General features: G+C 60.4%; 51 protein-coding genes and 1 tRNA gene (1 of these 52 only partly in view). 28 read left to right on the top strand and 24 right to left on the bottom strand.

What is annotated here, in order from left to right:
- Positions 1-152 precede the first annotated feature (152 nt).
- Positions 153-228: transfer RNA gene (locus HYP802_RS0105740), tRNA-Ala, on the bottom strand.
- Positions 229-318: 90 nt separating this feature from the next.
- Positions 319-693 carry a TIGR02300 family protein gene (locus tag HYP802_RS0105745; protein WP_013946176.1) on the bottom strand — a complete coding sequence of 125 codons (375 nt, stop codon included), beginning with the start codon at positions 691-693 and terminating at the stop codon, positions 319-321.
- A 236-nt stretch (positions 694-929) separates the two neighbouring features.
- Between HYP802_RS0105745 and aroA the strand changes: the two genes are divergently transcribed.
- Positions 930-2,270: a 3-phosphoshikimate 1-carboxyvinyltransferase gene (aroA, locus tag HYP802_RS0105750; protein ID WP_024275320.1), complete on the top strand. Its 1,341-nt coding sequence runs from the start codon at positions 930-932 to the stop codon at positions 2,268-2,270.
- Positions 2,267-2,902, top strand: a complete 636-nt coding sequence (gene cmk / locus HYP802_RS0105755) for a (d)CMP kinase (protein WP_035575721.1) — start codon at positions 2,267-2,269, stop codon at positions 2,900-2,902. The genes aroA and cmk overlap by 4 nt, the downstream gene beginning before the upstream one ends.
- Positions 2,903-2,937: 35 nt before the next feature.
- Here the strand turns inward: cmk and HYP802_RS0105760 are convergent, their stop codons facing one another.
- Positions 2,938-3,210: a PepSY domain-containing protein gene (locus tag HYP802_RS0105760; RefSeq protein WP_013946179.1), complete on the bottom strand. Its 273-nt coding sequence runs from the start codon at positions 3,208-3,210 to the stop codon at positions 2,938-2,940.
- Between the two features lie 221 nt (positions 3,211-3,431).
- Here HYP802_RS0105760 and aceE point away from each other — a divergent pair, with 221 nt between their 5' ends.
- The 16 genes from aceE (at position 3,432) to HYP802_RS0105845 (ending at position 22,011) form a co-directional block, all read left to right on the top strand.
- Positions 3,432-6,107: a pyruvate dehydrogenase (acetyl-transferring), homodimeric type gene (gene aceE / locus HYP802_RS0105765; RefSeq protein WP_024275322.1), complete on the top strand. Its 2,676-nt coding sequence runs from the start codon at positions 3,432-3,434 to the stop codon at positions 6,105-6,107.
- 20 nt (positions 6,108-6,127) lie between these two features.
- Entirely contained in the window at positions 6,128-7,399 is a 1,272-nt protein-coding gene (locus tag HYP802_RS0105770; RefSeq protein ID WP_013946181.1) for a 2-oxo acid dehydrogenase subunit E2, read from the top strand.
- 9 nt (positions 7,400-7,408) lie between these two features.
- Entirely contained in the window at positions 7,409-9,160 is a 1,752-nt protein-coding gene (gene lpdA / locus HYP802_RS0105775; RefSeq protein ID WP_013946182.1) for a dihydrolipoyl dehydrogenase, read from the top strand.
- Between the two features lie 284 nt (positions 9,161-9,444).
- Positions 9,445-11,166, top strand: coding sequence for a 30S ribosomal protein S1 (gene rpsA / locus HYP802_RS0105780; protein ID WP_013946183.1), 1,722 nt, complete (start codon positions 9,445-9,447; stop codon positions 11,164-11,166).
- Positions 11,167-11,367: 201 nt separating this feature from the next.
- Positions 11,368-12,333 carry a signal peptide peptidase SppA gene (gene sppA / locus HYP802_RS0105785; protein ID WP_013946185.1) on the top strand — a complete coding sequence of 322 codons (966 nt, stop codon included), beginning with the start codon at positions 11,368-11,370 and terminating at the stop codon, positions 12,331-12,333.
- Positions 12,334-12,365: 32 nt separating this feature from the next.
- Positions 12,366-12,656: an integration host factor subunit beta gene (gene ihfB / locus HYP802_RS0105790; protein WP_013946186.1), complete on the top strand. Its 291-nt coding sequence runs from the start codon at positions 12,366-12,368 to the stop codon at positions 12,654-12,656.
- Positions 12,657-12,700: 44 nt separating this feature from the next.
- A complete protein-coding gene (locus HYP802_RS0105795) occupies positions 12,701-13,051 on the top strand; it encodes a LapA family protein (RefSeq protein WP_013946187.1) in 351 nt (116 codons plus the stop codon).
- Between the two features lie 177 nt (positions 13,052-13,228).
- Positions 13,229-13,879, top strand: a complete 651-nt coding sequence (locus HYP802_RS0105800; protein ID WP_013946188.1) for a phosphoribosylanthranilate isomerase — start codon at positions 13,229-13,231, stop codon at positions 13,877-13,879.
- 59 nt (positions 13,880-13,938) lie between these two features.
- Positions 13,939-15,180 carry a tryptophan synthase subunit beta gene (gene trpB, locus HYP802_RS0105805; RefSeq protein ID WP_013946189.1) on the top strand — a complete coding sequence of 414 codons (1,242 nt, stop codon included), beginning with the start codon at positions 13,939-13,941 and terminating at the stop codon, positions 15,178-15,180.
- 2 nt (positions 15,181-15,182) lie between these two features.
- Positions 15,183-16,013 carry a tryptophan synthase subunit alpha gene (gene trpA, locus HYP802_RS0105810; RefSeq protein ID WP_013946190.1) on the top strand — a complete coding sequence of 277 codons (831 nt, stop codon included), beginning with the start codon at positions 15,183-15,185 and terminating at the stop codon, positions 16,011-16,013.
- 179 nt (positions 16,014-16,192) lie between these two features.
- Positions 16,193-17,272: an acetyl-CoA carboxylase, carboxyltransferase subunit beta gene (gene accD, locus HYP802_RS22120; RefSeq protein WP_013946191.1), complete on the top strand. Its 1,080-nt coding sequence runs from the start codon at positions 16,193-16,195 to the stop codon at positions 17,270-17,272.
- Between the two features lie 34 nt (positions 17,273-17,306).
- Positions 17,307-18,656: a folylpolyglutamate synthase/dihydrofolate synthase family protein gene (locus HYP802_RS0105820; RefSeq protein ID WP_024275323.1), complete on the top strand. Its 1,350-nt coding sequence runs from the start codon at positions 17,307-17,309 to the stop codon at positions 18,654-18,656.
- Between the two features lie 242 nt (positions 18,657-18,898).
- Positions 18,899-20,419 carry an aldehyde dehydrogenase gene (gene adh / locus HYP802_RS0105830; protein WP_013946193.1) on the top strand — a complete coding sequence of 507 codons (1,521 nt, stop codon included), beginning with the start codon at positions 18,899-18,901 and terminating at the stop codon, positions 20,417-20,419.
- Between the two features lie 111 nt (positions 20,420-20,530).
- Positions 20,531-20,905 (top strand): DUF779 domain-containing protein, encoded by a 375-nt coding sequence (locus tag HYP802_RS0105835; protein WP_013946194.1) that lies wholly within the window; start codon positions 20,531-20,533, stop codon positions 20,903-20,905.
- A 26-nt stretch (positions 20,906-20,931) separates the two neighbouring features.
- Entirely contained in the window at positions 20,932-21,360 is a 429-nt protein-coding gene (locus HYP802_RS0105840; protein WP_013946195.1) for a DUF779 domain-containing protein, read from the top strand.
- Between the two features lie 51 nt (positions 21,361-21,411).
- Entirely contained in the window at positions 21,412-22,011 is a 600-nt protein-coding gene (locus HYP802_RS0105845; RefSeq protein ID WP_024275325.1) for a cysteine hydrolase family protein, read from the top strand.
- Between the two features lie 70 nt (positions 22,012-22,081).
- Here HYP802_RS0105845 and trxA read toward each other — a convergent pair whose 3' ends face one another.
- The 7 genes from trxA to ahcY form a co-directional block, all read right to left on the bottom strand.
- Positions 22,082-22,414 (bottom strand): thioredoxin, encoded by a 333-nt coding sequence (gene trxA / locus HYP802_RS0105850; RefSeq protein WP_013946197.1) that lies wholly within the window; start codon positions 22,412-22,414, stop codon positions 22,082-22,084.
- 97 nt (positions 22,415-22,511) lie between these two features.
- Entirely contained in the window at positions 22,512-26,099 is a 3,588-nt protein-coding gene (gene addA / locus HYP802_RS0105855) for a double-strand break repair helicase AddA (RefSeq protein ID WP_024275326.1), read from the bottom strand.
- The gene (gene addB / locus HYP802_RS0105860) at positions 26,096-29,212 is read right to left on the bottom strand and encodes a double-strand break repair protein AddB (protein ID WP_024275327.1); all 3,117 of its coding nucleotides are present in this window, start codon (positions 29,210-29,212) and stop codon (positions 26,096-26,098) included. The genes addA and addB overlap by 4 nt, the downstream gene beginning before the upstream one ends.
- Positions 29,212-29,952, bottom strand: a complete 741-nt coding sequence (locus HYP802_RS0105865) for a nucleotidyltransferase family protein (protein ID WP_024275328.1) — start codon at positions 29,950-29,952, stop codon at positions 29,212-29,214. The genes addB and HYP802_RS0105865 overlap by 1 nt, the downstream gene beginning before the upstream one ends.
- A 25-nt stretch (positions 29,953-29,977) precedes the next feature.
- Positions 29,978-31,525: a tRNA (adenosine(37)-N6)-threonylcarbamoyltransferase complex ATPase subunit type 1 TsaE gene (gene tsaE / locus HYP802_RS0105870; RefSeq protein WP_024275329.1), complete on the bottom strand. Its 1,548-nt coding sequence runs from the start codon at positions 31,523-31,525 to the stop codon at positions 29,978-29,980.
- Positions 31,526-31,537: 12 nt separating this feature from the next.
- On the bottom strand, positions 31,538-34,042 hold the full coding sequence (locus tag HYP802_RS0105875) for a PAS domain-containing sensor histidine kinase (RefSeq protein WP_245261465.1): 2,505 nt from the start codon (positions 34,040-34,042) through the stop codon (positions 31,538-31,540).
- A 229-nt stretch (positions 34,043-34,271) separates the two neighbouring features.
- Positions 34,272-35,681 (bottom strand): adenosylhomocysteinase, encoded by a 1,410-nt coding sequence (ahcY, locus tag HYP802_RS0105880; protein ID WP_024275331.1) that lies wholly within the window; start codon positions 35,679-35,681, stop codon positions 34,272-34,274.
- A 374-nt stretch (positions 35,682-36,055) separates the two neighbouring features.
- On the opposite strand from ahcY, the gene HYP802_RS0105885 reads away from it, so the two are divergent.
- Positions 36,056-37,492 carry a TadE/TadG family type IV pilus assembly protein gene (locus tag HYP802_RS0105885; protein WP_024275332.1) on the top strand — a complete coding sequence of 479 codons (1,437 nt, stop codon included), beginning with the start codon at positions 36,056-36,058 and terminating at the stop codon, positions 37,490-37,492.
- Between the two features lie 100 nt (positions 37,493-37,592).
- Here HYP802_RS0105885 and HYP802_RS0105890 read toward each other — a convergent pair whose 3' ends face one another.
- From HYP802_RS0105890 to HYP802_RS0105910, 5 genes are all read right to left on the bottom strand, one after another.
- Complete coding sequence (locus HYP802_RS0105890) at positions 37,593-37,898, bottom strand: HPr family phosphocarrier protein (protein ID WP_013946206.1); 306 nt, start codon at positions 37,896-37,898, stop codon at positions 37,593-37,595.
- Between the two features lie 9 nt (positions 37,899-37,907).
- Entirely contained in the window at positions 37,908-38,309 is a 402-nt protein-coding gene (locus tag HYP802_RS0105895) for a PTS sugar transporter subunit IIA (RefSeq protein ID WP_013946207.1), read from the bottom strand.
- Between the two features lie 116 nt (positions 38,310-38,425).
- Entirely contained in the window at positions 38,426-38,896 is a 471-nt protein-coding gene (locus tag HYP802_RS0105900; RefSeq protein ID WP_024275333.1) for an HPr kinase/phosphatase C-terminal domain-containing protein, read from the bottom strand.
- Entirely contained in the window at positions 38,880-40,730 is a 1,851-nt protein-coding gene (locus HYP802_RS0105905; protein WP_024275334.1) for a stimulus-sensing domain-containing protein, read from the bottom strand. The genes HYP802_RS0105900 and HYP802_RS0105905 overlap by 17 nt, the downstream gene beginning before the upstream one ends.
- 27 nt (positions 40,731-40,757) lie before the next feature.
- Positions 40,758-41,462 (bottom strand): response regulator transcription factor, encoded by a 705-nt coding sequence (locus tag HYP802_RS0105910; protein ID WP_024275335.1) that lies wholly within the window; start codon positions 41,460-41,462, stop codon positions 40,758-40,760.
- A 498-nt stretch (positions 41,463-41,960) separates the two neighbouring features.
- Here HYP802_RS0105910 and HYP802_RS0105915 point away from each other — a divergent pair, with 498 nt between their 5' ends.
- Positions 41,961-43,550, top strand: a complete 1,590-nt coding sequence (locus tag HYP802_RS0105915; RefSeq protein ID WP_024275336.1) for a phosphoenolpyruvate carboxykinase — start codon at positions 41,961-41,963, stop codon at positions 43,548-43,550.
- A 104-nt stretch (positions 43,551-43,654) separates the two neighbouring features.
- On the top strand, positions 43,655-44,326 hold the full coding sequence (locus HYP802_RS0105920) for a dienelactone hydrolase family protein (RefSeq protein WP_024275337.1): 672 nt from the start codon (positions 43,655-43,657) through the stop codon (positions 44,324-44,326).
- A 67-nt stretch (positions 44,327-44,393) separates the two neighbouring features.
- Here the strand turns inward: HYP802_RS0105920 and pyrE are convergent, their stop codons facing one another.
- Positions 44,394-44,972, bottom strand: a complete 579-nt coding sequence (gene pyrE, locus HYP802_RS0105925; RefSeq protein WP_013946214.1) for an orotate phosphoribosyltransferase — start codon at positions 44,970-44,972, stop codon at positions 44,394-44,396.
- Between the two features lie 59 nt (positions 44,973-45,031).
- On the opposite strand from pyrE, the gene HYP802_RS0105930 reads away from it, so the two are divergent.
- The 4 genes from HYP802_RS0105930 (at position 45,032) to HYP802_RS0105945 (ending at position 49,551) form a co-directional block, all read left to right on the top strand.
- Positions 45,032-46,804, top strand: a complete 1,773-nt coding sequence (locus HYP802_RS0105930; RefSeq protein ID WP_013946215.1) for a glycosyltransferase family 39 protein — start codon at positions 45,032-45,034, stop codon at positions 46,802-46,804.
- Positions 46,805-46,892: 88 nt separating this feature from the next.
- Positions 46,893-47,594, top strand: a complete 702-nt coding sequence (locus HYP802_RS22125) for a TlpA disulfide reductase family protein (RefSeq protein ID WP_013946216.1) — start codon at positions 46,893-46,895, stop codon at positions 47,592-47,594.
- Positions 47,594-48,496 (top strand): formate/nitrite transporter family protein, encoded by a 903-nt coding sequence (locus HYP802_RS0105940; RefSeq protein WP_013946218.1) that lies wholly within the window; start codon positions 47,594-47,596, stop codon positions 48,494-48,496. Before HYP802_RS22125 ends, HYP802_RS0105940 begins: the two co-directional genes overlap by 1 nt.
- 71 nt (positions 48,497-48,567) lie before the next feature.
- Positions 48,568-49,551: an HAD family hydrolase gene (locus HYP802_RS0105945; RefSeq protein ID WP_013946219.1), complete on the top strand. Its 984-nt coding sequence runs from the start codon at positions 48,568-48,570 to the stop codon at positions 49,549-49,551.
- A 127-nt stretch (positions 49,552-49,678) separates the two neighbouring features.
- Here HYP802_RS0105945 and HYP802_RS24095 read toward each other — a convergent pair whose 3' ends face one another.
- From HYP802_RS24095 to HYP802_RS0105970, 3 genes are all read right to left on the bottom strand, one after another.
- Positions 49,679-49,807 (bottom strand): hypothetical protein, encoded by a 129-nt coding sequence (locus HYP802_RS24095; protein ID WP_013946220.1) that lies wholly within the window; start codon positions 49,805-49,807, stop codon positions 49,679-49,681.
- A gap of 190 nt (positions 49,808-49,997) precedes the next feature.
- Positions 49,998-50,402, bottom strand: a complete 405-nt coding sequence (locus HYP802_RS23520) for a hypothetical protein (protein ID WP_155831157.1) — start codon at positions 50,400-50,402, stop codon at positions 49,998-50,000.
- Positions 50,403-50,850: 448 nt separating this feature from the next.
- The gene (locus tag HYP802_RS0105970; RefSeq protein ID WP_155831159.1) at positions 50,851-51,222 is read right to left on the bottom strand and encodes a hypothetical protein; all 372 of its coding nucleotides are present in this window, start codon (positions 51,220-51,222) and stop codon (positions 50,851-50,853) included.
- 660 nt (positions 51,223-51,882) lie between these two features.
- Here HYP802_RS0105970 and HYP802_RS0105980 point away from each other — a divergent pair.
- Positions 51,883-52,425, top strand: a complete 543-nt coding sequence (locus tag HYP802_RS0105980) for an SgcJ/EcaC family oxidoreductase (RefSeq protein ID WP_013946224.1) — start codon at positions 51,883-51,885, stop codon at positions 52,423-52,425.
- 83 nt (positions 52,426-52,508) lie between these two features.
- Positions 52,509-52,892 carry a hypothetical protein gene (locus HYP802_RS0105985; protein WP_013946225.1) on the top strand — a complete coding sequence of 128 codons (384 nt, stop codon included), beginning with the start codon at positions 52,509-52,511 and terminating at the stop codon, positions 52,890-52,892.
- 2 nt (positions 52,893-52,894) lie between these two features.
- Here HYP802_RS0105985 and HYP802_RS0105990 read toward each other — a convergent pair whose 3' ends face one another.
- The 4 genes from HYP802_RS0105990 to HYP802_RS0106005 form a co-directional block, all read right to left on the bottom strand.
- Positions 52,895-53,983 carry a 5-(carboxyamino)imidazole ribonucleotide synthase gene (locus tag HYP802_RS0105990; protein ID WP_013946226.1) on the bottom strand — a complete coding sequence of 363 codons (1,089 nt, stop codon included), beginning with the start codon at positions 53,981-53,983 and terminating at the stop codon, positions 52,895-52,897.
- 10 nt (positions 53,984-53,993) lie between these two features.
- Positions 53,994-54,488 (bottom strand): 5-(carboxyamino)imidazole ribonucleotide mutase, encoded by a 495-nt coding sequence (gene purE / locus HYP802_RS0105995; RefSeq protein WP_013946227.1) that lies wholly within the window; start codon positions 54,486-54,488, stop codon positions 53,994-53,996.
- Positions 54,489-54,639: 151 nt separating this feature from the next.
- Complete coding sequence (locus HYP802_RS0106000) at positions 54,640-55,029, bottom strand: thioredoxin fold domain-containing protein (RefSeq protein ID WP_013946228.1); 390 nt, start codon at positions 55,027-55,029, stop codon at positions 54,640-54,642.
- Positions 55,030-55,136: 107 nt separating this feature from the next.
- Positions 55,137-55,751 (bottom strand): DUF1007 family protein, encoded by a 615-nt coding sequence (locus tag HYP802_RS0106005; RefSeq protein WP_155831161.1) that lies wholly within the window; start codon positions 55,749-55,751, stop codon positions 55,137-55,139.
- 282 nt (positions 55,752-56,033) lie between these two features.
- Here HYP802_RS0106005 and HYP802_RS0106010 point away from each other — a divergent pair, with 282 nt between their 5' ends.
- Positions 56,034-56,969, top strand: coding sequence for a zinc ABC transporter substrate-binding protein (locus HYP802_RS0106010; RefSeq protein WP_035575992.1), 936 nt, complete (start codon positions 56,034-56,036; stop codon positions 56,967-56,969).
- A gap of 118 nt (positions 56,970-57,087) precedes the next feature.
- Here HYP802_RS0106010 and phoB read toward each other — a convergent pair whose 3' ends face one another.
- Positions 57,088-57,671: the 3' portion of a phosphate regulon transcriptional regulator PhoB gene (phoB, locus tag HYP802_RS0106015; RefSeq protein ID WP_013946231.1), read on the bottom strand. 121 nt of this gene lie beyond the right edge of the window; the window shows 584 of its 705 coding nt (coding positions 122-705); its start codon lies beyond the right edge, outside the window — the gene reads right to left on this strand; the stop codon is at positions 57,088-57,090.

Below are 57,671 nucleotides of genomic sequence, written 5' to 3' on the forward strand. Positions count from 1 at the left end.
ATGGCCGTCTGCGCGGCCATGACGGGATTATTGATTGCAGGGGCTCCGTCGCTGCGCGACTTTTCTTCGCCCTATGGGCTTGCCGAGCCGGAACCCATGGGGCGCCAAATTGCGCGCAGGGTTGGCGTGGCGGCTGTGCGCGAGTGAAAAATTGGTGGAGCTAACCGGGATCGAACCGGTGACCTCTTGCATGCCATGCAAGCGCTCTCCCAGCTGAGCTATAGCCCCGAACCACTTCAAGCGGCGGGGCTGGTTCCCGCCGAAGACCCGCCTGATAAGTCGTCTTTGCAAAAACTGCAAGGACGTTCGACAGGAATATTAGGGCTCTTCGTCGCCCTCGCCTGCCGGGCCGCCGATGATGTTAGACACATCGCCGCCCTCTTCTTCCTCTTCCTCGAGGAAGGTCTCGTCATCGTCAGCGCCGCCGGCGTCATCCGTCTCGACGTCCGCCAAAGCCTCTTCGCCCTCGACTGCCGGCAAATCACCGTCGTCATCGCTGACGGGTTTCTTGGCCTTCTTAGCGGCAAGATCACGCTGTTCGGCCTGCAGAGCCGCCAGCGCTGCCGGGGACGATGCGATCACGTATTTCGTGCCGCAAAACGGGCAAATGATCGGGTCGTGTCCCAGATCATAAAAGCGCTCGTCGCAATTCTGACAGGTGCGCTTCGTCCCGCGCTCTTGCTTGGTCGCCATTCGTCGTGCCTCAGTTCTCGGAAATTCAAGGGAGCCCGTCTGCCATAGGCGTCGCCCCCTGTCAAAACGAAAAGGTGGTGCGGAGTGGGGATGCGTCAAGGTCTTCCCTAATCGAGCGCTTGACCGGACGGCCCCGGTGCCGTTGACAGAGCGTCGCGGCGCGGTGTCTATCCGGAGCGAAATTTTCCGGAAAATTGCCCGCCGGCCCTGAATTCTAACGCTTTGGAACGTCTCAGTTGAACGCGCAATCTCCAGCAACACCGCTCTCAGCGCTCAAGGCCGGCCCACTCGTAGGGCGGGTCAGGGTTCCGGGCGACAAATCGATCTCGCACCGGGCGCTCATTTTTGGGGCATTGGCGACAGGTACAACGCGGATCAAGGGACTTTTGGAGGCCGAGGACGTCATCAACACGGCTCGGGCTGTCGCGGCGCTAGGGGCTTCGGCTGAGAAGCAGGGCGATCTTTGGGTCGTGAAGGGGCGAGGCGTGGGTGGCCTGCGGACGCCGGACGGGCCGCTTGATTTCGGCAATTCGGGTACCGGGACGCGGCTGATGATGGGGGGCGTCGCAGGGCACCCGATCACCGTAACGATGACGGGCGATGCCTCGCTTTCGCGGCGGCCGATGCGGCGGGTCTTAGGGCCGCTGGTCGAGATGGGCTTGGAGATTATGGAGCCCGGCAAGGAGACGCTGCCGCTGACGCTTCGCGGCACGAGCGAGCTTATGCCGATCGTGTATCGGCTGCCGGTGCCGTCGGCGCAGGTGAAAAGCGCGGTTTTGATCGCGGGTCTGCACGCAGCCGGGAAAACGACCGTCATCGAGCGCGAGCCGACGCGCGATCATACCGAGCGCATGCTCCGGCATTTCGGCGCGACCGTTACGAACGAAACGAAGGGCGAAGAGACGCATATCACCGTCGATGGTGACGCTGAGCTGGCCGGCAAAGACATCATCGTTCCCGGCGATCCGTCATCGGCCGCGTTTCTCGTGGCGGCAGCGCTGATCGTGCCGGGGTCCGATATCACCGTCGAAGGCGTGCTCGTCAATCCGACGCGGACGGGTCTTTATCTGACGCTGCAGGAGATGGGCGGCGATCTCACGTTCGAGAATGCGCGCGAAGCAGGGGGCGAGCCGGTCGCTGATATTCGCGTCAGATATTCGCGGCTGAAGGGTGTGCATGTCCCGGCCGAACGGGCGCCGTCGATGATCGACGAATACCCGGTTCTGGCGGCGATCTCGGCGTTTGCGGAAGGGCAGACGCGGATGGACGGCTTGGCGGAACTGAAGGTCAAGGAAAGCGATCGCCTGCAGGCGACGGCTGCGGGCCTCATCGCGAACGGTGCGCGCGCGGACGTCGAGGGCGATACGCTGATAGTTGAAGGTGGAAGCGGGCTCAACGGCGGCGGCACCGTCACGACGCATCTGGATCATCGCATCGCGATGGCGTTTTTGACGGCCAGCCTCGCCAGCGAGACGCCCATTGTTGTCGATGACGCGACGATGATTGCGACAAGCTTTCCGGAATTCCGGCCGATCATGGAAACGCTAGGTGCGCGTTACGCCGGGGTGGCGGGATGACCCTGATCATCGCCATCGACGGACCGGCCGCATCGGGCAAAGGTACGCTTGCGAGGCGTGTTGCGGCGCATTTCAGTCTGCCGTGGCTTGATACGGGATTACTTTATCGGGCAGTGGCGCGCGACGTGCTAGCAAATGGCGCAGCGCTCGATGACGTTGCTGCAGCGGAGGCTGCGGCGCGTGCGATCTTAGCGGAAACGCTCGACGATCCGGCGTTACGTGGGCCGAAGGCCGGCGACGCGGCGTCCATCGTGGCGAAAATTCCGGAAGTTCGCGCCGCGCTTCTCGATTATCAGCGCGCCTTCGCTGGGCAGGACGGGGGCGCCGTGCTGGACGGCCGGGATATTGGCACGGTCGTTTGTCCTGGAGCGCATGTAAAGGTTTTCGTCACGGCGTCCGACGAGGCGCGGGCGCAGCGGCGCTTTTTGGAGCATCAGGGGCGCGGCGAAAACATTTCGTATGATGATCTGCTAACGGATATTCGGCAACGCGATGCGCGCGACCGTGGGCGCTCCACGGCGCCTATGCTAGCCGCGCGAGACGCGATGCACCTCGATACGACCGAGCTTGATGCCAATCAGGCTTTCGACGCCATGATGACGTTGATCAGGACCAGGCTCGGCAGTCTCTAAGCGTCCGAGGCCTACATTTCGCGATCCGGAAATCCTCAGTCGTGGTCAATCTCTTCCTTTAAGAGCGCCCCGGAATGAGGATCGACATGGAACTCCGTGATCTTACCGTTTTTGACGCCCTTGCCTTCCCAATAGCCATCGTCAGCGTGAAGGCCGGTGATATTTGAATATCCCGCGGCTTCCAGCTTCTTCGTCACGTGTTCCTCGGGCATCCAGTCGGCGCCGGGGACGTCGTTATCGGCAAAGGCGGCTGCGCTTCCGGCCACTCCGAGAACCATTGCGAGTGCTATTGTTTTTATAGCGTTCATTTTCGCGGCTCCTATGCAGATTTATCGAAGATCAAAGCACAACGCAGTTCCTTAAGGTGAGGTTGCGACGCGCCGTGCAATGCCGGACATTTTCGCGGAGCGAGGTCGCAAACGAGGTTCTGCATAACCAATTCACTTTAGTGGCATAAACGGCGGTCAGGCGTTTGTGTTAAACAGTCGGGCAAGGTCGCCAACGAAAGCGTTTTCGAGCGAAGGACGGTATGGGCAAAGAGGAACAAAAGTCTTCGAAGGCCGAGGACGCCGAAATCCAGGATTGGCGCGAGTCGATCTCGTCCGTCATCGCCTACGAAGGCACCGAGCGGGCCGACGATATTCTGGGTGAGGTGGTTGAGCGGGCGCGTGCAAGCGGTGCAGCGATCCCGTTTGCATCGAGCACGGCGTACATCAACACTATCCCCGTTCGCGATGAGGCACCGCTTCCGGGCGATCGCGATCTTGAGCATCGAATTGCCGCGGCAATCCGATGGAACGCCGCCGCGATGGTGCTTCGCTCCAACAAGGAGTCGAGCGAGCTTGGCGGGCACATCGCCAGCTATCAGTCGGCGGCGACGCTTTATGAAACCGGCTTCAATCATTTCTGGCACGCGCCGTCAGAGGAACATGGCGGCGATCTCGTGTTGATCCAAGGCCACTCTTCGCCCGGCATTTATGCGCGAGCGTTTCTGGAAGGGCGGCTGACCGAAGATCAGCTTTTGAATTTTCGGCAGGAAGTCGGCGGGCGCGGGCTGTCATCTTACCCGCATCCCTGGCTGATGCCGGATTTCTGGCAATTCCCGACGGTCTCCATGGGCCTCGGGCCGCTTATGGCGATCTATCAGGCGCGCTTTCTCAAATATCTGCACGCACGCGGGCTTGCGGACACCGAGGGCCGGAAGGTTTGGGTATTTTGCGGCGACGGCGAGATGGACGAGCCGGAAAGTCTCGGCGCGATTTCGCTTGCGGGCCGAGAGAAGCTCGACAACCTAATTTTCGTCATCAATTGCAACCTGCAGCGCCTGGACGGGCCGGTGCGCGGCAACGGCAAGATCATCCAGGAACTCGAACGGAATTTCCGCGGTGCCGGATGGAACGTCATCAAGGTTATTTGGGGTTCGCAGTGGGACGAGCTTCTGGCGAAGGACACGACGGGCAAGCTTCGCCAGTTGATGGAAGAATGCGTCGATGGCGAATACCAAGTCTTCAAGTCGCGCGATGGGGCATTCATTCGCAAGCACTTCTTCGGCCGCTATCCGGAGACGGCGGCGCTCGTCGAAGATTGGTCGGACGACAAGATCTGGCGGCTGACGCGCGGCGGTCACGATCCCTCGAAAGTCTATTCGGCTTATGCCGAAGCGGTTGCGCACAAGAACCAGCCGACGTGCATCCTGGCGAAAACCGTCAAAGGCTACGGCATGGGCGCGGCGGGCGAGGGCACGATGCTCGCGCACTCGTCCAAGAAGATGGACATCGATACGCTGCGTCAGTTCCGCGATCGCTTCAAGATACCGGTGAGCGACGCGGAGATGGAAAAGCTACCGTTCGTCCGCCTGCCGAAAGGGTCGCCGGAAGACGACTATCTGCACGCGATGCGCGACAAGCTCGGTGGTTATCTTCCGCAACGGCGGCGGAAGTCGATCTCGCTCGAAGCACCGCCGTTGTCGCTGTTCGAATCGCAACTCAAAGGCTCGGACGGACGCGAGATTTCGACGACAATGGCGTTCGTCCGCATTCTGACGGCGCTGATGCGCGACAAGGCGCTGGGTCGCCGCATCGTGCCGATCGTGCCCGATGAGAGCCGCACGTTCGGCATGGAAGGTATGTTCCGGCAGTTCGGCATTTTCAGTCAGGTCGGGCAGCTCTACGTGCCGCAAGATGCCGATCAGCTGATGTTCTATAAGGAAGACAAGCACGGTCAGATGCTGCAGGAAGGCATCAACGAGGCTGGTGCGATGGCGTCGTGGATCGCGGCCGCAACGAGCTACGCGACGTCGAACGTGCCGATGGTGCCGTTCTATATCTTCTATTCGATGTTCGGATTCCAGCGCGTCGGCGATCTTGCCTGGGCGGCCGGTGACGAGCGTTCGCGCGGCTTTCTGATCGGCGGCACGTCGGGGCGGACGACACTCAACGGCGAAGGTTTGCAGCATGAAGATGGGCATAGCCATCTCATGTCGGCGACGGTGCCGAACTGCGTGTCCTACGATCCGACATTCAACTACGAGGTCGCCGTCATCATTCAAAGCGGTCTCAAGCGCATGCTGCAGGATCAGGAGGACGTGTTCTTCTATCTGACGCTGCTGAACGAGAACTACGAGCATCCGCCGATGCCGGAGGGTGCTGAGGCCGGCATCATCAAGGGGATGTATCTTTTTCGCGAGGCGGCGAAGAATGCCAAAGGCCACAAGGTGCAGTTGATGGGCTCGGGCGCTATTCTGCGCGAGGTCATCGCGGCCGCCGATTTGTTGCGCGACGATTGGGGTGTGGAAGCCGATATCTGGAGCGTGACGAGCTTCACCGAGCTTGCGCGCGAAGCGCACGACGTTGAGCGCTGGAACCTGCTGCACCCGACAGAGACGCCGCGCGTGCCCTATGTCACGCAGATGGTTTCGGGCCGCGGCGAAGGGCCGGTGATTGCATCGACCGACTACATCAAGATGTTTGCGGAGCAAATCCGTCCGTCCGTGCCGAACAAATATTCGGTGCTTGGAACGGACGGCTTTGGCCGCTCGGACTATCGCCGCACGCTGCGGTATTTCTTCGAGGTCGATCGTCATTTCGTGACGATTGCGGCGCTGAAGGCGCTGGCTGATGAAAATAAGATTCCGTCGATCAAGGTGGCGGAAGCCATCTCGAAATACGGGATTGATCCCGAAAAGCCCAATCCCGCGCATAGCTGATAACGTACAGGTTCGCTCTCATGCCGCTCGTCGATGTCAAAGTTCCGAATATCGGTGACTTCGAAAATGTGCCGATCATCGAGATTCAGGTAAAGCCCGGTGATGAGGTCAACGCCGACGATCCGCTGATTACGCTTGAAAGCGATAAGGCGTCGATGGATGTGCCGTCGCCTGTGAAAGGCAAGGTCGCAGAAATTCTCGTAACGATCGGCGATAAGGTCAGCGAGGGGAGTGCCATTTTACGGCTCGACACGGCGGGCGAGAGCAAGAGAGAACCGGACGCAAACGGCAAAAGCCGCGAAGCGGACGCCGCTCCGAAATCCAAGGCAGCGGAAAATTCTTCCCCCGCTGAGCCCCCCGAAGAAAGCGAACTGCCGCCGCCTGCCGATTTCGATGCCGTCTTTGCGAGTCCGTCTGTCCGACGTATCGCGCGCGAACTTGATGTCGATCTGACGAAAGTGAAAGGCACGGGCAACAAGGGGCGGATCACCAAGGAGGATGTAAAGGCTTTCATTGCGCGGAGCGGAACGCCAGCGGGATCGGGCGCGGCAATGTCCGGCATTCCGGAAATCCCGCCGCAGGATTTTGCGAAGTATGGGCCTGTCGAGACGAAGCCGATGTCGCGTTTGAAGCGGCTGACCGGTCCCAATCTGCATCGCGCGTGGCTCAACGTCCCGCACGTCACCAACTCGGACGATGCCGATATCACCGATCTCGAAGCCTATCGCAAAGAACTCGACGCGACGGCAAAGACGAAGGGCTATCGAGTGACGCTTGTCGCGTTTCTGCTGAAGGCTTCCGTCTCGGCATTGAAGGAGTATCCCGAGGTCAACGCGTCGCTCGCGCCGGGCAAGGATGCGCTGATCCTGAAGCGCTATTACAACATCGGCGTCGCGGTCGACACGCCGGATGGACTAGTCGTGCCCGTGATCAAGGATGTCGACCGCAAGGGCATCCTGGAACTCAGTCAAGAGTTGACGGCGGTATCGGCGCGGATGCGCGACGGCAAGATTACGCCAGCGGATATTCAGGGCGCGACGTTCTCGATTTCGAGCCTCGGCGGCATCGGCGGCACGAACTTCACGCCGATCGTCAATGCACCGGAAGTCGCTATTCTCGGCGCAGTGCGCGCGCAGATGAAGCCGGTTTGGGATGGCTCGACATTTCAGCCTCGGCTGATGCTCCCGCTGTGCCTGTCCTACGATCACCGCGTGGTCGACGGCGCGCTTGCAGCGCGCTTCCTGCGCAAGATCTGCGATGCGCTGGCAGATGTGCGGCAGCTGGTGCTATAGGCCGCCGACATGAGCAAAAAAGAAATCCGCGTTCCCGATCTCGGTGACTTCAAGGACGTGCCCATCATCGAGGTGCACGTGAAGGTGGGTGCGAGCGTTGCGCCGGAAGATCCGCTGATTACGCTCGAGAGCGATAAGGCGTCGTTCGACGTTCCGGCGCCGGAAGCCGGGAAGATCGTCGATCTGCTTGTCAAGGTTGGCGACAAAGTGAGCGAAGGCAGCGTGATCCTGACGCTCGAGTCGGGCGCGGCGACGGCTCCATCGCAGCCGGAAGCTCCGAAGAAGACAGAGGTCGCACCTGTCGCGTCTGCTGCGAAAGATTATTCCGGCGATGCGGATCATAACTGCGAGGTGCTCGTGCTCGGCGCTGGGCCGGGTGGCTATTCTGCGGCGTTCCGCGCGGCTGACCTCGGAGCGAAGACCATCCTTGTCGATCGCTGGCCGACGCTCGGGGGTGTCTGCCTGAATGTCGGCTGCATTCCGTCGAAGGCGCTGTTGCACACGGCTTTCGTTGTCGACGAAGCTGCGGCGCTCGCGAAACACGGCATCTCGTTCGGGGCGCCGAAAGTCGATTTGCAAAAGCTCGCAGCCTTCAAGGATGGTGTCGTCGGCAAGTTGACGGGCGGCCTCGCTTCGATGGCGAAGGCGCGTAAGGTGACGACGTTGCGCGGCACGGGCACATTCGCGGGCGCGCACCATCTGAAGGTGCGGTTCGACGATGGGCATGAAGAGGCCGTGCGCTTTGAGAAGGCGATCATCGCTGCAGGATCGGAGGCGGTCGCGTTGCCGTTCATGCCATCGGATCCGCGTATCGTCGATTCAACAGGCGCGTTGGAACTTCGACAGGTTCCGGACAAGATGCTCGTCATCGGTGGCGGCATCATCGGGCTCGAAATGGCGACGGTCTATTCGACGCTCGGCGCGCGGCTCGACGTGGTCGAGTTGCTCGACGGCTTGATGCCGGGGGCGGATCGCGATCTCGTCAGCACCTGGCAGAAGGTCAATGCGCGTCGCTTCGACAAGGTGATGCTGAAGACGAAAGTCGTCGCGGCGGAAGCGAAGCGCGACGGTATCTACGTGACGTTTGAGGGCGAGAATGCGCCGCCTGAACCGCGGCGATACGGTCTCGTGCTCGTGGCCGTCGGACGCAAGCCGAACGGGAAAATGATAGCGGCGGATAACGCGGGCGTAGCAGTTTCCGAGCGTGGCTTCATTCCGGTCGACAAGGACATGCGCACGAATGTCCCGCATATCTTTGCCATCGGCGATATCGCAGACGAGCCGATGTTGGCGCATAAGGCCGTTCATCAGGGGCATGTTGCGGCTGAGAATGCCGCCGGTAAAAAAAGTTTCTTCGATGTGCGGCAGGTCCCGTCGGTCGCCTATACCGACCCGGAGATTACCTGGGCCGGTCTGACTGAGACCGAGGCCAAGGCGCGGGGAATTGCTTACAAAAAAGCGGTGTTTCCGTGGGCGGCTTCAGGCCGGGCCATCGCCAATGGCCGCGATGAAGGCTTCACCAAGCTGCTTTTTGACGAGAAAACAGAGCGGATTATGGGCGGCGCCATCGTCGGAACAGAGGCCGGAAACCTGATTTCCGAGATTTGCCTGGCAATCGAGATGGGGGCCGACGCGGTCGATATCGGCAAGACAATCCATCCGCATCCGACGCTGTCGGAATCGGTCGGCATGGCCGCCGAGGTGGCGGAAGGCGTCTGCACGGACCTGATGCCAGCGAAGTCGCCGCGGCCGAAAAGTTAAGGCCCTGCAACCCTTGCGTTTGCGGGGCCGGTTCGTTATATCCACCCTCATTCGACGTCGCCGTCGGATGGTCATGAGGAAGATCAGCCGGTTGGGCGCCCTATAGGGGCCCCGAATTCTGACCGGTAGGGCTGCGGCCCATCACGGTGACATCATTCCAGAGATATCAGCGCCAATAAACCGGGCATCGCGTTCGCGCGGCTCGGATCAATGGCGTTTTCAACCATTCAACGCAACACGCCCGGCCACAGCGCCGAGCTTACGCCATCAATCTAGGAGACCTAATGTCCGCCGAACTCGCTACCAAAGAACTTAACCCCTCGCGCGAGGATTTTGCCGCCCTCCTCGCTGAAAGCCTTGCCAAGGACGACCTGTTCGAAGGTTCCGTCGTTAAGGGCAAGATCGTCGGCATCGAAAAAGACATGGCGATCATCGACGTCGGCCTGAAGATGGAAGGCCGCGTTGCGCTTAAGGAATTCGGCGTCGGTGGAAAGCCCGGCGACCTCAAAGTCGGCGACACCGTTGAAGTCTACCTGGAGCGCGTCGAGAATGCGCTCGGTGAAGCGGTGCTGTCGCGCGACAAGGCTCGCCGCGAAGAAAGCTGGACGCGCCTTGAACGCCTCTATGAAAAGGGCGAAAAGGTCACGGGCGTCATCTTCAATAAGGTCAAGGGCGGTTTCACCGTCGATCTCGACGGCGCCGTCGCGTTCCTTCCGGGCAGCCAAGTCGATATTCGTCCGGTTCGCGATATCGGACCTCTGATGCATCAGCAGCAGCCCTTCCAGATCCTGAAGATGGATCGCCGTCGCGGCAACATCGTCGTTTCGCGTCGTTCGGTTCTCGAAGAGAGCCGTGCAGAGCAGCGCACCGAGATCGTCGCGCGTCTGGCCGAAGGCCAGATCATCGACGGCCTCGTCAAGAACATCACCGACTACGGCGCCTTCATCGACTTGGGGGGCATCGACGGCCTGCTGCACGTCACCGATATGGCATGGCGCCGCGTCAATCATCCGTCCGAGATCCTCAACGTCGGCGATACGGTGAAGGTGCAGATCATCCGCATCAATCCGGAAACGCAGCGTATTTCGCTCGGCATGAAGCAGCTGCAGTCGGATCCGTGGTCTTCGATCGAGAGCAAGTATCCGATCGGCGCCAAGGTGAAGGGCACCGTCACGAACATCGCTGATTACGGCGCGTTCGTTGAGCTGGAGCCGGGCGTTGAAGGCCTGATCCACGTCTCGGAAATGAGCTGGACGAAGAAGAACACGCACCCGGGCAAGATCGTTTCGACGAGCCAGCAGGTCGAAGTGCAGGTTCTCGAAGTCGATCCGCAGAAGCGCCGTATCTCGCTTGGCTTGAAGCAGACGCAGGAAAATCCGTGGGATTCGTTCCTGACGCAGCACCCGAAGGGTTCTGTCGTCGAAGGCCCGATCCGCAACATCACGGAATTCGGTCTGTTCATCGGCCTCGACAACGGCATCGACGGCATGGTCCACCTGTCCGACCTCGACTGGCAGAAGCCGGGCGACGAAGTCATCAAGGACTACAAGAAGGGCGACAACGTCAAAGCCGTCGTTCTCGACGTCGATGGCTCGAAGGAGCGCATCTCTCTCGGTATCAAGCAGCTCGCCGGCGATCCGGCCGACGCGATGGCGAAGTACAAGAAGGGCGATGCCGTGACCGGTACGGTCACGTCGGTCAGCGATGCCGGCATTGAGGTTCGCATTGCGGACAGCGAGCTGACGTCGTTCATCAAGCGCGGCGATCTTTCGCGTGACCGCTCTGAGCAGCGTCCTGAGCGCTTCAACGTCGGCGACAAGGTCGATGCGGCGGTTCTATCCGTCGACAAGGCTGCACGCCGCATCGCGGTTTCGATCAAGGCTCTCGAGTTGGCTGAAGAGAAGCAGGCGGTTGCTCAGTACGGCTCGTCCGACTCGGGCGCTTCGCTGGGCGACATCTTCAAGGCCGCGATCAAGAAGCGCGAAGGCGCCGAAGAGAACGAATAAGGCCAAGGCCGGCAACGGTCTTGAAAGGAATATTAATAGGCGCGCGGCAAACCCTTGCCGCGCGCTTAACTTTTGTACGAGACGCCGCAGCGTGCCCCGTTGCCCGCGAGGCAAACCTTGCCTACGTTCGCGCGCAGAATGCATCCCGTGCTGGTGGCCCCCCGGTTCTCCCAGCTCGAATGCCGAGGGAGAGGCTACCCTATGCTTGAAACGGAAACTGTTCTCGACCGCCGCCGGCTTCGCCGTTCGGTCTCGATTTGGCGCGGTCTGGGACTTGCCGCGATCGCCGTAGCGCTTGGCGCTTTGGCGCTGGGGGGCAACAAACTCGCTACGTTGGCGGGCGAGAAACAGATTGCGCGGGTGACCATTACCGGCACGATCACCGAAGATCGCGATCAGCTTCAAATGCTGAAGGACATCGCCGACAACGACAGCGTTTCCGGCGTGCTGATCTTCATCAACAGCCCCGGCGGCACGACAACGGGTGGTGAGGCGCTTTACGAGGCGATCAGGGCGCTCGCCAAGAAGAAGCCGGTTGTGGCCGAATTCGGCACCATGGCGGCCTCGGCCGCCTATATCGCCGGCATTGCCACCGACCATATCGTGGCGCGTGGCAACTCGATCACCGGCTCTGTCGGCGTCATCGTGCAGTGGCCGGAATTCGTACAGCTGCTCGATAAGATCGGGGTTAAAGTCAATGAAGTGAAAAGCGGTCCGCTGAAGGCGTCGCCGTCGCCGTTCGAGCCATTGGATGATGGTAGCAAGAAGGTCATCCAGGACATGATCGCGGATGGCTTCAAGTGGTTCGTGGGCTTGGTCGAGACCCGCCGCGGCGTGAAGGCGGCCGATATTCCGGGCCTACTCGATGGTCGAATCTTCTCCGGCCGGGAGGCCCTGCAGGCCAAGCTCGTCGACCAGATCGGCGGCGAGGATGAGGCCGTGAAGTGGCTGAAGGACGTGAAAAACGTTCCCCAGAACGCCAAGGTTACCGACTGGAAGCCTGAAAAATCAGGGAGTTACGGGATTCTGGGCATGTCCGCGGGCATCGCCGGGTGGCTGTTCGGGCCATCGGCGGCCGATGCAACAAATTTTTTGCTTCGTGATCGGACGATTTCAACACTCGGGCTTGACGGTCTTCTCTCAGTTTGGCACCCTTCTGAAAAATAACGATAAATGGCCGTCGAGCTGGGGAGCGAAACGTGATCAAATCGGAGCTGGTGCAGAGGATCGCAACTGCCAATCCTCACCTTTATCATCGTGACGTCGAGCGCATCGTGAATGTCATTTTCGATGAGATCGTTGACGCTTTGTCGCGAGGAGATCGCGTCGAGCTTCGTGGTTTCGGCGCATTCACCGTGAAACATCGGGCGTCTCGGCAGGGAAGAAATCCGCGGACTGGGTCAACAGTCGCAGTTGCCGAGAAGTTCGTCCCGTTCTTTAAGACCGGCAAAGAGCTTCGGGATCGGCTCAATAAGCTCAACGGTCACTGAGCGAAAAGTTCAGTCGCCGATCGAAAGCCGAAATGAGGTCCGTCATGTTCAGGCGCATTCTGTCGCTTCTTATCGGCTTTCCGCTCGGCATCATTCTGGTGGCGATTGCGGTTTCCAATCGTCAACCGGTCGATCTGATCCTTGATCCGTTCCGGCCGGAAACACCTGCGCTTTCGATTGAACTGCCTTTCTATATTTATCTGCTGGCGGCGCTTGTCTTGGGTGTCGTTCTCGGCGGTATCGCCACGTGGATGGGGCAGAGCCGATGGCGTCAGACCGCCCGCTCTCAAGGCCGCCGTGCGGCGCGATGGCAGGCTGAAGCCGACCGTCTCACGCGCGAGCGTGAAACCGAGGCGCCTGCTGCAAGCGGTCAGTTGGCTATCTCCGGCCGCTGATTTTTCGCGCTGCTTTCGAGCGTCCTCGACGTTTTATCACGCAACGGCTGCGACTTACGGATTGCACCAGAGTGCATATCCGATCGGACCGGTCGAAGGTGCGGACTTTCATTGCATTGAAGCGCTGGCAAAAGCAGCGTCTCATGAGTAACCCGACGGCCTAACTCGCGAAACTTTATGAGCATTAGCGCAAAAATTTGCGGGATCTCGACTTCTGAAGCATTGGACGCGGCCATTGCCGGCGGCGCCGATTACGTCGGATTTGTTTTTTTCGAAAAAAGCCCGCGTCATCTCGAAATCAGCCGGGCCAAGGAGCTTGCGGCGTTGGCGCGCGGACGCGTGAAAAGCGTCGTGCTGACGGTCAACGCCACCGACGAAGCACTGCGCGAGATCGTCGATGAAGTTTCGCCCGACGCGCTGCAGCTTCATGGCAGCGAAACACCGGAACGGGTTGCTGAAATCAAAAAGCTGTTCGGACGTCCGGTGATCAAGGCTATCTCCGTCGCGACGGCTGAGGATGCACGGAAGGCAGGCGCTTATGTGGGCATCGCTGACCTTATCCTTTTCGATGCGAAGGCCGTTCCCGGTGCGGACTTGCCGGGCGGCAACGGGCGTACGTTCGATTGGGCGGCGCTTGATGGCATGTCGGACAATCTGCCGTTCATGTTGTCGGGTGGTCTGAGCCCTGACAACGTCGCGGCGGCGATCGCCCGGACACACCCCGTTGCGGTCGATGTTTCGTCGGGCGTCGAGATAGCGCCCGGCGTCAAAGACCCCGAGCGAATCCGCCGCTTTCTTCAGGCAGCGAAGACCGCTAAGCACACCTAGACATTCTCTCTCCCAATGCGGGAGCAAGGCGACACAGCGAGGCCTTTACGGCGACCGACATGGCAACCACATCGACGAAGGCGGCGGAAGCCGCGCTCAACAGTTTCGCAACAGGACCGGACGAGAGGGGCTTTTTCGGCATCTTCGGCGGCCGCTTCGTCGCCGAAACGCTGATGCCGCTGATCCTTGATCTCGAACGCGCCTACGAGGCGGCGAAGGTGGATGCGGAATTTCAGCGCGAGCTGAACAATCTCAGCTTGACGTATGCGGGGCGCCCGAGCCCGCTCTATTACGCGGAGCGCATGACAGCGGAGCTTGGCGGCGCCAAGATCTATTTCAAGCGTGAAGAGCTCAATCACACCGGCTCGCACAAGATCAACAATTGCCTTGGCCAGATCCTGCTGGCGCGGCGCATGGGCAAGACGCGCATCATCGCGGAAACCGGTGCAGGTCAGCACGGCGTTGCGACGGCGACGGTCTGTGCGAAGTACGGCATGCCGTGCGAGATCTACATGGGTGCAACCGACGTCGAGCGGCAGGCGCCGAACGTTGCGCGCATGGCTCTCCTCGGCGCCAAGATCAATCCCGTCACCTCTGGTGCAGGCACGCTGAAAGATGCGATGAACGAAGCGCTGCGCGACTGGGTAACGAACGTTCGCGACACATATTATCTCATCGGTACGGCGGCAGGTCCGCATCCCTATCCGGCGATGGTGCGCGATTTCCAAGCGATCATCGGCCGGGAAGTGCGCGAGCAGATGATGGAGGCGGAAGGCCGTCTTCCGGATACGCTGGTCGCGTGCATCGGTGGTGGCTCGAATGCCATCGGACTGTTTCATCCGTTCCTCGATGATAAGGACGTCGCGATCTATGGCGTCGAAGCGGGCGGTCACGGGGTCGATGTCGAGAACGGCCATGCGGCGTCGATGACGGGTGGCTCGCCGGGCGTTCTGCACGGCAATCGCACGTATCTCTTGCAGGATAGCGACGGACAGATCCTCGAAGGGCATTCGATTTCGGCGGGCCTCGATTATCCAGGCGTCGGGCCGGAACATTCGTGGCTGAAGGATATCGGCCGCGTGACCTACGTTCCGGCGACCGACACGGAGGCGCTTGATGCGCTGACGTTCTGCACGCGGCTTGAGGGCATCATTCCGGCTCTCGAGTCGAGCCACGCGCTGGCGCATGTGAAGAAGCTCGCGCCGACGTTGCCGAAGGACCACCTTCTCGTCGTCAATATTTCTGGCCGCGGCGACAAGGATCTGGCCACAGTCGCGAAGCATCTAGGCATGAAGATCTGACGATGACCAAGCACGAGACACGCATCGACGCGCGCTTTGCGGCGCTGAAGAAACAGAAGCGCAAGGCGTTGATCACGTTTGTGACGGCGGGCGATCCCGACCTCGAAACGAGCGCGGCGATTTTGGACGATCTGGTCAAAGCAGGGGCCGACATCATCGAGCTCGGCATGCCGTTTTCCGATCCGATGGCGGACGGTCCGGCGATCCAGGCGTCCTCGCAGCGGGCTCTCAAGGCCGGCCAAAACATGATCAAGACGCTCGAAATGGTGCGGGCATTTCGCACCAAGGATGATGCGACGCCAATCGTACTGATGGGCTACTACAACCCGATCTACGTCTACGGCAACGAGCGCTTCATCAAGGATGCGAAGGCGGCGGGCGTCGATGGTCTGATCGTCGTCGATGTGCCACCCGAGGCCGACGACGAGCTGTGTCTGCCGGCGCTTAAGGCCGGGCTGAACTTCATCCGGCTCGCAACGCCAACAACGGACGCGAAACGTCTTCCAGCGGTACTGCAGAACACGTCAGGTTTTGTTTACTACGTGTCGATCACCGGCATCACCGGGGCCGCCGCGCCCGTAGTGAACGATGTTCACAATGAGGTGAAGCGGATCAAAAGCGCGACACCGCTGCCGGTTGTGGTGGGCTTTGGCGTCCGGACCGGCGAGCAGGCGCGGGCAATTGCCCGGGGAGCAGACGGCGTCGTGGTCGGCTCGGCTATTGTGTCGGCCATCGAAAAGTCTTTAGGATCAAAGGGTGAGCCAAGCGGGACGACCTGCGAGAGCGTTTCTCGACTGGTCCGTGAATTAAGCTCGGCACTAAGCGCCGACTAGCGCTTTTCCTTGATTAGCTCTATTGGATACGGCCTTCTGCACCCCATGTCCGGTCCATGTCCGAGCGCCGGTTCGCCATGGAGCGCCAAAGATGGGCGGACTGAGAGAGGGGTGCCATTGTGCCCGCACGCTGATGCGGTAAGCACACCTTATAGCGGCTTTTGAGGAGCCAACGGGACGTGAATTGGATCAATAACGTCGTTCGCCCGAAAATCAGCGGGCTTTTGTCGACGGCGAAGCGTGAGGTACCGGACAATCTCTGGGTGAAGTGCCCGGAGTCGGGCCAGATGGTTTTTTACAAAGACCTCGAGGCGAACCAGTTCGTTGTACCCGGCTCGAACTATCATATGCGCATGGGTTCGCAGCAGCGGCTGCAACATCTGTTCGATGCTGGCGAGTATCGGACGGTCGCCGTTCCGACCGTGCAGCAGGACCCGCTGAAGTTTCGCGACGGCCGCAAATACACGGATCGTCTGAAAGACGCCAAGGCCGAGACCAAGCTCGAAGACGCTGTTCTCGTCGGTGAAGGCCAGCTCGAAGGCATGCCGATCGTCGCCGCGGCTCAGGATTTCCGCTTCATGGCGGGCTCGCTCGGCATGGCTGCGGGCGAAGCGATTATCGCGGGCATGCTGCGCGCCTTGGAACTCAAGACGCCGTTCATTCTGTTTGCGGCCTCGGGCGGCGCGCGCATGCAGGAAGGCATCCTGTCGCTCATGCAGATGCCGCGCACGACGATTGCGGTGCAGAAGCTGCGCGATGCGCACCTTCCCTATATCGTTGTTCTCACCGATCCGACGACCGGCGGCGTTACGGCATCATACGCCATGCTGGGCGACGTCCATATTGCAGAACCCGGAGCGCTCATTTGCTTTGCCGGTCCGCGCGTCATTCAGCAGACGATCCGCGAGCAGTTGCCGGACGGCTTCCAGCGCGCGGAATACCTGCTGTCGCATGGCATGATCGACATGGTCGTGCATCGTCATCAGATGCGCGAGACTTTGGCGCGCGTCTGCCGGCTGCTCATGGGCGGGGCCACGGTTAAGGCTTCGAAGAGCACAGGCAAGGTCAACGGCAAGCCATACGTCAACGGTTCATCTGTCGACAGCAACGTCATCGAGACGGCGGCTCGTGAGTCCGGCGTGGTCGAGCCTGAGGCCGTGCCGAACAGCCAGCGGTTCGAACCGGCCAAGGCGGACAAGCCGAAGCGTGACGAGACTGCAGCTTCGGCGGCACAGAAAGATGCGCCGCGGAGCGCCTAACGAACCCTTCAAAAAAAATGCGGGGCGCACGGATATGACCTCGTCGACGAAACGGCGGACCAGCGACGCGATTCTGGCCGACATGATGCTCCTGCATCCGAAGCTGATCGACCTGTCGCTCGGCCGGGTGGAGCGTCTACTTGCGAAGCTCGGTCATCCGGAAAAGAAGCTGCCGCCCGTCGTCCATGTCGCCGGGACCAATGGCAAGGGTTCGGTGACGGCATATCTTCGCGCGTTCGCCGAGGCGGCGGGGAAGCGCGTCCACATCTACACGTCACCGCATCTCGTGCACTTTCACGAACGCATCGCGCTCGCCGGCGAAGGCGGGAAGGCGCAAGCGATCGACGAGGATGCGCTCGTCGATGTGTTGACGCGCGTGCATGCGGTGAATGACGGCGACGACATCACCCAATTCGAGATTACAACGGCGGCAGCCTTCCTGGCGTTTTCGGAGCGCCCCGCCGATGTGCTGCTGCTTGAGGTCGGCCTTGGCGGCAGGCTCGATGCAACGAACGTGATCGCCAGGCCCGCGCTGACGGTCATCACGCCGATTTCAATGGATCATGCCGAGAAGCTCGGCCCGACCCTCGGCAAGATCGCGTTCGAGAAAGCCGGCATTTTGAAATCCGGTGTTCCCGGCATCATTTCGCAACAGACGGATGATGTGCTGACTGTGCTTGAAGGTCGAGCCCGGACGATCGGTGCGCCGCTGACCGTTTGGGGCCGGGACTACGACGCTTACGAACAGGCCGGGCGCTTGGTCGTGCAGCGAGAAGATAGGCTACTCGATCTGCCGCTTCCGGCGCTGATCGGCCGGCATCAGATCGTCAATGCTGGAACGGCTGTAGCGGCGGCGCTCGTTCTTGGCGAGACGGTTCCGGAGCTTGCTGTCGACGAACGCGCCATCGAGGAGGGGCTGCGGACGGTCGAATGGCCGGCGCGCATGCAGCAGCTCACATCAGGTCCGCTGCCGGCCATCCTCGGTGAGGAAGCCGAGCTGTGGCTCGACGGCGGTCATAACCCGGCCGCGGGCGATATGCTCGCCGATACGCTTGCAACGCTCGATGAGAAATCTCCCAAGCCCGTCTATCTGATCGTCGGGATGATGGGTGGCAAGGACTCACTCGGTTTTCTGGCGCCGTTCCGCGGGCTCGTTCGTGCGATCTACACCGTACCGATCCCCGGTGCGCATGAGGCGCCGCACAGCGAAGAGGATCTTGCGGAGGTCGCCAGAAACGCCGGTATGCAGTCGCTTGATCGCAAAAACGTGATCGACGCGCTGCAGACGATTGCGGGGCTGCCTGAAGGTCCGAAGCGAGTTTTAATCTGCGGTTCGCTTTATTTGGCGGGCCATGTGCTTTCCCTTCAGCAAGGCCTCGAATAAGCTGCAACGGCGGTGTTTGCCGGCTTGCGCCAAGTCAAGGCGGGGCATCCGACGTCCGGCGTTTTTTCGGTTCAGCGGTCCGCGAAATGCGCTAGGTTAGAGCGACTATATCGGTCTGCAGCTCCTACTGCAGGCCTGTTGCGGCACCCCAAGAACGGAGCCATAGAAACCAAGCTTCCAGCACGACCAACACCAAAGCAAATAAGATCGCCGAACAGGCGTCATTCCGGAGGAGATGAAGCATGCAGCACGTAGCTATGGATAAGCTCAAAGGCCGGCAAATCATCAAGCCGCGCTATGACAATTTCATTGGTGGAAAGTGGGTTGCGCCGGTGCGCGGCCAATACTTTTCCAACGTGACGCCGATTACCGGCCAGCAGGTTTGCGAGATCGCGCGTTCAACGGCGGAAGATATTGAACTGGCGCTCGACGCTGCGCACAAGGCGCGCGAATCCTGGGGCAATGCCTCGCCTGCCGAGCGCGCCCGCGTACTGGCGAAAATCGCCAATCGGATGGAAGAAAATCTCGACGTCCTGGCGCTTGTCGAGACCATCGACAACGGCAAGCCGATCCGCGAGACGACGCACGCCGACCTGCCGCTCGCGATCGATCACTTCCGCTATTTTGCGGGCTGTATCCGCGCGCAGGAAGGTTCGATTGCCGAGATCGACCACGATACCGTCGCCTATCATTTCCATGAGCCGCTCGGCGTCGTCGGGCAGATCATTCCATGGAACTTCCCGCTTCTGATGGCAGTCTGGAAGCTGGCACCTGCGCTTGCCGCCGGTAACTGCGTCGTGCTGAAGCCCGCCGAGCAGACGCCGATGTCGATCATGGTTCTGATGGACATCATCGGCGATATCCTGCCGGAAGGCGTCGTCAACGTCGTCAACGGTTTCGGTGTCGAAGCGGGTAAGCCGCTGGCGCAGAACAAGCGCATCGCCAAGATTGCCTTCACGGGCGAGACGACGACGGGTCGCCTCATCATGCAGTACGCGTCGGAAAACATCATTCCGTGCACGCTGGAGCTGGGTGGCAAGTCGCCGAACATCTTCTTCGCCGACGTGATGGATGCGGACGACGAGTACTTCGACAAGTGCCTCGAAGGCTTCACGATGTTCGCGCTGAATCAGGGCGAAGTTTGCACCTGTCCGAGCCGTGCGCTGATCCAGCGCTCGATCTATGAGAAGTTCATGGAGCGGGCTCTTGAGCGTGTCGTGAAGGTGAAGCAAGGTCATCCGATGGACGCTTCGACGATGATCGGTGCGCAAGCGTCCAACGATCAGCTCGAAAAGATCCTGAGCTACATCGAGATCGGCAAGGGCGAAGGCGCTCGCGTCCTGACGGGCGGCCGTCGTGCCAACCTCGGCGGTGAACTCGCGGGCGGCTACTATGTCGAGCCGACCGTGCTCGAAGGCCACAACAAGATGCGCGTCTTCCAGGAGGAAATCTTCGGACCGGTCGTTTCCGTTACGACCTTCGAAGACGATGCGGAAGCGCTGGCGATCGCCAACGACACGCTCTATGGCCTCGGCTCGGGCGTGTGGACCCGCAACGGTACGCGCGCGTATCGCATGGGCCGCGGTATCCAGGCTGGCCGCGTCTGGACGAACTGCTATCACGCCTATCCGGCGCACGCTGCGTTCGGTGGCTACAAGCAGTCGGGCATCGGCCGCGAGACGCACAAGATGATGCTCGATCATTATCAGCAGACGAAGAACATGCTCGTCAGCTATAGCCCGAAGGCGCTCGGCTTCTTCTGAGCCTTCGCGCTTTAAGAGTTCCGCGGGGCGCGTTCCGGCAACGGATGCGCCCCGTTTGCGTTTGCCTCTTATCGATATGTTTCGCCCCGACCAAAGAGACGGGATGCTCGGATGACGTCGGTCAAGATTTCAGCAACGCCAGAAGCTCGGGCTGCGCTTGCGCAGGCCCGTGACGATCACGGGCCGCTCATGCTTCATACAAGCGGTGGTCGTGTGGGAGGGCGGCAGTATCCGATTTGTCTACCGGCTCAGGCGTTGCGGATCGGGGCGCGCGATCATCTTCTTGGCGAAGTCGACGGTGTGCCGGTCTACGAAATGGAGGATCGCGACGGAGGTGTCGCCTGTCGTGCGCGTGCCTATGTTCTGGATATCGCGCCTGGACCAGCTATCGGCTTTTCGCTGCCTGCGGGGGCTGGGCAGCGTTTTACATTGATGCCCGTTGCGGGAGAGACTTGCTCTCAGGAGAGCGTTGATAAGAAGAATTAGAATTGCGAGCCCTCGCGGAGGAAAAAATGACAACCGAAACGGCGGAAAAATTTGAATCTCAAGTGTCGCGGGTTTCCTGCACGCAGGCGGCGCTCGATCTCATCAACAAACTCATCGGCATTCACGGCCCCTTGTTGTTTCATCAGTCCGGCGGATGTTGCGATGGCAGTGCGCCGATGTGCTATCCGCGCGGCGAATTCAAAGTCGGCGCGCAAGACGTCTACATGGGCGAGATCGGCGGCCAGCCGTTTTATATGGGCCGCTCCCAGTTCGAATATTGGCAGCACACGCATCTGATCATCGACGTTGTGCCGGGGCGTGGATCGGGCTTTTCTGTCGAGAGTCCGGAAGGCGTTCGCTTCCTGACGCGGTCACGCATTTATACGGATGCCGAGAACGACGAGCTGGATGCGCTCGGTCCTCCGCCGACTGGTGCAGAGCATCCGCCGATGTAAGCTTTTTTCCATTCGATGCGATAAACGCGACTTAGAGCAGGATTCCTGAAGATGCCGGTTTCACGCACGCTGCGCGATATCACGGGTATGGGCTACACGCCCGCGAGTGTCGCGCATTCGGCGCTCATCTTGATCGACTGTCAGAACACGTACCGGGAAGGCGTGATGCAGCTCGAAGGTGTCGAGCCGGCGCTTCTCGAATGCCAGTCCCTTTTGAGCCGCTATCGCAACGCGGGGCGGCCTGTCATTCACATCCAGCACGATGCCGGTCCTGGCACGCCCTACGATGTGCGCGACAGCATCGGCGCGATCGCCGACATCGTTGCCCCGCGTGATGGCGAGCCGGTCGTCGTGAAGAACTATCCAAGCTCTTTCGAGAAGACCAATCTCGATGATCTGCTCAAAGGCTATGGTGTCGAGGAGGTCGCGCTTGTCGGCTTCATGACGCACGTCTGCGTGAATTCGACCGCGCGCGCTGCGTTCAATCACGGCTATCGCGCGACGGTGATCGGACACGCAACGGCGACGCGGTCGCTTCCCAATCCGTCCGGCGGTGCGGTTTCGGCCAAGGATCTGCACGAGGCAAGCCTGGCGGCTCTCAACGATATTTTCGCTGTTGTCGTGCCGACGATCGATAAAATTGCCGACTGAAGCGCTCTGTTTCGCGCAAACAAAAAGCCCCGCGCGAAGCGGGGCTTTCGTTATCCGAGTGCGGCAGGGCTTAAACCGAAGCTGCGACGCTGGAGTTGATCCAGTCTTCGAGCTTCTTCTTCTGCACGATGGCGCCGGTGTGCTGAGCCGCAACCTTGCCGCCCTTGAAGATCAGCAGCGTCGGCATAGCACGAATGCCGTAATGGCCGGTCACCTGCGGGTTCTCATCGACGTCGACTTTGACGACCTTGACCTTGCCGGCCATTTCCTTGGCGACCTGGTCGAGGGCGGGTGCCATTGCCTTACAGGGGCCGCACCACTGGGCATGGAAGTCAACAACGACAGGTTCGCTGGACTTCAGGACTTCAGCTTCGAAGCTTGCATCGGTCACTGCGTTAGACATTGATTCTTCTCCATTTCCGGGCCGGTTTCTGTCGTCCGGGCCCGTTTGCCGCGGTCGCGGGCAATGCAAAAAACCGACACCACAAGTAGGGATTAGCTCAAACAGCGTCAAGGCTGCCCAGGTTCAGGTCCCAAAGGCGGCCCGTATAGGCATCGAGGACGTCTGCCGGAATTTCCATGAGTCGTGGGCCGTCCGTCCAGAGGAGTGCCGCCCGGACGGTCTTGCCGGGATAGATTTCATGGAGGGCGAGGCGGTAGGCCGCGAGCTGGTAAAGATAAGCGTCTGCAACCAGATGGACCTCGGCGGGCGGCGGCCGGTTGGTCTTGTAATCGATGATCAAGACTTCCTGCTCGGTGATCGCGATGCGGTCGATCTGGCCCGACAAATCGAGCGCCGGGCCTGTGCCTGCCGGACGTGGAATGACGGCCGCGAGAGGCGCTTCAGCGACGCTCTGCGGCCCGAAGATCGCAGCGAAGGCTGGATCGTTCAGAACGGCAAGCGTTTCGCGGACTACGCTCGCGCGGACCTTGGCTGGAAGAGCCGCGCCGCGCCATTCAACGAAGGTCTCTGCGATTTCTGCGCGACGATCTTCATTAACGGATGGCAGATGCTGCAAAAGCGCATGAGTGAGGGTGCCCCGCAGGAACCGGTTGGGGCCGCCGACTGAGAGCGGCGATGGGCTGTCGTACGTCGCGGCGGCATCGCGCTTTGCCGGTGCAGCAGGTTCGCCTTCGGCGTCAGGCGCGTAAGGCTCCAGGCGCGATGGCGCGAGCGGCACGGAGAGTTTGGGCTCGGCCGCTGCGCGCTGGGTGGCGAAATCGGGGCGAGCAAGAATTTCACTCTCAACACCTTTTTCATGTTTTGGTTTTTCAGGCGCTGCGATCTGTGGCGTTTCCTTGCGCCAGATCTTCTGGCCGTCGTCACGCACGATTTCGGTCATGTCCGGCGTGAGCGCTTCGGAGACGACCTCATACCAGCATCCCGGCGCCTTGCCGCGCTTGCCTTCGAAGCCTGCGATATAGAGCCGGTCTCGTGCGCGCGTCATTGCAACGTAGAGCAGCCGATTTCTCTCTTGTGTATCGAGCGCCTCTTTCTTAGCGCGGGCATTGCTGACGGCGGGCACTTTCGACGTGCCTTTAACGGCCCAGACGATGGGTTCGGCAACCCCATCCGGTCTGGCAATGTCGCCGAGTTTCACGAGCCGCGATGTGGCGTCTTCGCCTGACGCGGTCGTGCAGGTATCCGGCAGGAACACAATCGGGGCTTCAAGTCCCTTGGCGCCATGCACCGTCATGACGCGGACCTCGTCGCGGCCGTGGTCCATGTCGCGTTTCACTTCGGGGTTCGCGGCGCGCAGCTTCGATAGAAATTGTGTCAGCGACGGCGGATTGCTTTCATCGTACGACAGCGCGAGATCGAGAAATTCGTCGATGATGTCGGCGGCTTCGGGGCCGAGGCGGTTCAGCATGAGCGCGCGCATGCCGTCGCGTTCAAGAACGGCCGAGTAGAATTCGAATGGCGGTGTGAAGTCGGCTTTGGCGCGCCAACGCTTTAGCGTTTCGGCGGCGAAGACGTATTGGTTTTTGACGGCTGCCTTATCGATCAGGGCTTTCCAGAGCGTCTTCTGCTTGCGGTCGTAGGCGATGTCGAGCAGGTCGTGATCGTCGAAATCGAAAAGCGGACTCTTGAGAACGGTCGCGAGTGCCAGATCGTCCTCGGGCAGCGTCAGGAAATCCCCCAGCACCATGAGATCCTGCACGGCGATCTGTTCGATCAGCTTGATCCGGTCGGAACCGGCGACCGCAATGCCACGGCGCTTCAGGGCGGCGACCATCGGTACGGCGAAGGGATGGCGTTTGCGCACGAGGATAAGAATGTCGCCGGGCGTGATGGGCCGGTTCTCAGAGAGCAGCCGTTCGCCGCTTTTGAGCCAAGCTTGGATCGTGTCAGCAATGCGATCGGCAAGGCGGTTGGCGGGCGATTGCTCCTTGCCGTCGGAAAGCGGCTGCCATGGATCGGCGCCGGTGGTGTCGTCCGATTTTTCCGTGTCCCAGATTTCGACAACGCCCGCGTGCCCGACGCGGTTTGCGACGTGGGTGATGACGCCCTCATTCGCCATCAGGCCCGGCGTTCGTTTGATGTCGCTGAAGACTTGGTCGACCGCATCGAGGACAGGCTTGACGGTCCGGAAGGACAGAGTGAGGGGTACGCGCTTCCAGGTGCGCTGCGCTTGCATCGCGAGTTCGGCGAAGCGTCGGCCCATATCCGCAAACTTTTCAGGTGCCGCGCCTTGGAACGAATAGATGGATTGCTTCTCGTCGCCGACGGCGAACAGGGTGCGTGTCGCGCTGCCTGCCCCTGCATCTGAGAAGAACTCGCGCGCCAGTCCAGAAACGATCTCCCATTGCTCGGGGCTCGTGTCCTGCGCCTCATCGACCAGGATATGATCGAGACCGCCGTCGAGCTTGAAGAGCACCCATTGCGCTTGGCCGTTGTCGCCGGCCAGCAGGTCGCGCGTTTTCAGTATGAGGTCGTCGAAATCGAGTGCGCCAGCTGCGCTTCGGGCGGCGGCATAGCGACGGAGCACATCGCCCGCGATGCGATAGAGCGCGAGGGATGCTTCGACGAGCGTCAGCGCGCGTAGCTCTCGAGTAAGATTGAAGAAGTTCTGTTGTGCCTGTTGGCAACGGCCGTGTAGCCCCGGCTTTTCGTCGCTCAACGCCTTCGTCATCAAGCTTTTGCGAAGGGCTTCGCCCTTATCGGTGAGGAAATAGTCGGAGAGAATATCGGCGCGGCGGCGATGGTTGTTTTCACCAAGCGCGGCAGTGAGCTTCTCCCCGTTGCCGGTGTCCGTCTTTTTTCCCTTCAGCAGATGTTCGGTGAGTTCGCGAAGGTCGTCTGGCGAAAGCACGTCTGCGCATTCGCGATGGAGATCGGCGACAGCAACGGCCGCGCGGATGCCAAGGTGCTGACGAAGCAGCGTGTCCATCAAGGACAGTTCTTCGACGACGTCGCGCGGGCTGATATGTGCGGTTGCTTCGAGCCACTTGCGCTCTTCGACCGCTTTCGAGATGAGCTGGTCGAATTGCGAATCTGCGGCGTAGCGAATGATAACGTCGAGCGCTTTGCCAAGCGGGGAGCTCGGATTGCTGGTCGCGAGCGTCAGCGTCGCTTCGATGGCGTCGGCTTTGAGATCTCCTGCGGCGACGTCGTCGAGGATTTTGAAATCCGGCGGAACGCCCGCTTCGAGGGGAAAGCGCTGTAGCAGCCGCTCGGCGAAGGCGTGGATGGTCTGGACCTTCAGGCCGCCTGGCGTTTCGATGGCATGAGCAAAGAGCGTGCGGGCGTGCGCCATCAGGCTATCGGGGACGGTTTCGCCTGTTACCTCCTTTAGATCTTTGCGCAGCACGTTGTCTTCGGCGGTCACCCAGCCTGCGAGGCGGTCGAAGACGCGCTTCGACATTTCCGCGGCGGCAGCCTTCGTGAAGGTGAGGCAGAGAATGCGTTCAGGACGCGTGCCGGCGAGCAGCAGGCGCAGCACGCGCAATGTCAAAACGTGGGTCTTGCCGGTTCCTGCGTTAGCGTTCACCCAGGCGGAATTCAGCGGATGCGATGCCGCGCTCTGGTTGGCGTCGGTCTCGCGCTGAATGTCTTCGACGGAGATTTTTTTGACTTCGAGGTTCATGACGAGGCCTCGTCTTCGACATGGGCAGACCATTCCGCCACGCGGGCGAGATGGGCGTAGGCGTCGTAATCGTAGCGATAGCCGGGACGGCGGATGGCGCGATATGGCGTTTGCGGATTGTCGAAGGTCGCTATCAGTTGCTCGAGGCCCGTGCGTGCTTCGGCAGCGAGGGCGCCGACGTCGTCGGTTTTGACGATGCGTTCCTCTCCTGGCGGCTCACTGCCGGAAGCGCGAATATAGCGCAAAGCCTGGACCGAACGCCGTGACAGGTTGGGAAAGCCCGTTTCGCTCGCTGCAATGGCGGCTTCGAGCGGAAGCTGCGGCGAGCGACCGGATTTGACTGCGGTATCGCTTGGTGCAGCTCCTGTCTTGTAGTCCGTTATGACGATAGCTGTTCCCAGATCGTCGATGCGGTCGGCGCGAGCTGAGAGCGTGAAGGGCTCGGCCAATCCCGTAAGCACGAGGCGGCCGGAGGTCTCAGCGATGACGCTATCGACGCCGGTGCGGCGAGCCGCTTCGGTCATCGCAAACCATTCAAGGAAGCGTTCGAGACGCGGCAACCAGAATGCTGCGATCCGCGGATGGCCCGTAAAACTTTCGAGCACGCTGGTCGCGATGCGCTTGAGTTCGCTCTGCGGATCGGCGGGGAGGGCAGCAGGGAATGTCCTGGTGAAATCCGCAACGACCTTATGAATGATGCCGCCGCGAAGACTTGCGTCCGGCTCGGCGCCAAGCTCGGGTAATGGCTCAACCGCAAGGATGCGGCGGGCAAAGATCGCGTAAGGGTTGCTCGTCCAGCGTTCCACTTCCGTCACGCTCATTCGACGTGGACGCATTTCAAATGGAGGCCTGGGTTCCGGAGCCTGAATAGTGCGGCGGTTTTGCGGATCAATGTGATCGCGCGCGCGCGCCCATCCGAGCCAGGGCTTTTCGGCTTCGAGCACGGGAAGCAGATTCATGCCCTTCAGCAGCGCCGTCACGCGCATCAGCCAGCGCGATGGGACAGTCGGCACGCCATCGACTTTTTCGGCGCGCGTGAGATAGACGGTTTCGGCGCCGAGCAGCGAGATGAAATCGTGCGCGGCACGGCCGATTTCTTCTTCCGGTGACGGCAGACCGAGTTCGGTGCGCATCGGCCGGTTCAGCCACGCGCCGGGTTCGGCTGCTTCGGGCCACGTGCCTTCATTGAGCGAACCGACGATCAGGACGTCGGGTTGCTGTAAGCGGGCTTCGAACGGTCCCCAGATCGAGATGCGTGGATGCACGGCCGTTCGTTCGCGGACGTTCGCACGCGATAGAAGCGTCGCGTAGAGATCGGCGTAATCGGCGGCGCGGATTTCGACCTTGGGTGTGTCGGGATTCAGCAGATCGGCGAAGAAACGCGAAGCCATCTCGCCGGCCTCGCCTTGCCAGAGCTGGTTTTGCTCGGATGACACGCCGCGCTCGTCTTCTGGCCATGCTGCAAGTGCTTCTGCTGCCGCTGCGTGCGCGCGTGCGAGGTCTGCAAGCGTGTGTTGATCGTCGGAGGCATAGAGTTCGCTGAGGGAGCCGAATGCGTCGGCCATTTTGAGGACAAGTGCTCGCGCGCCTTCGGTGTCTTCCGGCCAAAGCCGTTCGGCGGCGCGGTGCTTGCGCTGGTCTTCGTCAAGATCGGCGTGGTCGAGCGCGGCGAGGATGCCTTCAATACCTCGGCCGAGATAGGGCCTGCGAAAAGCACTGATCTCGAGCGCGCGTGCAAAGCGGCGGATGTCGAACGCCTTGAAGCCGATGCGGCAGAGCGGGTGGCGGAGAAGTGCCATCGTTTCGGCCGGTGCAAACCTGCTGACGACGGTATTGATGACGAGTGCGAGGAAGGCGCCCGGAACGGTCTTGGCGAAGGGACGCCCCGCGCTGTCGTCGACGCGAATGCCCCAAGCTTCGAGACGGATCGCTACGCGACGCGCCAGCAAGCGATCAGGGGAGACAAGGGCGGCCTTGCGGCCCGGCGTTTCGATCGCTTCGCGTAGGATCAGCGCGATTGTTTCGGCTTCATCTTGTGCTGACGGTGCTTCGATCAGTGAGACGCCAGCGAGGCCCTTGGCGAGGTCATTGCGGTTCGCGTGCGTGGCAAAGTCATGCCAGAGGTTGGTTGTCGCCGAGGGGCGCATCGCTTCGCTGAAGAAGGCGGAGCGTGTGCGGCGCGCTGCGTCGATTTCCGCTCCCGGCAATTCGCGCACATCGGCGCGGGAGACGCCGAGATCGTCGAGAAGCTTCTTCAAGCCGAATTGCGGATGCTCGGGATGCTCTGGCCTGATCCTGTTCCAGCTGCCCTCGTCCAACGAGGTGTCGAGAGCGGGCAGCACGACAGCGCCGGAGGCGTGCGTAGCGACGGCGCGCATGAGAGAGACGGTCGCGGGAATGGAGCCGGTAACGCCCGCAACGATCACGACCTCGTCGGGCTTCAGGCGAGCAATGCGTTGCGTTTCGGCGAGGATCAATGCGTTGCGGCGCGCTTCTGGCGAGGCGAGGCCGTTGGCCGCGAGATAGGCGGGCCAGAACTCGGTGACAATCTTGAGAAATTCGACCGTTTTCTTCCAGTGCTCGGAATAGTTTTCCGGTACGAGGTTTTGGATGCCATCCAGTGAGACGTTCTCGCGCTCGATGTCGTCCATCAGCTTGGCGAGTTCGGTGGCGAGCTGGGCGGCTTGCGCGGGCGTCGAGCCAAGAGCCGTCTTGTCTGTAGACGCTGCGGCCATCGTCCGCCGCCAATGGCCGACGAGCTGCATCAAGACCAGCATCCGATTGAGTGGATTGATCGCTGGAGTCTGCTCAAGTGCGTCGATGCCGGAGGGGCCGAGTTCAAGCAGATTGGAGATCAGTGAGACGTCGTCGTCGCCCTCGGAAATTGGCTGGATGCGCGGCATGATCAGCGCGCGTGTGTGGGCGACGGAGAGAAAGGCTTCGCGCGCGGCGCGTGCAGCGCGTCGCGTCGGCAGCAGCAGCGTGATTTTCGGAAGCGAGAGGATGTCGGGAGCGTTGCCTCCGGGCCGCGGCAGGTCTCCCTTCAAAATCGCGCGCGCGAGCGCTTCCAGAAACGGGACACCGAGCGGCAGAGTGAAGACGTTCGGCGCCATCAGTCGGAACTCGTCGTCAGCGGTTCCATCAGGGCGGCTTCGGCTTCGGCCAGCGCTTCGGGCGTACCAACGTGCATCCAGATGCCTTCGAGGCGCAGGCCAAAGAGGCGCTCTCTTTCGATGGCTTGGTTCCAGAGCTTGTTGAGTGAGAACGGGCCTGCTGGAGCACCATCGAACAAGCGCGGGTGCGCGATCGAGACGCCTGCGAAAACAAACGGCGCCATCTTGGGGCCGGATTGGCGCGTAAGCCGGCCCATCGGGTCCATTTGAAAGTCACCGCGGCCGTCATAGCCGATGCTTGCTGCTAGCGGCGCAACCAGCATCAGGCTATCCATCGTCGTCTCATCCCAGGCGTCCAGCAGCCGATCGAGGTTCGAGCCTAATCCCTCGATCCAGACGGAATCGGAATTATGGATGACGAAGGGATCTTTTCCGAGCTTCGGCAGCGCGTGAAGCGCGCCGCCGCCGGTATCGAGCAAATGCTTGCGCTCGTCGGCGATCATGATCTGTGGCTTGGCGCGGTGGGCAAGGTGCTGTTCGATCTTGTCGGCAAGGTAATGGACGTTGACGACGGCTTTTTTGATCCCTGCGGAGGCGAGGCGGTCAAGCACGTGGTCGATCAAGGGTTTGCCGCCGAGCGGCACGAGCGGTTTTGGGATCGTGGCGGTCAGGGGGCGCATGCGCTCGCCTTTGCCGGCAGCCAGGACGAATGCGCTAGTTGGGCGCTTGGCGGACGTCATATCGAATGCGTCTCCGGAATTCGGGTTAAATATTCAAGGCTTCTGCGCGCAGGCTGCGAGGCAGGTTGTCGTCATACCATGCCCTCAGCGGTGCGAGAGCCTCATGCTGCAGATCCCGTTCGAGATACCCCCAGATGCGTGGCACATGGGCCAAATATTGCCGTTTTCCGTCCCGGGCGGCGAGACGGGCAAAGATACCAAGGATTTTGGTGTTTCGTTGGGCGCCGAGCGCGGCATAGCTGAATGCAAATTTAGGGGGGTCGAACGCGGGATCGCGGGCGCTGATGGCGGCGAGGTAACGCGCGAACATCCGCTTTTCCAAGTCTTCCGGAACGTCGAGGCGCGCGTCCTGGAGCAGCGAGACGAGATCGTAGGCCGCCGGCCCGATCATGGCGTCCTGGAAATCGATGATGCCGACGTCGCGGGGCGGCGTGCGATTGTCGAGTGCGATCAGGTTCGGAGAATGAAAATCGCGCAGCAGCCACGTTTTGGGTTGCTTGAGAATGCGATCGAAAACGGTTTGCCAGAGTCCTGTGAATGTGTCGCGCGCGGCCTGGGGCGCGGGACCTCCACGAAGCGCGGGCCAATACCAATCGAGAAGCAGTTCGGTTTCGATTTCGAGAACGCCGCGATCGGCAACAGGCAGCTCGAACATGGTGCCGTCGGAGAGCGAGATCCTTTCGGGCGGCGCGGTCGCTTGAACGGCGATGAGCGCATCGACACCACGCTGCCAGAGAGTCCCCTGATCGCGGCCTTTTTTGACTTCGGCGCCAAATACGGCGTCGCCGAAATCTTCGATCAACAGCAGACCAGCGGATAAGTCTTCCGCGAGAATGTGCGGCACCGAAAGACCGGCGGCTTCAAGCGTTCGGTCGATGGCGACGAAGGCTTTAACGTTTTCTGCAAGGTGCGCGATGGCGCTGTAGGATTTGCCATCGCGGATCGGCGGACCGTCAGGCTTTTGCGGGGCGTCCATAAGGATGGCGCGCGAGCCGTCAGCCTTCACGAGGCGAGCGTAGCGGCGCGGCGAGGCATCGCCTTGGAGATAGCTGAAAGCTGTTGCGGCATCGCCCCAGCCGCTGCGATTGAGGAATTTGCGGATTACAGCAAAACGTTCGAGCCGGGCGGTGGGATCGACGGCGGCTTCGAGGCGAACGTCGCGGCGGTCGAAAGCTGTCGTCTCGTCGAAGCGAAGCGTTAGCCGGTCTGCGGCGATGCGGCCGTCACCGCGCGAGGGCCATTCGACGATGGCGATCCCGCGAGAGAGTGCAGCGTCGAGGCCAAGCTCGTCGATTTCGCTCGGATCAGACAGGCGATAAAGGTCGAAATGTGCGATCTCGAAGCGCGGCGTCTCGTAGGACTGCACGAGCGTAAATGTCGGGCTTGGGATTTCGAGTTCGGCGTCACCTGCTACAGCGCGGATGAAGGCGCGCGCGAATGTCGATTTTCCGGCACCCAAATCGCCTTCAAGGGCCAGCGTGTCGCCGGGTTGGACGAGAAATGCGATTTCCTGCGCTAAGCGCGAAACGTCGCCTTCGGTGAGATCTGGAAATGAAAAGACCGTATGTGTCATGGCGCCCGCTTTTTACGCTGCGCGCGAGCCGCCCGCCAGTCTCTCAGTGCTGCCGCCGGAGCCGCCCGCGGCGCCGTCCGTCGTCTGAGCGATCGGTTCTTCCGGGATGCGAACCATGACGCGCGTACCACGGCCCTCTTCCGATGTGATTTCGATGGTGCCGCCGTGAAGTTCTACGAGGCTTTTGGCGATTGAAAGGCCGAGACCGGCGCCCCGGTGCTCGGAACCGCGGCTGCGGCTTTCGAAGCGCTGGAAGACCCGGCCGATCTGGTCCTTCGGGATGCCGATGCCGTCATCCTCGACGCGGAAATTGATCATGCCGTTTTCACGCCAGCAGGCGAGGCGGACCGTGCCGTTGACTTTCGAGAAGCCGACGGCGTTTGACAGAAGATTGTAGAGGACCTGACGCATGCGCGCTTCGTCCACCATGATTTCGGTGACGTCGTCGGCGACCGCAATGTCAATGGTGAGGCGAGAGCGGACGGCGCGTTCGCGAATGCCGAGGATCGCTGCGTCGATGATAGCGCGGACGCCGGCCGGCGCGAGCTTCAGTTCCAAGCCACCCGCTTCGATCGTGGTCAGGTCGAGAATGTCGTCGATGATCGCGAGCAGCGTTTTCGACGACGACATGATGTCGGCGAGGTATTCGCGCTGCTTGGCGTTGAGGGCGCCGAAGATCGGACTCGCGAGCATATCTGAGAAGCCGATGATCGTGTTGAGCGGAGTTCTTAGCTCATACGAGATGTGACCGATGAAATTCGTTTTGAGGCGGTCGGCGGCGATGAGCGCTTCGTTGCGTTCGACGAGAGCACGTTCGGCGCGCTTGGCATCGGTGACGTCGGCGAATGTCAGAAGCGTGGCGCCATCCGGTAGAGGCATGAGCGCGTAGTCAATAACGAAGTTATCGGTGCGATCCATCTGGCCTGAGAACGTCTCGCGCTCGTCCTGGAAGGCGGTGACGGCGCGCCCGATACGCAGCCACGTGCCGGCATCGGGAAACAGCGATTGAACGGCGGCGATGATCTCGCCGATGTGCGGCAATTCATTCAGTTTGCGCGGCGGGATCTGCCAGATGTCGCAGAACGCGCGATTGAAGAGCTTCAGGCGTCCGTCGGTGCCGAACACAGCGACGCCTTCTTTCAACGCATCAAGCGTTTCGCGCTGGACGTCGATGAAGGCGTTATATCGGCTTTCGAGTGCGATGCGGTCGGTTTCGTCGGAGAAAAGGTAGGTCACGCCGCCGTCTGCGCGCTGTTCGGCGATGACCTTCACGATGCGGCCGTCGGTCAGGTGCCAGACATCTTCGAGTGGCGTGCCGGTGCGCGAGGTCGCAAGTACCTGCACTTTCCAATCGCGGTGGCTGACGACGGGCGGCAGAGCGCCGATTTCGCGCAGGCGATCGAGAATGTCGCTATCGGTCGGGCGGGTGACCAGCCAATCCGGGTCGAGCGACCAAAGATTTGCGAAAGCCGTATTGTGGAAGACGAGTTTCTGATCGCGGTCGAAGATTGCGACCGCCGTTTCGACGCGGTCGAGAGTGCGATCGTAGGCGGCAACCTGGCGGTCGAGTTCACCTTGCGCGGTTTCGATGTCGGTTACGTCGACGGCGGCGCCAGCGGTCATGCCATCGACCGGCAGGATGACGATATCGTGCGGCTTGCGCTGGCCGCCCGCGATCAAGTGCACGCGGGACTTATAGCTGTCGCCGGATGCAACAGTCTTTGCGATCTGGCGGCGTTGGCGCGTTTCGAGCAACTCGATCTGACGTTCGAGAACTTCAAGCTCGCTATCGGCTTCGACGGCCTTGACGTAGGCAGAGTTGACCCACACCAGACGGCCTGCCGTATCGCGAAGCCAAACCGGCATCGGCAGCGTTTCGAGCAGAGCGCGGCTCGAGCGGATGTCGCGCGCCAGCGCGTCGTGCTGTTCGTCGATGCGGGCGATCTGGGCTTTGTAGGTCGATACGTCTTTGAAGCGGAGCACTGCGCGGCCACCGGCGGCGCGGCCTTCGGCTTCGAGCGTGCCGCCTGCGATCGTCTTTAAGATGATGTTGAACGATCGGCCATTGGTGAACAGCTTGTCGAGCGCGGCCTTGACCGTGTCGGCGGATGGTACTTCCAGCCATTGGCCAAAACGCAGGATCTCGGCGTGCTGATCCGGAAGGCCGGGGATGCCGGTGAGCGTGTGCGAGACGATGCGGACGGCCTGTCCCTGCTCCCAGAAGATCAGGACTTGGGGCTCGGCGCGGATGATGGCGTCGGCGGCAGCAAGGTTGCGGCGGAGGTGCTGGCTTTCGGTTTTGGCCTTTCGTGCCTCTTTCCGCGCGACGCTCGCCATGTGCCAGACGATGAGGGCGGCGATGAACACCGCGCCGGCGACAAGGCCGCCAACAGCGAGCTGGCGAAAATCAAACGACGCTACAGTGGCGCTGCGAGCGCCCACGAGTACGGTCAACAGGGTGGCAACCAAACCCATCGCCGCCGCCAGCAGCAGCGCGAGCTGGAGCTTGGTTCTCAATCGTCGGCCGGATGGTGGAGTCGTCGGCATCATATTCCATTGCGCATAAAAGCTGGCGATCCGTCAGGTGCAGACGCGCCTATGCAATCCGAGTCTCGCGACGCGAATCACTTTCAGTATGGGGCTCTAGGGGAACGGCCGCCACCGCGGGAGCGTGCGCAAATTGAAACGGCGCCAGAGTGTTTCCCTGGCGCCGCGTTTCTCGTCTTTTTGCCGGCCTGAAACGATCTCAGTACCGATAATGGTCGGGCTTGAACGGGCCTTCCGGCTTGACCCCGATGTAGGCTGCCTGATCCGGGCGAAGCTTCGTCAGGCTGGCGCCAATCTTGGCGAGATGCAGCATCGCGACCTTCTCGTCGAGGTGCTTCGGCAACGTATAGACTTCCTTCTTATACTTGCCTTCGTTCGTGAATAGCTCGATCTGCGCCAGCGTCTGGTTCGTGAACGACGCCGACATGACGAACGAGGGGTGACCCATGGCGTTGCCAAGGTTCACAAGGCGGCCTTCCGACAACAGGATGATGCGACGGCCGGTCGGGAACTCGATCTCGTCGACCTGTGGCTTGATGTTGGTCCACTTGAGGTTCTTGAGACCGGCGACCTGAATTTCGTTATCGAAGTGGCCGATGTTGCAGACGATCGCCCGGTCCTTCATGGCACGCATGTGCTCGACCGTGATGATGTCCTTGTTGCCGGTGGCGGTGACGAAGATGTCTGCGCGCGGGGCGGCGTCTTCCATCGTCACGACTTCGTAGCCTTCCATCGAGGCCTGAAGTGCGCAGATCGGATCGACTTCCGAGACCATCACGCGACAACCGGCGTTGCGCAGCGAAGCCGCCGAACCTTTGCCGACGTCGCCGAAGCCAGCAACCATCGCGACCTTGCCGGCCATCATGACGTCCGTGCCACGGCGGATACCGTCGACGAGGCTTTCACGGCAGCCGTAGAGGTTGTCGAACTTCGACTTGGTGACCGAGTCGTTGACGTTGATCGCGGGCCACAGCAATTTGCCTGCCTTCTGCATGTCGTAGAGACGATGCACGCCGGTGGTCGTTTCTTCCGACACGCCCTTGATGCTTTTTGCGATCTCGGCGAAGTAACCCTTGGGCTTTTCCTTCAACTGCTTCTTGAGCAGTGCGAAGAAGACTTCCTCTTCCTCGGAGCCGGGCTTGTCGAGAAACGCGGTGTCGCCGTTCTCGGCGCGCAGACCGAGGTGGACGTACATCGTGGCGTCGCCACCATCATCGAGGATCATGTTCGGATGGCCGCCGCCGTGCCAATCGAACAGTTTTGCGGTGTAGTCCCAGTAATCCTTCAACGTCTCGCCCTTGATGGCAAAGACGGGGATGCCGGCTGCTGCGATGGCTGCGGCGGCGTGGTCCTGGGTCGAATAGATGTTGCAGGACACCCAGCGGATGTCGGCGCCGAGGGCGGCAAGGGTCTCGATCAGCACGGCTGTCTGGATCGTCATATGCAACGATCCGGCAATGCGCGCGCCCTTCAGCGGCTTTGCAGCGCCATATTCCTCACGGGTCGCCATGAGGCCCGGCATCTCGGTCTCGGCGATGGCGATTTCCTTGCGCCCCCACTCGGCGAGGCCGAGATCCTTGACGATGTAATCGGAAAATTTCGTGCTCATGCGGCTCAGTTCCTCATAGATGCACCGTGACCTGCACCGCGTCGGCGCAGACAGCGCGCGTTCCATGCTCCCGTACCGGGTTGCATGCCGTCTTGGACTTTCCCGGGTTGCTATAGCGAACTCACCCTCGCCGCGCAATAACATATAAACAAGTCTTTATGTCTTTTCCGCGCCGCGCGCCCCGGGGGTGACGGATCCACCAAGATTTTCTGGTAAATGAAGTCTTGTATTTCTAAATATAATTGGTTTTTTATTTAAACTTCTTAAGTAATTTCGTGTTAATCTCATAAATAATTAAAAATTAGCGCATTAATTTCCTATAAATCTATCCGCCCGCAATGTGACGCCCAAGTATATTTCCGTGGAGGCGGATAATGAAGTGCGCGTTGGTATGGCGTAGTGCACTGAACTCGGGGCGCAGCGTCTGGGCGGTCTTGGCAAGCAGGAAGCGGTGGGCCGCACTCGGTTCCGATGAGCGCGGAAGCGTCGCGATCATCTTCGGACTTACGATTTTCGTTCTTTTTGCAATGATCGGCTTGGCTGTCGATTACGCGCGTTTCGTCAACGCACGTTCGCAGACGATTGCCGCGACGGACGCAGCCGTGCTCGCCGGAGCGCGGGCTTTGCAATCAAATGGGGGCGATCAGGCGGCTGCTGTTCAGGTCGCGGAGACGTATTATCAGCAGGGTGTCAAAAGCCGCATCAAGGTGGTTCCACTGTCCGACAATATCAATTTCTTCGTGTCCGACAACGGCACGGCGATGTCGACGACGGGCAATGCGCGGATCTCGACACCATTCATGCACTTGGCATTTGGGTTGGGTGGAACCGAGTCGTCGACTTTGCCCCTACTTCGCGCGGACGGATCGGACTATTCGAAAGCTGTGTTGGCTGTGGGCGGCAATGGCGAGCAGAGTCTCGAAGTCAGCTTGATGCTGGACATCACGGGCTCTATGCAGGGACAGAAGCTCACGGATCTCAAGTCTGCGGCGAGCGACCTCGTCAACATCGTGGTCTGGAAGGATCAGAGCCAATACACGTCGAGAATCGCGATTGTACCGTTTGCGGAAGACGTTCGTTTGCCGACTTCTGCGTTCAAGCTCGCGACTGGAACGACCTCGACGTCATATCCGTGCGTTGTGGAGCGCACAGGGACGAAGAAGTATACAGACGATGGCCCGAAATCCGGTCAGTATGTAATGGTTCACCAAGAGCAGTACACATCAGGCAAGGGCAAAAATAAAACGACGTATTATCAGCCAACCTGCAACTTAACTAGCAGCGGCGTCGCAGCGCTTCCATTGACGAGCGATACAACGACGTTGCTCAATAAAATTAGTTCGTTGAGCACCTATGGCGGCACGGCTGGTCAAATTGGTACGGCCTGGGCGTGGTACATGCTGTCGCCGAACTGGTCGTCGCTTTGGCCAAATAGTGCGCCGGCGGCTTATGGCACAGAGAAATTGAGAAAGATCGCCGTTTTGATGACGGACGGCGACTATAACTCGCAATACGATTCGAACGGCTATTCGGTCGATTATGGTCAGACTCCGCCCCAATCCAAATGCCCCGATTCCGTAAACGGCTGCTCGTCCGTGCAGGCGAGTAGTTTGTGCACGGCGATGAAGGACAAGGACATCGAAGTCTATACGGTTGGTTTCCAGATCGGCACCGGCACATTGGCGGACACTACGCTCAAAAATTGCGCGACCGATACAAACCACTATTACAACTCATCGACGGGCGATGCGCTCAAGGCTGCGTTCCGCGATATCGCGCTGAAAATTTCGACCCTTTACCTCTCGCAATAACGGGCGAGACATCGGGCACTACTAAAAAAGGGAACGCCCAGGCGTTTCCTTTTTTGTTTGTGCTTGGCGCCTCCGTTCGAGGAGCCGGCTGCCATGTGGATCAGGCGTCGCCGATGCATTCTTCGTCGAAACCGGCTTCGACGAGGTGGACCAAGGCCTGAAGCGCTTCCGGTCCTTGCGGGCCTTCGGCGACGATGTGCAACTCAGATCCGGGTCCAGCGGCAAGCATCATCAGGCCCATGATGGATGTGCCGCCTACCGAATTGCCGTGATGGGTAACCGTGACAGCGGCGTCGAAGCTTTCCGCCAGCTTCACGAACTTTGCCGACGCGCGGGCGTGCAGGCCCTTGACGTTGCGGATGATGACTATGGCTTCCGGTTTCAGGCTATTGGCCAGTTCGGGCATCGCTCGCTCTTAACCGCCAGAGAGTTCTTGGCTCGCAACTTTGATGTATTTCTTGCCGGCGTCGCGGGCCATAATGACAGCTTGGTCGAGAGGTGTCTCGGCGCGAATGCTCGCAAGCTTCACGAGGATCGGCAGGCTTATGCCGGCGATCACTTCGGCCTTCGTTTCATCCATCACCGAGATGGCAAGATTAGAAGGCGTTCCGCCAAACATATCCGTCAGGATGATGACGCCTTTGCCGTTATCGACGCTCTGCACGGCATTCAGAATTTCGAGACGACGCGCTTCCATGTCGTCGTCCGGTCCGATCGCGATCGTTTCGAGCGCTTCTTGTTTTCCGACGACGTGCTCGAGCGCATTGCGAAATTCTTGCGCAAGCCCGCCATGCGTGACGATGACAAGTCCGATCATGTGCGACGGGCCATTTCAGTACCATTCAGCGGAGCCGATTGTAGCTTCGCCGTTTGGCGCGGAAAGTGGCAAGTGTTTGCCGTCGGTGCAAGAGGTTTCTGGATCGACATCGAACCTTACGGCGCAAAACGTGACCGGGGCGCCATCGTGATTGCTGTCACAAGCTTAAGGGCGCTCGAACTCTCAAATGGATATAGGTGGAGGAGCGGAATTTCGAGCCCTAAAATGCGGATTTCGGGCCAAGGATCAGGATATCTCTCGATGCTGCCGTCGCTGACGAGGTCTGCGACGAGGACGAGATTCGCTTCCGCGATGGCGTCAACCTCCAGGATGCCGAGGCCGCGCACTTCAAGTTTACCGCGTAGGGGCGCGGGCGCACTGGCGACGATGTCAGGGCCTTCCTGCTTTAGTAGGACCTGGTCGTCGGCGACGAGCTTTACGGTGTCGCGAATGAGGCCGGAGATGCCGAGCCCGAGGCAGCGGAATGCGAGGTCGGACTTTCCGGCCCCGGATGCTCCGCGAATGAGCGCGGCGCGGCTGCCGAGGGCGATCGCCGTGCCGTGAACGCGCTCAACTTCGCCAGACAAGCCCGACTCCAACAATGGGAGATAGCGGGAGGCGAACGGTAAAGCGCGCGCCCTTACGCGACTGAGGGTCGTCCTTGCTGCGGTTCTCGGCGAAGATTTCGCCGTTATGGCTGGCGATGATCTCGCGCGAAATCGAAAGCCCAAGTCCGGAATTTTTTCCGCGCTTGGCGTCGGTCAGGGGCCGGTCGCTGTAGAAGCGATCGAAGATTTGTCCGAGCTTATTGGAGGGAATGCCGGGTCCCTCGTCTTCGACGGTGATTTCGACATTGGCGCTGTTGGGTCGGGCACGCACCGTCACCATCGTGCCTTCCGGCGAGAAGGACAGGGCGTTGTCGATCAGGTTCGTGAAAACCTGGCCGAGGCGGCTGTCGTTGCCACGGACCGTGTAGGACGCCGGACCGCCGGGTTCGATAAACAGCCGCAATTTCCGGCTGTCGTCGGCGAGCATGTCGGTGAAAAGCGCGTTGATGTTTTCGAGCACGACCCGAATGTCGATCGGCTGCATTTCCTGGCGAGCCAACTCGGCATCGAGACGTGAGGTGCTGGAAATGTCGTTGATGAGGCGGTTCAGGCGTTTCAGCTCGGCCTGGATCTCTTGGACCAGCTCGGTGCGATCAGTATCGGACTTCGCGTAAGCCAAGGCTTCGGCCGTCGAGCGGGCGGCAGCCAGCGGGTTTTTCAGTTCATGCGCGACGTCGGCCGCGAACTTCTCGCTGGCTTCGATGCGCCGGTAGAGCGCGTTCGTCATAGAGACGAAGGCGCGACCGGTCTGCCCGACTTCGTCGCGGCGGCCCGTCATGTCAGGCAACTGCTCGCGGGCGGAGATGTTCTGTGTCACGCGGTTGGCGGCATCGGAAAGCCTGCGCATGGGGCCAGCGACCGTTCGTTCGAGTACGAGCGAGCTTCCGACGGAAACCACGAGCGCCATCGCGGCGATCTGCAAGATCAGCCAGCGCTCGTCCCAGAGGATGTCGTCAATATCGCCGGGGTTCGTCGAAATCAGCAAAACGCCGAGGATTTTGTTTCCGCGCTTGATCGGCTCGGCCATCGAGACGATTTGCTGTCCGTGGCGATTGAGCAGCAGAATGGGCGTTTCGATACCATTGATCGCAGCGTTGCGGACTTCCGGATAGAGGAAGCCGTTGGCGGTGCCGAGTTCGCGGTAGACCTTCAATTCCTTGTTGATCACCCAATAATGCAGACGCGTCCAGAAATTCTTCAGGCGCGGTGTCGGGTCGTTGGCGTCAGGTGGCGGGTCCGGTTTGTCGTTGCTGTTGGAGAACAACGCGTCGCCGTTGAGGATCAGTGTGCCCTTGGCCGAATAAATACGTGCTTTGAGATCGGCGGGGCCGACAAGCTTTCTCAGAATGATCGCCGCCTGATGCGGGTCGATCGGCAGTTCGAGGGCCGCGAACGCATCATCGCGCTGGGCGCGCAACGGCGCCTTGTCTGGAATGCGGTTGGGATCAAAAATCGCGCGCTCGTTGACGGCGCGGTAGGCGATGGCTTCGGCGGTGATGCGCGAAACAGTTTTGACGACGTCAACCTTGGCGTCGAGCAGCCAGCCGTGATGGAGACTTAAGTAGAGCATTGCGAACAAAAGCCCGGCGAGGCCGAGCAGGTTCGCAAGAAGAATGCGGCGTCGCAGGTTTTTCCCGATGACGCGCGCAATCCAACCTTTCGCCAGCCAGCTACCCGTAGCCGTCGCAGCACGCGCCGCGAAGGCGCGTGCATCAAACTTAGGCCGCGATTTAGCCGTTTCAGGCGCAGCGATCTCGCCCGCGGGGCTTTCAAGCGCTGCCGCTGTCGAGATGTCGTTGCTGTCTAGTGCCATCCCGTCCCCGGTGGCTTATCGGGTCGCTTACTCCTTGAAGCGATAGCCGACGCCATAAAGTGTTTCGATCACATCAAAGTCGTCATCGACCTGCTTGAACTTCTTGCGAAGCCGCTTGATGTGACTGTCGATCGTCCGGTCGTCCACATACACCTGATCGTCGTAGGCAGCATCCATCAATGCGTCGCGCGTCTTGACGACGCCGGGGCGCGTTGCCAGCGCCTGCAGGATCAGAAATTCCGTGACCGTCAGCGTGACGGCCTTGCTATCCCAGTGGCAAGTATGACGCTCGGGATCGAGTTTCAGCTTGCCGCGCTCCAGCACGCGCTTGGCTTCATCTTCGGTGGTCGTGCCGTCCTTGGGCGAAACACGACGGAGCACAGCCTTCACGCGCTCGACGATGAGACGCTGCGAAAATGGCTTCGCGATGTAATCGTCGGCACCCATCTTGAGGCCAAACAGCTCGTCGATTTCCTCGTCCTTGGAAGTCAGGAAAATGACGGGCATCGCGGATTGCTGGCGCACCCGGCGCAGCAATTCCATGCCGTCCATGCGCGGCATCTTGATGTCGAAAATGCCAAGGTCGGCGGGCTCTTCCGTCAGGGCTTCGAGTGCTGAAACACCGTCACCGTAAGTGCGAACCTTGTATCCCTCGGCCTCCAACGCCATCCGCAACGAGGTCAGGATGTTCCGCTCGTCGTCGACGAGTGCGATGGTGCTCTTTTCCTTCATCTTTTCCTCTTCTGCCCCCTCGGCCGCGACGGGAATGCTCGCCATGCCCCTTAGGCGCATATGGCGGCATGGTGTAGCAATTGTGGCGCTCCGATCAAATGGGCTCCGGAGGCTGAATAGTACCTGAATAGGCGACGGGGCCGCTGTCGGCAAGCAATGTGGCGAAATTCGCAGCTTACAAATGCAGAAAAGCGCTTGTTTACGGCCTTTATTCGCCGCATGGTCCGCGTAATGACGACTCTTAGGAATTCTGAGCGGTAACACAGTGTTACCGGTTTTTTCGCGTTCTTATCCCTTTTATCGTCCCAAGTAGGACCTAAGAACGGCTTGAGTTTGCAGCTATCCTCCGCCAACAGCGGGACGATCCCGCCGGAGCGACTTTATTGTGCGGCACAAATGGGCGAGTGGTGCGTTTTTCGCCCATCGATGGTTCGCCGCGCTGGCGTGATTATATGTGCGCTGCGCCGAGAGGCGCTTACCCCAAAGGGCTAAAATCTTATGACCGAGCTGTTTCCCACACTGCCCTCTCAGAAGGTTCGTCGCAATCTCCGCGAGGCCGAGTTGATGGAATTCATCATTCGGCGCGGCGAGGGCCGGCTTGCCGCGAGCGGCGCCGTCGGCGTCGAGACTGGGCAGCACACGGGCCGCTCGGCAGAAGATAAATATATCGTTCGCGACGATCAGACCGATGACGCGATCTGGTGGGACAACGCGAAGGAAATGTCGGAAGAGCAATTCGACCGCCTGCTTGCCGATTTCGTCGGCTTTGCTCGTCACAAGGAACTCTTCGTCCAGGATCTTTATGCCGGCGCCGACGCCGAGCACCGGCTCAACACGCGCGTCGTGACCGAGCACGCTTGGCAATCGCTGTTTATTCGCCATCTGCTTCGGCGGCCTGAAGCGAGCGAGCTTGAGAACTTCCTGCCTGAGTTCACGGTCGTCGATCTGCCGAGCTTTCGCGCCGCGCCGCTCTATCATGGTACGCGGAGCGAAACGGTCATCGCCTGTAACTTCACGAAGCGCATCGTTTTGATTGGCGGCACAAGCTACGCGGGCGAAATCAAGAAGAGCGTGTTCTCGTATCTGAATTATTTGCTGCCGCAGAAGAACGTCATGCCGATGCACTGCTCGGCGAATGTGGGCAGGGACGGCAATTCAGCGGTGTTCTTCGGTTTGTCGGGAACGGGTAAGACGACATTGTCGGCCGATCCGTCGCGGGAGCTTCTCGGTGACGATGAGCATGGTTGGTCGGAAAAGGGCATCTTCAATTTCGAGGGCGGATGCTACGCGAAGACGATCCGGTTGTCGCAGGCCGCCGAGCCGCAGATCTGGGCGGCGTCCAACCGCTTCGCCACGGTTCTTGAAAACGTCGTGATTGATCCGGAGACGCGTATTCCGGATTTTGACGACAATCGCTTGGCTGAGAATTCTCGCTCGGCCTATCCCTTGGATGCCATCGCCAACGCAAGCCCGACAGGGACGGCCGGACATCCAAAGAACATCGTGATGCTGACGGCCGATGCGTTCGGCGTGCTACCGCCGATTGCGAAGCTGACGCCGAGTCAGGCGATGTATCATTTCCTTTCAGGCTTCACGGCGAAGGTTGCGGGCACGGAGAAGGGCATGGGCTCGGAGCCGAAGCCGACCTTCTCAACGTGCTTTGGTGCGCCATTCATGCCGCGCCATCCGAGTGTCTACGGCAACCTGCTGCGTCAGCTCATTGCTGAACATGGCGTCGATTGCTGGCTCGTCAACACGGGCTGGACCGGCGGCAAGTACGGCGATGGTTCACGCATGCCGATCAAGGTGACGCGCGGCCTGCTCAATGCGGCGCTTTCCGGCACGTTGAAAGAACAGCCGATGCGGGTCGATCCGGTGTTCGGTTTCGCTGTCCCGGTGGCGATGGACGGGATCGATCAGAAGCTCCTCAATCCGCGCCAGACGTGGGCCGATCCGAAAGCCTACGATGCCATGGCGTCTAAGCTCGCACAGATGTTCCACGATAACTTCGCGAAGTTTGCGGCTTACGTCGACGCCGAGGTCATGAAGGCAAGCCCCGTCGTGCAGCCGGGTATCGCGGCGGAATAACGCGCGTTGCGCTCGAGGCGGGGCACGTGCGTCGCCTCGGGCGTTGATCATCCGCGTTGCGATGCCTAAGAAAGGCGCGCCGGCAGAAACTGGAGCGTCAGAGCATGGGCACCCGTATTCCTTTCACACGTCCCGACGGCAAGACGGCCGAGGGTTACCTTTCGCTCGCAGGCACCGCGAATGCGCCGGGCGTTGTCGTCATCCAGGAATGGTGGGGACTGCAAGAACAGATCAAGGGTCTGTGCGATCGCTTTGCGCTTCTCGGTTACGATGCGCTTGCGCCGGACCTCTATGCCGGAACCGTTATTCCCTATCATGATAGCGAAGGCGCTTTGCGCGAGATGCAGTCGCTGAACTTCCTCGACGCGTGCGATCAGGTTGTGCGCGGCGCAGCGCAGTTTCTGTTGAAGTCGAGCCCACAGGTTGCGGTGGCTGGGTTCTGCATGGGCGGTGCCGTTACGGTGCTGGCGGCGTGCCGCGTTCCGGAGTTTGCCGCGGCGGTTTCGTTCTATGGCCTGCCGCCGGATGCGGTCGCGAAGCCAGCGGATGTGAAAATTCCGCTGCAGGGGCATTTTGCAAATAGCGATGATTTCGTGACGCCTGAGAACGTCAATGCGTTCGAGGCGGGGTTGAAGGCGGCTGGCAAGGCGTTCGAGTTCTACCGCTATGATGCAAGCCACGCGTTCATGAACGAGCAGCGCTCCGTTCATGATCGTCACTGTGCCGAGCTTGCGTGGGAGCGCACGAGCGCATTTCTGAAGCAGACGCTCGGGTAGGCTGGAGCTTCTGTGACTTTAATGGCTGAGAGTTCCCTCATCCTCGGGTCGGCCCCGAGGATGACGATTACTTCTTGAAATCAGCCAGCGTCAGCAGCGGTTCGAAATTCAGGCCGGCGGTGGCGAAGGTTTCGGCTGCACCGTCCAAGCGGTCGACGATGGTGATGACGCGCACGATGTCGGCGCCGGCCGCTTTCAATGCGTCAGCCGCTTTCAAGGCTGAGCCGCCGGTCGTCGTGACATCTTCGACGACGACGATTTTCTTGCCGGCCATGCTTTCGCCCTTCGCCAGTCCCTCGACCAGCGCTTGCGTGCCATGTTCCTTGACCTGCTTGCGCACGAAGAAGGCGGGCAGCTTTCGCCCTTCGGTAAAAGCAACGGCCGCCACGCTCGATGCAATCGGCACGGCGCCCATTTCCAGGCCGCCAATGAGATCGACGTCGGTACCTTCGAGTTGATCGAGGATCAGCGATGCGACCAGATAGGCCCCTTCGCTATCGAGCATCGTCGGTTTCATATTAAAGTAAAAAGTCGATGTTTTACCTGACGCGAGCTTGAATTCCGGCCCCTCCTGGAAGGACCGCGACTTAATGAGCTCGATAAGTCGCGCCCGGCGGGTGGCGCGGTCGGCCGATTTTCCTGGCATTCGGACAGAAGCCCTTGCGTTTTGTCGTTCGGATGCGCAAACACCCGAGTTCCGAAGGCATGTCAAGTTTCGAGGGGGCAGAGGCAGTGGATCGCCAGCGCACGATGTGGACCTGGTGGGCGACTTTGACGGAGCGACCGTGGTTGCCGTCACTGGCGCTTCTGGCGCTGTGTGCCGTCGTCTATTTGCCGGGTCTCGTGCGCCTGCCGCCCGTCGATCGCACGGAAATCATTTGGTCGGAGACGACCCGGGCAATGGTCGACCGCGGCGACTGGACGAGCCCGCGGTTTGGCGACGTCGTGCACCAATATCGCCCGATCGGCACGTTCTGGGCACAAGGTGCGGCGCGATGGCTGGCGGGACCAGCGCATGATCGCGACATTACCGTCTATCGCATTCCGTCGTTTCTGGCGGTGACGTTGGCAGTCCTCGCGCTGTTTTGGCTGGCGCGCGGATTGGTTGGAGCGGAGACCGCGCTGATTGCGTCGGCGCTGTTTGCGGTTGCGCCGTTGACGGTGCTCGTCTCGCAACTTGCCATTGCCGAGGGGCTGTCGCTGTTACCTGCGACGGTGGCGATGCTGGCGCTCGCGCGCATTTATACCAATGAGGAAGAGCCGATCGGAACGGCGCTGCTGTTCTGGGTCGCGGTCGGTATCGGTATTCTCATTAATGCGCTTCTGGTTCCGATCCTTGTTCTGGCGACGCTGATCGCGCTTTACGTTTTTGATCGCGAACTATCTTGGCTGAAGCGGTTACGCCCGGTCCTTGGCGTGCCGATAGCGCTGGTGCTCGGCGCGCCCTGGTTGTTGGTGCGTGCGCATCAGGACGGCGTGGCGTTTTCGGGTCTGAGCTGGAGGGAGTTTCTTGCCGCGCTCGGCGGTGCGCAGGACATGAAGCTTCGCGCTTTTCCCGGCACGTTTGTTCTGGCGCTGTTGCTTGGTTTCATCCCTGGAACGATGCTGCTCGGTACCGCCGTCAAACGGTTCTGGGCCGAACGCGAGCAACAGCGATTGCCGCGTTTCCTGCTCGCCTGGGTCATCGGATACCTGATTTATCTCGAAGCGCTGTCATCGAAGCCCGGCACCTACATGGTGCAGACGATGTTTCCGGCACTGGCGCTCGCTGTGGCGATGGTCGTGACGAGTGAGCGGGGCGACGGCAAGCAGCCCGAATGGAGCGGCTTCTGGATCTGGCCGACCGCGCTCGCGGCGCTGCCGTTGGCGATTTTCGCAGCTATCTATGCCTTCGTCGGCGAGCTGCCGGGCCTTGTCGCCATGGTCCTTATCGCCATCATCGCGTCGCTCTTCATCTGGACCGGCCAGCTTGGCCGTGAGGGGCATTTGCGGCGCTGGGCCGCGGTGGGCGTTTCCGCGCTCGGACTGTTCGGAGTGACGCTGCTGGGCGTCGTGCTGCCCAGCATCGACAGGATCTGGCCGGCGCAGATGATCGCGACGGCCATTGCCGCCTGTCCGAAGCAGGATGCGGTCATGATCGGGTATCGCGAACCGTCGGGCCGGTTTCTTCTCGACATTCCGCCCGACCGGCAAACGCCGGATGCATTGGCTGAGCGTTTTGCAGCCAATACACCGACGTTGTCGATTGTCGAAGACCGGTGGGCGAAACGGACGAACTGGGCGCTTCAGTCAAAATCGCAAGAACGCCTGGCGCAGCCCACGGGATGTGTTTCGGCTTACAACGTGATGCGCGGCTGCCCGCTCTATTTTCGCATTTATTCGCCTAACCCCGCGGAACCCTGCACCATGCCGGCGGCGTTTTCCTGTTCCGAGAAGACGGCGCCTATCGGCTTCGAGAAATCAGGCGACTGCGACTGAAGTACCGAATATCCGGGCCGGAAGCCCCTGCGCAGAGGGCGGCTGCGGTGTTATATAACCGACAGATCAACCGAGGATTGTTTCAAAAATGTTCAACCCGGAACGCCCACCCGAGATTGTCGCCCAGCGTTGGCTGAACTCGGATTCAAAGCGCACGTTGAAAGCCGAGAAGGGCAAAGTCATCGTCGTTGCCGTTTGGCAGCTCGTCTGTCCGGGCTCGCAGAAATTCGGCCTGCCGCAGGCGATGCGCCTGCGCGGAGCGTTCGAAGAGAACGAAGTGGCGGTCTTTGGACTTCACATGCCGTTCGAGCGGCTCGACGAGCAGACGCCGGAGAAGGTCGAAGCCTATCTGAACGAGAACGGCATCACCATTCCGGTTGCGCTCGACAAGCCGAACGGCGACGGTTTGCCGGAGACGATGAAGGCCTATGAACTGCAAGGCACGCCTGCGCTGCTGCTGTTCGATCGGCAGGGGCGCCTGCGCCGGCACTATCTCGGTGCGGTCGATGATTTTCGCCTTGGCGCCGAAGTGATGGCGCTGTTGATCGAGGATAAGGACAGCCCGCGCGAGATGTCGATTGCACTCGAGCGCAAGCTTGCGGCGGCGCTCGTCGATCCGGAAGCGCATCACCATCATGAGCATGGCGACGAATGTGGCTGCGGACACGATCATAGCCACGACCATGGACATGACCATGATCACCATCATCACGGGCATGATCACGACCACGATCATGGCGTTGCGCACGGGCTTCCTGGCCATGTGCATGGCCCGGATTGCAAGCACTGATGGCAGCTAAACCTCCGAAAGACGAGGTGGAGACCGCGCAGGAGGAAAAACCCTCCAAATCGAACGATCCGTCGCCGGGCTCCGGACTTAGCCGCAAGGAGAAGCAGCAGGTCCGCGAAGGCGTGCGCCATCGCCCGGCGGTCGTCTATGAGATCATCCGCGTGCAGGGCGAGATCGAGCTTCGGCGGCCGGTTTCGGCGCTGTGGTGGTCGGGCGTGGCCGCGGGCATTTCGATCGGCTTTTCGTTTCTGACGGAAGCGGCGATTGCCGCGCATCTGCCCGCAGGTGGATCGAGCGAGGTTATTGCCAAGCTCGGATATGCCGTCGGCTTCCTGATTGTCATTCTCGGGCATCAACAGCTTTTTACCGAAAACGTGCTGACGGCCGTTCTGCCGATCATGGCGCGCAAGCAGCTGCACTGGGTTTTGCGGATGGTGCGCCTGTGGGGCATCGTGCTCGCGGCGAACATCGTCGGCTGTTTGATCTTCGCGATGGCGATGGCCTTCCTGCCGATCGTGCCGGCCGCCGTCGCGACGGCGATGAGCGAGATCGTCGGCAGGGTCATGGCCAATACACCTGGCGAGATGTTCGCCAAGGGCATCGGCGCGGGGTGGATCATCGCGGCGCTCGTCTGGATCTTGTCATCGACGGAGCACGTCGAGTTTCTGATCATCACTCTGCTGACGTATCTAATCGCGCTGTTCGGCTTTACGCACATTGTCGCCGGAAGCGCGGAAGCGATCTACGGCGTGCTGACGGGCACCACGACGCTTGAGAATGCGGTGTTCCGTTTCTTCATGCCGACGCTGGCAGGCAATGTTTTTGGCGGTACCGTTCTGTTTTCGGTGCTGAGCTACGCGCAGGTTCGCGAGGAAATCTACGCCGATCCGGACGGGAAATAGCCGTCCGACTTTCTTGTGCCACCCGAATCACGTTTCTCTCCGCTCTACAAGTCGAGAGCGGAGAGAGGCTCATGGTCGAGCGGGTTGGTGGAAGGCAGGGGAACGGCGTAGCCGGGCGGCTTGCGGAACGCGAGACGAATGCGTCCGGGAAAAGCCCTCCACGCGCGCGAGCCAAGGCCGCCGCGACCGGTCGGCTCCGCGAAGCAGAGTCGGCCACGGCAAACAAGAAAGTCATCGCGCTGGTCTATGACTTCGACGGCACGCTGTCGCCGAAGCCGATGCAGGAATATGCGTTCCTACCGAAGCTCGGCATCGAGCCGAAAGAGTTCTGGTCCGAGTGCACGCGCATCGCCAAGGCGGAGCGCGCCGACGCCCTGATCACTTACATGCACCTGATGTACAAGAAGGCGAAGGAGAAGAACGTCCGCATCGATCGCGCCGATCTCGTCGCCCAGGGCAAGACGGTCGAACTGTATCCCGGCGTCGAGGCATGGTTCGACGCGATGCACGCCTATGTGAAGAAGCGCGCGGGCGACGCGGAAATCTCGGTGAAGCATTATCTCGTGTCGTCAGGGCTGACGGAGATCATCGAGGGCACGAAGATTTATCGGCACTTCGCCAACGTGTTCGCGAGCGAATATTGGTTCGACGCTTACGACCTGCCGTTTCCGAAGCGCGTGATTTCCGATACCGGCAAGACGCAGTTTCTGTTTCGCATCAACAAGGGCATCGAGGATCTCGGCCGCAGCATCAACATGCACATGCCCGAGGAGGAGCGGCCCATTCCGTTTTCGAACTTCATCTATTTCGGCGACGGCGACACGGACGTGCCGTCGATGGCGCTTCTGAAAAAGAACGGCGGCCACGCGATTGCGGTGCACGGGGCGGACGAGAGCGAGACGAAGTGCATCGAGCTTTTCAAGGCCGGGCGCTGCGATTTCTACGCCAGCGCCGATTACCGCAAAGGCTCCGACTTATGGAAGCGGACGTGCCTGCTTCTTGATCGCATCATCGCGGATGTGAAAGTGCAGGAAGAGGCGCGGGGGTTGGGTTAGGAAACCTCTCTTCGTCATCCCGGCGAAGGCCGGGATCCAGCCAAATATTGAAAAAATTAGAAATCGATTGGCTTGCCTGGACCCCGACCTGCGTCGGGGTGACGGTGTTGAGTTTTGACTACTTCAATTAACGCCCCTCGATCTTGATGCCCGGCAGATCGACTTTCACTTTCGTCTGGTTCGCGTCCCAGAGGAGATAGCCGAGGACGACGACAGCGACGGCAAGTATTCCGATCATGACTGATTTGGTGTCCACAGGCTGCGTCTCCTGAAGCTTTCTGATTTCAACCGTTGACGCATCAATCGCCTTGGCGGCGGTGTGGTGTCAAGTGCGCGGCGTGACGATCGTTTTTCTCGACGGCTTCTGTTGCGCGCAAACAAAAACGGCCCCGTGCAAGGGCGGGGCCGTCGAAACTTTCGTGTGTGCTTCGCACGTTCAGATTACATCAGTAGCAGACCCACACGAAGCGGCCATAGTACGGCGACCAGCGCCAGCAGGTGCCAACACCGTAGGCCCACCAGCGGCCACCCCAATAACGGCCGCGACCACCGTACCAGCGACCACCGCGCCAGTAACGGCCACCACGCCAGGCACGGCCACCGCGCCAGTATCGTCCGCCGCGCCAGGCACGCCCGCCGTTCCAGTGGCGCCCGCCGCCGCGGAAATGCCGTCCGCCGCGGAACCCGCCACCACGAAATCCGCCACCGCCTCGTCTCACTTGGTCGATGCCGTTGTGCTCAGCCGCTTGCGTGCGGAGAGCCGAGTTTGCGAAATTTGGTTGAGCTTCGGCAATGAGCGGCATCGACAACGCCGTCATCATCGCCATCACATATACAATTATGCGTCTCATTGTGGCTCCTTGGTTTTATTTGGGGCGCAATCGAAGTGACCAAGGCTGATAAGACCGGTGATCGCTCAACGGCGTTTATCCGCCGTAGTTCTTTAAATTTAATAGCACGATTACCTCGGGCTGAATGCGCGAGTGTGTAAATCGAGCGGCCGATTTCGACGTGAATTTCGTTAAGAAAATATCGTCATTGCAGCGCGATATGATGTTGTGATGCATCAAATTCCGAATAAGCGGCGAAGGAAGCCACGACTGGCGCGGGCTGCCGCTTCTTTCCGGCGCCGCTCAACAAAGTCACGGCGATGATCTCGCAGTTCGAGAAAGACCTTGATCTCGATATGTGGTGAATGGCCGGTACAGGTCGCTCATCATAGTGGCGCGAAAAAAAAAACGGCCCTGCGTGAGCAGGGCCGTCGAAACGTTCATGCGTGCTTCGCACGTTCAGGTGACGTCAGTAGCAGACCCACACGAAGCGGTCATAGTACGGCGACCAGCGCCAGCACGAACCGACGCCATAGGCCCACCAGCGTCCACGCCACCAGCGACGGTGACCATGCCAGTGGCCGCGACGCCAATGACGTCCCGCCCAGTGACGACCGCCACGCCAATGGTGACCACGCCAATGACCACGATGGCCCCAGTGGCGTCCGCCGCGGAAGTGATGGCCGCGAAAACCGCGATGGCCGCGGAAGTGATGACCGCCGCCATGATGTCTGCCGAAGTGGTGACCGCCGCCGTGATGGCCTCCGTGTCTCGCTTCGGCGATGACCGGCACTGCCATGGCCGTCATCAACGCCATCACGAATATGATTATGCGTTTCATTGTGGCTCCTTGGGTATTTTTCAGGGGTGCGACTGAAGCGTCGTATACCGACATGATCGGTATCCGCTCAACGGCGTTCATCCGCTGCAGTTCCACAAAACGGATGCACGATTAACTGGGGATGAACCGCAGTGGGAAAATGCACGTGATGCGACGGATTCCGGCTGCGGGTCCGTTATGCAAAATCCCGGAATTTTATGTGCATCGCGAAGCTGTGTGCTGCATCAGATACCAAAGAGCCGACGGAAGGAACCGCGATTTGCGCCGCCGCTAAAGGTGCATTCAGAGCCTCTCGTCGGGAGTGAAATTTCGTCATGGCTCGTCGGTCTGCGCTTGGATGGGAGCGCCCGTCAAAGGCATGCAACGGCTGTGCAGCTGCGTCTTATGGTGCGCATGTCGACCGAGTTCGACCGAAGCTGGAGAAAATCGCAATCATGGCCGTCCGAAAGTGCAATTGAAACGATAGGGCTCGCGCCGTCGAAACATACTTGCGAACTGACGTCATCGGCATCTGCGTTTAAAAATAAACTCAAATGCAGGAAATTGATTTAGCGCAGTGTAGTAAGGGTTTGTGCAGCGTACCTAAGGCATGAATAGCCGATTACGGTCAGGAAATCGCGACGGGGATAGCCTTCGAGGGAAGGATAGGGACGTATCGCCATGATCTCTTCGCTGCCCATAGATACCATCACAAGGTCCATTGTTTTTCGCTTTGCCATGACGGCTTTCGTCGCGGCCGCGCTTCTTATTCCGCGCGCGGTTCACGCCGACGAATTGGATTGCACCACGCCGACGCCGCAGGTGATTTCGCAATTGTTCGATAGCTGGAATTCGGCTGTCGCGTCCGGATCAGCGGACAAGCTTGCAAATTTCTATGCGGATGATGCGACGTTGATCCCCGCGAAAGCGTCGGCCCCGCTGGTCGGAAAAGACGCCATTCGGAATTTTTACGCCGGACTGCTCGCCCGGCATCCGCAGCCGGTCGTTGTCAAGATGACTGTGACGCCGGGATGCAATTCGGCTGTCGCGAGTGGCTTCATTCTCTATCGCGTGACCGGTGCTCGTAAGGGCACGCGCGATTTGTTGGGTGGGCCGTTTGCCGCCGAGTTCGCGCTGCAGAACGGGAACTGGCGGATCGTGAAGCATACGCTCGGCGGCGACGAGAGAAAGCTCGATCAGCCGCTTGAAAGCTCAATGCTTTAACGGCCGCATCGCCCCGCTTGCTGTGCGTGTAACGCACTCGTTGCTCCATGCGAATGCCTTTCAAGGCTTTGCATGGAGCGGACATGAACGTCACGACGCGCTTTCTTTCACAATCCGCTGCGCTCCTTTATGCCGCGTGGGGCGCGTTTCACATTTATGTCTCGTGGCAGATCATGATGCTGGCGCTCGATGAGCATGGCATCGCGCAAGGGCGGTTGTTGCAGCTCGCGGCCTATATGCTGTCAATCTCACTGTTTGCAATCGTCGTTGCGTTGTGGCGCGTGGCGAAGAACGATCGATTAGGATTTTGGCTCAATCTTGCGGTCGTCGGCTGGGCAGATGTGGTCTGGGTGCTGGTCGTGGTGCTACCCGGTTACGTCCCGCTCGGTCGCGGATTGGCGCCGCCGGCGGTGTTCGTGCTTGCCGCTATTCTATCGACGATTGCGTATCGGCGCCGCGAAGGCTGAGTCTACTTCTTCGGGAGCAGACGATTGACGTGGCCCATCTTGCGGCCGGGGCGCGCTTCCTTCTTGCCGTAGTGATGAAAGAACGCGCCGGGTTCGGCTGCGATCTTTTCCCAGGCAAGAATATCGTCGCCGATGAGGTTGATCATTTCGGCGGCGGGCGCTTTCAGGCTCGTTGAGCCGAGCGGCCAGCCGGCGACGGCGCGGATGTGCTGCTCGAATTGCGAAGTCAGTGCGCCATCCATCGTCCAGTGGCCGGAATTGTGCACGCGCGGCGCCATCTCATTGACGTAGAGGTGGTCGCGGCCGTTTTGAGCGACGAGGAAAAACTCGATCGCGAACACGCCGACGTAATCGAGCCTTTCAGCGATCTTCTGCGCGATGGTGACGGCCTCAGAGGCGACGTCGGGCGCAAGCGCTGCAGGCGCGAGCGACCGGTGCAGAATGTGATTTCGGTGCTCGTTCTCGGTGACGTCGAAGGCCTTGAAGCTGCCATCGATGGCGCGGGCAGCGACGACCGAAACCTCGGCCCGGAAATTGACGAAGCTCTCCAGAATCGACGGCTGATCGCGCATGGCGGCCCACGCACTTTTGGCGTCCGCGCGCGTCAAGATTTTCGCTTGGCCTTTGCCATCATAGCCGAAGCGGCGTGTCTTCAGAACGGACGGAATGGTGAAGCCGTTGTCGAGCGTTTTTGCGAGATCGGCGAAGCTGTCGATGGCCGCGAACTCTGCCGTCATCGCGCCAAGCTCACGCGCGAGCGATTTCTCGTTCATGCGGTCCTGGGCGCAGGCGAGGGCCTTGGCGCCGGGCCGAACGGGAATGCGCGTCGACAGGAATTCGACCGTGTGTACGGGAATGTTCTCGAATTCGTAGGTCGCAACGTCGATCGCGCTTGCAAATTTGGCGAGCTGCGTTTCGTCTTCGTACGCCGCGACCGTGTGTGCGGCGGCGACGTCGAACGCTGGGCTATCGGCTTCGGGCGCGTAGATGTGCGACTTGAGGCCGAGGCGAGCGGCTGCGAGGGCAAGCATGCGGCCCAATTGTCCGCCGCCGAGAATGCCGATGGTCGAGCCGGGAGGGAATGCAGTCATTGCGTGGTCTTCAACCCTGAACGGGTGTCTCGGCGACATCGGCCGAATGCTGTTTGCGCCAGTCTTCGAGGCGCTCTGCCAGGGCGGGATCAGAAAGTGCCAGGATTTCCGCGGCGAACAGTCCCGCGTTCTTGGCGCCCGCTTCGCCGATGGCGAGCGTGCCGACAGGAACGCCCGCCGGCATCTGCACGATCGAATACAGACTGTCCTGACCTTTAAGCGCTTTCGATTCCACTGGCACGCCCAATACCGGCAGCACCGTCATGGCGGCGGCCATGCCGGGCAAATGCGCGGCGCCGCCGGCCCCGGCGATGATGACCTTCAAGCCAGCAGCTTTGGCACCCTTGGCGTAGCTATAGAGACGGTCCGGCGTACGGTGGGCGGAGACGATCTTGGTCTCGAAAGAAACGCCCAGAGCCGTCAAAATATCGGCGGCATGCTTCATCGTCGGCCAGTCTGACTGGCTTCCCATGATAATGCCGACGTGTGGCCTGATCCGGCTCATGATGGCGTCCAAAGCCCCCGAAAACGGAAACCGCGTCGGTACAGGAGCGAGCCCGAGTTTACAAGGGTTTTGGGCACCGATACGTGGGGAATTCGAAATGAAAAGGCCAATTGCATGGGCTTTTGGCTGCTTGGGCGACGTTTGGGCGCTTTTAGGGGGCTGAAGCCAGCAGATAGCTGATCGAGTGAAAGAAGTTCTCCGGGCCGATGTAGCCGGAAATCCGGCCGACTTCGGTATGTGATTTGACGACCACAAATGTCGGCACGATGTCGACGCCGGATTTGAAACTCAGATGGACGGCGGCGATATCGTTAATATCGACGAAGCGCACCGGCAGATCCTTGGCCTGAGACGATGCCTGGTAGGCCGGCAGCACGTCGCGGCGGAAAAGCTGGCAGTAGATGCAGCCCTCGGCTTCGACGACGACGAGTTCGAATGCGCCGTTCGGAATGGCAGCTTCGGTATCGATGTCGGCGCGCGAAATCGTAACGGGTGCGAGCATCAGCACGACGAAAAGCAACGTGCGAAGGGCCGTACGCATTTGATGTCACCTCGCGGTCCGCAAGAAGACATCCTTTCTAAGTCATTAATGCCTCTGCGGCTGAGGAATCTCGCCGGTTCGTTAACCGCTGTGCCAAAGCTGGACGGTCAGGATTTCTTGCAGGTGATCGCCACGGTTTTGTAGGAGCCGAAACCGACGACGCCGGCGCCGAACTGTTGCGCCATCGCGGCGCCGAGCTTCTGGGCCTGCGCGTCGGTCTTTTCCGCATCGGGATCGAGCAGCGTCGCCGCGCAGCCAGCGGGCGCTGATGCAAGTTTGACGGCGTCCGTTTTCTCTGGCTCGAAGTCGATGAAGTAGGAGGGATCGAAGACGGCGAATGTCAGGCCCTCGGCATCGGCAAGGACGGGCTTCGCCAGCGACAGGTGGAAGTAAAGGCGGAGGACACCGTTGGTGTATTCGAGGTGCGCTTGGGTCGGCGGCGAGAACGCCAATTGTTCTTCGCCGAGCTTGGCCACCGTGAAGTAGTTGAACTCTTTGAGGCCATCCATGTTGACCTTCAGCAGCGGCTCAAGCTCGTGCTGGTCGTATTTGCCGTCGTTGTTAGTGTCGAGACCTTCGAGCGCCATCGCCGCATAGGAATCGTCGAAGCTCCAGACATGGTCGACGCCCGTAACGGTGCCGTTGTCGTAGTCGACCGTCATCTCATATGTGATCCACATATGAGGATGCGCAGAGGCCGGTATAGAGAAAGCGAGGAGCATTATCGCGGCGGCCGCGAGGCTGAGACATTTATTGAACGACTTATGCAAGATCGGCCCCAATTCCTTTGCTCCGCATTACGCGCGATTCTCGGAGTGCGTTTCATACGAAACGCACATTGAACGTGGCGAGATTGCGACGCGCTGCGCTATTTGGCGGGTATAGGCCAATTCGCCGGTGCGGTTGCATGCCGACGGCGATGGTTATATTATATCCTTTTACTCGGCAGGATGGTGGGAATGAAGCGTTCAGCGGCACGATGTTTCGGTTTTTTGGCGGCCGCGATGACAAGCGCTACGGCCGCTGTCAGCGCTGCCGACGCGCCGAAGGTCGTCGTGACGATCAAGCCCGTACATTCGCTTGTGACGCGTCTGATGGACGGCATCGGGACGCCGCAGCTTATCGTCGAAGGATCGGCATCGCCGCATACGTTCACGCTCAAGCCGTCGACAGCGCGGGCTATCAACGAAGCGGATATTTTCGTTCGTGTGTCGGATACGCTGGAGCCGTTTACGCGCAAGATCGTGACGACATTGCCGTCGAACGTCAAAGTGGTGACGCTTGCGGGCGCAGATGGCGTGACGCTGCTGGATCAACGCGAAGGCGGCACGTTCGAGAAGCATGAGCACGAGCATGAGGCGGACGCGCACGATCATGAGGAAGCAGGCGCTGCCGATCACGATGATCATGATGAGGACGGAGAGGATGGGCATCTCTGGCTCGATCCGTCGAACGCCAAGGCCATTGCGGCCGACATCGCGAAAGCGCTCATTGCGCGCTATCCTGAGTACGCGAGCAAAGTGAAAAGCAACGAGGCGGCGCTCGATGCCGATCTCGATACGCTCGACCATGACCTTTCGAGTGAAATGAAAGGGGCGCAAGGCAAGCCCTTCATCGTCTTCCACGACGCGACGCAGTATTTCGAACATCACTTCGGGCTTCACGCCGTGGGATCGATTACGGTCAGCCCGGACGTGCCGCCGAGCGCAAAAAGACTGACGGAGGTTCGCAGCAAGATTTCGTCGCTCGGTGCAGTCTGTGTTTTTACCGAACCGGAGTTCCAGCCAAACCTTGTTGCTGCGGTTACCGAAGGGACGCATGCCCGTTCGGGGACGATCGACGTCGAAGGGCAATTGCTGACGCCGGGGCCGAAGCTCTACTTCGATCTGATGCATGGCGTCGCGCGCAATCTGTCTAGCTGCCTAACCGCGCCAAGCTGAGAGTCAGTCTTTAGCTGTATTCTCTCGTCATCCTCGGCATGAGATCGGGGATCTATTATGCCGCGGTGATGTTGATTGCTGGATCCTCGGGACAAGCCCGAGGACACATGGCTCGCTATTAAGCCTGCGTTTCGGCTTCGCGGCCGTCGAAGACATAGCCGGCGCCACGGACCGTGCGGATCGGATCGGCTTCGTTGCCGCGGATCAGCGATTTTCTGAGACGGCCGATGTGAACGTCGACGGTGCGCTCGTCGACCTCCGAGGACTGGCCCCATACGCGGTCGAGAAGCTGGCTGCGCGAGAGAACGCGGCGCGGGCTTTCCATGAAGACTTCGAGCATGCGGTATTCGGTCGGGCCGAGGCGGACCTCGCGGACGCCACGCGTCACTTTGTGGGCACCGCGGTCCATCGTGATCTCGCCGGAGACGAGAATATCGCTCATGCGCTCCGGCGCCGCGCGCCGGAGCAGGGCTTTCACACGTGCCATCAATTCCTGCACGGAGAACGGCTTCGTGACGTAGTCGTCGGCGCCGGTCGTCAGGCCCCGCACGCGGTCAGATTCCTCACCGCGGGCGGTCAGCAGGATGATGGGCAGGCTCTGCGTGTCGCCGCGGTTGCGCAGACGGCGGCAAAGCTCGATCCCGGAGATCTTCGGGATCATCCAATCCAATATCGCCAGATCGAAGGTTTGTTCGGCGAGCA

Source organism: Hyphomicrobium sp. 802, from assembly GCF_000526135.1.
In the GTDB taxonomy this organism is placed as follows: Bacteria; Pseudomonadota; Alphaproteobacteria; order Rhizobiales; family Hyphomicrobiaceae; genus Hyphomicrobium_B.

Coding starts and splice junctions, on each gene's coding strand:
- sppA (WP_013946185.1), top strand. CDS start 11,368: ATGCTTGAAACGGAAACTGTTCTCGACCGCCGCCGGCTTCGCCGTTCG.
- HYP802_RS0105890 (WP_013946206.1), bottom strand. CDS start 37,898: ATGCCCGAACTGGCCAATAGCCTGAAACCGGAAGCCATAGTCATCATC.
- tsaE (WP_024275329.1), bottom strand. CDS start 31,525: ATGACACATACGGTCTTTTCATTTCCAGATCTCACCGAAGGCGACGTT.
- trxA (WP_013946197.1), bottom strand. CDS start 22,414: ATGTCTAACGCAGTGACCGATGCAAGCTTCGAAGCTGAAGTCCTGAAG.
- HYP802_RS0105760 (WP_013946179.1), bottom strand. CDS start 3,210: ATGAACGCTATAAAAACAATAGCACTCGCAATGGTTCTCGGAGTGGCC.
- HYP802_RS0105915 (WP_024275336.1), top strand. CDS start 41,961: ATGACCGAGCTGTTTCCCACACTGCCCTCTCAGAAGGTTCGTCGCAAT.
- HYP802_RS0105905 (WP_024275334.1), bottom strand. CDS start 40,730: ATGGCACTAGACAGCAACGACATCTCGACAGCGGCAGCGCTTGAAAGC.
- HYP802_RS0105980 (WP_013946224.1), top strand. CDS start 51,883: ATGATCTCTTCGCTGCCCATAGATACCATCACAAGGTCCATTGTTTTT.
- HYP802_RS0105840 (WP_013946195.1), top strand. CDS start 20,932: ATGACAACCGAAACGGCGGAAAAATTTGAATCTCAAGTGTCGCGGGTT.
- HYP802_RS0105885 (WP_024275332.1), top strand. CDS start 36,056: ATGAAGTGCGCGTTGGTATGGCGTAGTGCACTGAACTCGGGGCGCAGC.
- pyrE (WP_013946214.1), bottom strand. CDS start 44,972: ATGCCAGGAAAATCGGCCGACCGCGCCACCCGCCGGGCGCGACTTATC.
- addB (WP_024275327.1), bottom strand. CDS start 29,212: ATGGCGCCGAACGTCTTCACTCTGCCGCTCGGTGTCCCGTTTCTGGAA.
- HYP802_RS0105845 (WP_024275325.1), top strand. CDS start 21,412: ATGCCGGTTTCACGCACGCTGCGCGATATCACGGGTATGGGCTACACG.
- ahcY (WP_024275331.1), bottom strand. CDS start 35,681: ATGAGCACGAAATTTTCCGATTACATCGTCAAGGATCTCGGCCTCGCC.
- HYP802_RS22125 (WP_013946216.1), top strand. CDS start 46,893: ATGTTCAACCCGGAACGCCCACCCGAGATTGTCGCCCAGCGTTGGCTG.
- HYP802_RS0105795 (WP_013946187.1), top strand. CDS start 12,701: ATGTTCAGGCGCATTCTGTCGCTTCTTATCGGCTTTCCGCTCGGCATC.
- HYP802_RS0105770 (WP_013946181.1), top strand. CDS start 6,128: ATGCCGCTCGTCGATGTCAAAGTTCCGAATATCGGTGACTTCGAAAAT.
- HYP802_RS23520 (WP_155831157.1), bottom strand. CDS start 50,402: ATGAGACGCATAATTGTATATGTGATGGCGATGATGACGGCGTTGTCG.
- HYP802_RS0105910 (WP_024275335.1), bottom strand. CDS start 41,462: ATGAAGGAAAAGAGCACCATCGCACTCGTCGACGACGAGCGGAACATC.
- aceE (WP_024275322.1), top strand. CDS start 3,432: ATGGGCAAAGAGGAACAAAAGTCTTCGAAGGCCGAGGACGCCGAAATC.
- HYP802_RS0105990 (WP_013946226.1), bottom strand. CDS start 53,983: ATGACTGCATTCCCTCCCGGCTCGACCATCGGCATTCTCGGCGGCGGA.
- addA (WP_024275326.1), bottom strand. CDS start 26,099: ATGAACCTCGAAGTCAAAAAAATCTCCGTCGAAGACATTCAGCGCGAG.
- HYP802_RS0105820 (WP_024275323.1), top strand. CDS start 17,307: ATGACCTCGTCGACGAAACGGCGGACCAGCGACGCGATTCTGGCCGAC.
- HYP802_RS0105835 (WP_013946194.1), top strand. CDS start 20,531: ATGACGTCGGTCAAGATTTCAGCAACGCCAGAAGCTCGGGCTGCGCTT.
- cmk (WP_035575721.1), top strand. CDS start 2,267: ATGACCCTGATCATCGCCATCGACGGACCGGCCGCATCGGGCAAAGGT.
- purE (WP_013946227.1), bottom strand. CDS start 54,488: ATGAGCCGGATCAGGCCACACGTCGGCATTATCATGGGAAGCCAGTCA.
- rpsA (WP_013946183.1), top strand. CDS start 9,445: ATGTCCGCCGAACTCGCTACCAAAGAACTTAACCCCTCGCGCGAGGAT.
- HYP802_RS0105940 (WP_013946218.1), top strand. CDS start 47,594: ATGGCAGCTAAACCTCCGAAAGACGAGGTGGAGACCGCGCAGGAGGAA.
- HYP802_RS0105930 (WP_013946215.1), top strand. CDS start 45,032: ATGTCAAGTTTCGAGGGGGCAGAGGCAGTGGATCGCCAGCGCACGATG.
- HYP802_RS0105745 (WP_013946176.1), bottom strand. CDS start 693: ATGGCGACCAAGCAAGAGCGCGGGACGAAGCGCACCTGTCAGAATTGC.
- HYP802_RS0105985 (WP_013946225.1), top strand. CDS start 52,509: ATGAACGTCACGACGCGCTTTCTTTCACAATCCGCTGCGCTCCTTTAT.
- HYP802_RS0105895 (WP_013946207.1), bottom strand. CDS start 38,309: ATGATCGGACTTGTCATCGTCACGCATGGCGGGCTTGCGCAAGAATTT.
- trpA (WP_013946190.1), top strand. CDS start 15,183: ATGACCAAGCACGAGACACGCATCGACGCGCGCTTTGCGGCGCTGAAG.
- trpB (WP_013946189.1), top strand. CDS start 13,939: ATGGCAACCACATCGACGAAGGCGGCGGAAGCCGCGCTCAACAGTTTC.
- HYP802_RS0105945 (WP_013946219.1), top strand. CDS start 48,568: ATGGTCGAGCGGGTTGGTGGAAGGCAGGGGAACGGCGTAGCCGGGCGG.
- HYP802_RS0106010 (WP_035575992.1), top strand. CDS start 56,034: ATGACAAGCGCTACGGCCGCTGTCAGCGCTGCCGACGCGCCGAAGGTC.
- HYP802_RS0105800 (WP_013946188.1), top strand. CDS start 13,229: ATGAGCATTAGCGCAAAAATTTGCGGGATCTCGACTTCTGAAGCATTG.
- HYP802_RS0105970 (WP_155831159.1), bottom strand. CDS start 51,222: ATGAAACGCATAATCATATTCGTGATGGCGTTGATGACGGCCATGGCA.
- HYP802_RS0106000 (WP_013946228.1), bottom strand. CDS start 55,029: ATGCGTACGGCCCTTCGCACGTTGCTTTTCGTCGTGCTGATGCTCGCA.
- lpdA (WP_013946182.1), top strand. CDS start 7,409: ATGAGCAAAAAAGAAATCCGCGTTCCCGATCTCGGTGACTTCAAGGAC.
- HYP802_RS0105920 (WP_024275337.1), top strand. CDS start 43,655: ATGGGCACCCGTATTCCTTTCACACGTCCCGACGGCAAGACGGCCGAG.
- HYP802_RS0106005 (WP_155831161.1), bottom strand. CDS start 55,751: ATGCTCCTCGCTTTCTCTATACCGGCCTCTGCGCATCCTCATATGTGG.
- adh (WP_013946193.1), top strand. CDS start 18,899: ATGCAGCACGTAGCTATGGATAAGCTCAAAGGCCGGCAAATCATCAAG.
- HYP802_RS0105865 (WP_024275328.1), bottom strand. CDS start 29,952: ATGACGTCCGCCAAGCGCCCAACTAGCGCATTCGTCCTGGCTGCCGGC.